Source organism: Aquincola agrisoli, from assembly GCF_036621135.1.
GTDB lineage: Bacteria > Pseudomonadota > Gammaproteobacteria > Burkholderiales > Burkholderiaceae_C > Aquincola > Aquincola agrisoli.
Genome location: NZ_JAZIBG010000019.1, coordinates 280,733 through 338,403 on the forward strand (window position 1 = coordinate 280,733; position 57,671 = coordinate 338,403).

Genomic DNA, 57,671 nt, shown 5'->3' on the forward strand with positions numbered 1-57,671 from the left:
AAGGGCTGCGCCGCCACGCGGCCTGCAGCGCGGCCTTCATCCAGAAGCCCGGTCCCTGCAGCTCGCGGCCCGACGGGTGGAGCTTCAGGTGGCGGCGCAGGATGCCGTTGGCCATCGTGACCATCTGCGAACGCCGGATGCCCGGCGTCCAGTGCTCGGTGGTCACCGAGACGTTCAGGCAGTCGTGGTTCTCGACCCGATGCGGCGCGTTCAGCGGCCAGTGCAGCATGGCGCCCGGTGCCAGCTCGAAGACGCGGGCCTGCTGGTCGAAGGCCGGGTCGTAGGGCATCTTGACCTCGACGCCGGTCAGCGCGATGTCTTCCAGCGCGGCCGGCGGCAGGAAGGGCGGCCTCGCGGGGTAGAGGTAGACGCGCTTGCGGCCGGCCACCTGCCACAGGGCCTGGCCCGGCAGGTCCGCGTGGTAGTGCACGTGGATGCCGGGCGACGAGATCAGGATCCCCATGCGCAAGGCACTGGGTTCGAAACCCGGCACGCGCTCGGCCAGCTCGGCATACGCGGCGTCCAGCAGGCGGGCATAGCGGGCGTCGACCAGGTGGACGTTGCGCAGGTTGAGCCACATGCGTCCCTGGGCGATCGCCTCGATCACCTCCTGCCCATTGAAGTCGCCGATGTCGCCTTCGCGCCACTGGCGGGCCGCCTCGCCCTGCAGGCTGGTGCGCACCAGCGCGTAGTGCTCGGCCGGATAGCGCTCGATCAGGCCCGCAAGGGCCTCCCGGCTGAACAAGGGGTGCTCGTGCCAGCGGTGCGCCAGCTTCAGCTCGGCATGTCCCCATTGCCGGGTGTCGCTGTCCTGCCACGCGGGGAACAGGGGAGAGGGGGTGTCGTCCACAGGAGAAGTCGTGCAAAGCCGCGAACGATAGCCATCCCCCTGAAGGGCCGCCCGCCCTGGTCTGGGTGGTCGGGCCCGGAAAGGCGCGCCAGACGTGAAAAAGGCCCCTTGCGGGGCCTCTTGTGCAGCGCGGCGGGGCTCAGACGCGCTTGCGGTATTCGTGCGTGCGGGTGTCGATTTCGATCTTGTCGCCGCTCTCGACGAACAGCGGTACCGAGATCTCGAAGCCGGTGCCGACCAGCTTGGCGGGCTTCATGACCTTGCCCGAGGTGTCGCCCTTGACGGCCGGCTCGGTCTCGATCTCGCGGACCACGGTGGTGGGCAGTTCGACCGAGATGGCCTTGCCGTCGTAGAAGACGACTTCGACGGGCATGTTGTCTTCCAGGTAGGAGATCGCGTCGCCCATGTTCTCGGCCTCGACCTCGAACTGGTTGTATTCGCTGTCCATGAACACATACATCGGATCGGCGAAGTACGTGTACGTGCACTCCTTCTTGTCCAGGATGATCTGGTCCATCTTGTCGTCCGCCTTGAAGACGACTTCCGCACCGCCGCCGTTGAGCAGGTTCTTCATCTTGATGCGGACGGTGGCGGCGCCGCGGCCGCCGCGGCTGTATTCGGTGCGCAGCACGACCATCGGGTCCTTGCCTTGCATGATGACGTTGCCAGCGCGGATTTCCTGAGCGAGTTTCATAGCGGGTCTCGTGTTCCGTAGGGCGTCGTGGGGGGTGGTGACGCCGGTGTAGGGCGCGGACCCTTGCCGGGAACGCGCAAAGCCCGTCATTCTAGCCGGACGGGCGCCCGCCGGCCAGTGCGGTGTGGGCGAGCCCGGCGGGGCATGAACCGAAAAAGCCGGCATTCCCGTGCCACTACGGGCAACTGCAAGTGCCTGACAGCCATCACCCTTCGGTTTCTGATTGGAAATGCCGATAGGCCTTGCGGGCTGTCGGAAATTGTCCTCGCCCGCCCCGCACTTGCCGTACCCCGATGCCTTCATTGCCACGCCGCCACCACCTCCCCTCCACCCTCGCCCTGGCCGCCTGGCTGTGCTGCCTGGCGCCGCTGGCGGCGCAGACGCTGCCGAGCCAGCTGCCGTCGGGCGCCGAACCCGGCCGCGCGCCCGCCCGGCCCTTGCTGCCCACGCCCGGCATGTCGGCACCGCCCGTGAGCGTGCCGCAGGCCAGCGCTGCGCAGGCGCCGGCCGGCGCCGAGCAGCTGCGGTTCACGCTGCGCGAGTGGGTGATCGAGGGCCACACGGCCTTCAGCACCGAATCGCTGCAGCCGCTGTACGCGGACCTGGTCGGCCGCGAGATCACCGTGGCGCGGGCCTTCGAGGCCGCCAACGCGATCGAGCTGCGCTACCGCAACGCCGGCTACGTCACCTCTCGCGTGATCGTGCCCGCCCAGGCCATCGAGGACGGGCGCTTCCGCGTCGTCGTGGTCGAGGGCTTCATCGACCGCATCGAGCTGCGCGGCGACATCGGCGCGGCGCAGGCCGCCGTCGAGCGCCTGCTGGCGCCGCTGCGCGGCGTGCGGCCGGTGAGCGTGGCGGAGATCGAACGCCGCCTGCTGATCGCCAACGACATCCCCGGCCTCACCGTGCGCGCCACGCTCGAGCCCTCGGCCACCGCGCAGGGCGCTTCGGCGATGGTGGTGCAGGTGACGCGGGACGAGGTGGACGCCTCGTGGTCCATCGACAACCGCAATTCGCCGTACCTGGGCGATGCGCAGGCCACCGGCACGGTCGCCTGGAACGCCCTGGGCACCCAGGCCACCCGCCTGTCGCTGAGCGGCCGGGTGTCGGTGCCGCTGAACCGCAGCCAGTACGTCGGCGCCAACGTCGACACGCTGCTGGGCGCCAACGGCGCCACGCTGGGCCTGGCCGCCTCGGCCGCCCGCTCCCATCCCGGGCGCGAGCTGGACGTGCTGGACGTGCGCAGCCGCGTCGGCGCCGCCAGCGCCACGCTGACCTATCCGCTGATCCGCTCGCGCGAGCAGAACCTGCGCGCCGTCGGCCAGTTCGAGGCGCGTGACGTGGCGACCGACATCACCGGCATCGCCTTCACCCGCGACCGCCTGCGCATCGCGCGCTTCGGCCTGAGCTACGACCGCACCGACAGCCACGACGGCATCACCGCGCTGCGCGGCACGCTGCACCGCGGCCTCGACGGCCTCGGCGCGACCGACAACGGCAACGCGCGGGCGTCGCGGCCCGACGGCCGCATCGACTTCTTCAAGTTGACCGCAGAGGCCACGCGGCTGCAGCAGTTAGGCCAACGCTGGAGCCTGCTGGCCACCGTCGCGGCCCAGCTCAGCGCCGACCCCCTGCTGGCGAGCGAGGAGATGGGCCTCGGCGGCGCCAGCTTCGGCCGCGGCTACGACGAGGGCGAGGTGTCCGGCGACAGCGGCATCGCCGCGTCGGTCGAGCTGCGCTACGTGCTGCCGCGGCCCGAGACGGCTCCGGCCTGGCTGCAGCAGTTGCAGGCCTACGGCTTCGCCGACGGCGGCCGCGTGCGTGCCCGCGCGCCCAAGCCCGCGCCCGAGCGCCGGACGCTGTCGTCGGTGGGCGGGGGCCTGCGCGCCGCCCTCGGCCAAGGCCTCTTCGCGACGATCGAGATCGCGCAGCCCACCAGCGGCGACGTGAAGACCCGCGACAACAAGCACCCCCGCGTGTTCGTCAGCCTTTCGGCGCGCTACTGAGCGCCCGCCCCGCCTGGCCTGCCGCCCCGCCCGCGCGGCCCCGTGCGCCGTCCTGAGCCACCAGAACACAGAAAGTCGTTGACCGTGAACCTGTTTGCCACCACTCCCTCCCGCAAAGCCCTTCGCCTGCGTGCCGCCGAACGCCGCCGCCAGCTGCGCGCCCGCCGCTGGGGCGGGCCGGGCTTCTCGCTCAGCGGCGTGGTCGCGGTCATCGCGGCGCTGCTGGCAGGGCAGGGCACGGCACTGGCGAACCCGACCGGCGGCCAGGTGGTGGCCGGCTCGGCCACGTTGAACCAGAAGGGGCCCGACACGCTCGACATCCACCAGTCGACGCACAAGGCCATCATCAACTGGCAGAGCTTCAGCGTCGGTGCGGGGCAGAAGGTCAACTTCCTGCAGCCCGGGCGCGGCAGCGTCACGCTCAACCGCGTGCTGGGCAACGATCCCTCGGCCATCTTCGGCCAGATCAGCGCGCCGGGCACCGTGATGCTGGTCAACCCCAACGGCGTGGTCTTCGGACCGGGCTCGCGCGTGGACGTGGGAGGCCTCGTGGCCTCCACCGCCAACCTGCGCGACGAGGACTTCCTGGCCGGCCGCTATGCGTTCACGCAGGCGTCACCCCGGGCCGACGCGGCCATCGTCAACCAGGGCACGATCAGCATCCGCGACAGCGGCCTGGCCGCGCTGGTCGCGCCGCGCGTGCGCAACGCGGGCGTCATCGAGGCCCGGCTCGGCCAGGTGGCGCTGGGCGCCGCGCAGACCTTCACGCTCGACTTCCACGGCGACGGCCTGCTGTCCTTCGACGCCGGCTCGGCCGTGCAGGGCGCGCTGCTGGAGCACAGCGGCCGCATCCAGGCCGACGGCGGCTCGGTGCTGCTGACGGCGCGTGCCGTCAAGGGCGTGGTCGACAACGTCATCAACACCAGCGGCATCGTCAGCGCGCAGAGCGTGGGCACGCAGGCCGGGCGCATCGTGCTGTCGGGCGGCGAGGCGGGCGGCGTGGCCGTCGGCGGCGCGCTCGATGCCGCCGGCCGCGCGGCCGGCGAGCAGGGCGGGCGCATCGTCGTCAACGGCCAGGACGTGCACCTGGCGGCCGGCGCGCAGCTCGACGCCTCGGGCGCCGCGGGCGGCGGCGAGGTGGCCGTCGGCAGCGCGGGCGTGGCGAGCGGCTATGCCGACAAGGCCCGCAGCGTCACGATGGAGGCGGGCGCCGCCATCCGCGCCGATGCGCTGGACGACGGCCGGGGAGGCCACGCCACGCTGTGGTCCGACCAATCCACCACCTTCGCCGGCGACATCTCGGTGCGCGGCGGCGCGCGCGGCGGCGACGGCGGCTTCGTGGAGGTGTCCAGCCACCAGAACATCGGCTTGAGCGGCCAGGTCGACGCACGCGCCGACAAGGGCAAGACCGGCGATTTCCTGATCGACCCGGCCACCATCCGCATCACCGACAGCAGCAGCTCCAGCAATACCACCGTCAGCAACAACAACACGGTGACGCGCGGCTGGCTCGAAGGCCAGTCGGGCAGTGCCAACCTCACGCTCGAAGCCACCGGCCAGATCACCATCGACGCGATGGCCGGCCAGCTCATCAACCTGGCGACCACCGCGGGCCACCAGTTCACGCTGCGGTCCACGCAGAGCGACGGCATCCGCTTCGCCGATGCGGCCACCGAGATCCGCACCGCCGGCGGCAGCATCCGCCTGGAAGCCATCGGCATCGACAGCACGCTGGCCAATGTCGGCAAGCTCAGCACGCAGGGCGGCGGCGTCACGCTGCTGGCCACGCGCGACGTGCAGCTGGCCGGCGCGGTCAACGCCGGCGCGGGCACGGTGTCGGCGCAGTCGCTGGTGGGCTCGGTGGTCAACCAGGCAGGCTCATCGCCGCTGGTCACCGGCGGGCAGGTCGAGTTTCGTGCCGCGGCCGGCCATGTCGGCGCGGCGGGCGGGGCGCTCCAGAGCGCCACCACGCGCCTGGTCGTCGAAAGCGGCGGCAACATCGTGGTCGGCAACGCCGGCACGCTGACGTCGCTGTCCTTGGCCACCACGCACAGCGCGGGCGGCGCGCCGTTCAGCTACCTGCTCTCGTCCACCGGCCTCACGTTCGAGGCCACCGACGCGATCACCACCGGCGGCGCCACGCAGCTGGGCCGCGTGCAGCAGGCCGGCGCGCTCGACTTCAGCTTCAGCGCCGACCGTTCGGTGGCACTGGGCGCGCTCGACGTCGGCGGCGGCGCGATGTCGCTCACCTCCACCGGCGGCGACCTGCTCGCGGCCGCGGGCGGCAGCCTCAAGGCCGGCACGCTGGCGCTCACCGCGCAGGGCAGCACCCTCACCAACGGCGCCATCGGCAGCGGGGCTTCGCCGCTGCAGACGGATGTCGCCCGCCTCAGCGCCACCGCGGGCAGCGGCGGCGTGGCCGTCGCGAACGCGTCGGCGCTGGTGGTCGACAAGCTCAACGCCACCGGCGCGTCGTCGGTGACGGCCGCGGGCGACCTCACGGCCGGCCGGATCGCCACCGGCAACGCCGCGCTGGCGCTGACCTCCCAGGCCGGCCAGGTGCTCGACGACGGCGACGCCACCACACGCGCCGATGCCGGCGCCGGCACGCTGACCGTACAGGCCGCCACCGGCATCGGCAGCCCGGGCGCGGCGTTCGACTTCAACGCCGGCACCCTGACCGCGCAGACGGCGCAGGGCGACATTGCCGCCAGTGCGCGCGGCAGCGTCAATGCCGACGTGCGTACCGGCGACGGCGCCATCACGCTGGCCAGCGCCGGCGCCCTGGCGGCCACGCGCGCCGCCACCGGCACATCGCGTGTGGGCAACGACATCACGCTCAGCGCCCAGGACAACCTGAGCGCCGGCGAGGTGGACGCCGGCACGCTGGGCAACGTGAGCCTGAGCTCCACGGCCGGCAGCGTGCAGGGGGCATCGGGCACGGGCCGCATCGTCGCCGACCAGCTCACGCTGAGTGCCGCGACCGGCATCGGCAACGGCACCGCGCTGCGCACGGCGGTGCGCACCGTCAGTGCCAGCACCGCTGCGGGCGCGCTGCAGATCGCGCAGAACGGTGACCTCGTCGCCACGTCGCTGCTGGCGGGCGCCTCGCAATCGGTCGCCGTCGACGTGGTCGGCGGCCAGCTGCAGGTGGGCAGCGTGGGCGCCTCCTCGGGCAGCCTGTCGTCCGCCTCGCTGACGGCGCAGGGCGCGATCGTCGACGATGGGCAGGCCGGCACGCGCGTGGCGGCCAACAGCGTCACGCTGCGGGCTGGCGCGTCCATCGGCGCGCCGGCGGCGGCGATCGGCACCGCGGCCACCAGCCTCACGCTCGCCGCGGTGGGTGATGTGTACGTCGGCAACAGCCGCATGCTGACCGCGCTCGACATCACGCACGCCCACACCACGCCGGGCGCGTCCAACCAGATCTCGCTGAGTTCGCCGTACCTCGACTTCAGCATCACCGACGACGGCAGCCGCTACACGCTGAGCCGCCTGGTCGGTGCCAACCTCAACACGCTGCGCTTCAGCGGCGACCAGGGCATCGTCGCCGGCACGATCAAGGCCGCGGGCAGCGTGACGCTGCAGGCCGGGGCAGGCGACATCCTCGACGACGGCCAGTCGCAGACGCGCATCACCGGCTCGTCCGTCACGCTGTCGGCGGCCGCCGGCAAGCTCGGCACCGCCAGCGCGGCGCTCGGCGTGGCGACGTCCAACCTCAGTGCCACCACGCAGGGCGACCTGTACGCGCACAGCATCACCGACCTGGCCCAGCTGACGATCGACAGCCGCCATGCCGATGCCGCCAGCACGTCCATCCTGCAGATCACCGCGCCTTCGCTGAAGGCCGTGCTGACGGACACTGCCGGCGGCCTCGTCGTCGGCTCTTTCACCGACGTCACCAGCCTCAACCTGAACCTGAAGAGCGACCGCGACATCACGCTGGGCGCGGTCGATCTCACGTCTTCGGGCACCGCGCGCTTCGAGAGCACCACCGGCGCCATCACCGACGACGGCCTCAAGTCGACTGCCGTGCTGGCCAACAGCGTGACGCTGGCGGCCGTGGGCGCGCTGGGCGCGGGCGGCGGCGCGCACCTCGACGTGGCGACCTCCACGCTCAACGCCAGCGGCAGCCGCATCGACATCAACCTGCAGCGCCCCTACGGCAGCAGCAACACCACGCACGTGACGGCGCTCGGCACGGTGTCGTCCACCGGCGACGTGACCATCGCCGCCGACCGGGGCGACCTGCGCGTGGGCAACCTCAACGCCGGCGGCAACGTGGCGCTCACCGTGCGCGACGGCGCCATGCCCGTCAGCATGAGCGGCGCGGTCAACGCCACCGGCACGGTGGCGCTGAACGCCACGGGCGACATCGGCACCGCCGGCGCCACGCTGACCGTGACCGGCAGCGAGGTGACGGCCGCCTCGTCGAACGGCAGCGTGCGCTTCAACACCAACGGCAGCACCCGCGTGGCCGACGTGCACACGGCCGGCGGCGACATCACGATCGCCAGCAGCGGCCAGCTCGCGGTGGGCACGCTCAACGCCGGCAGCGGCACGCTCACGCTCAGCAGCGGCGTGTCCTCGGGCTCGATCGTCGGCATCACCCCCGGCGGCGCCACGCTCACCGGCCAGAAGCTGGTGCTCAGCAGCGCGACGGGTGCGGTCGGCAGCCTCGATGCGCCGCTGGCGATCAACGCGCCCGACGTGGCCGTCACCGCCCGCGGGCAGATCGGGCTGGCGAACGCGCTCGCCTTCACCCGCCTGGCCATCGACCGCACCAGCGTGGCCGGCAACGACTTCGGCACGCTCGTCACCGGCGCCAACCTCGCGGCCTTCTCGATGACGGAGAGCAGCGCCGGCTACCGGCTGGACGCGCTCACCGCCACCTCGCCGCTGGCCTTCAGCTACAGCGGCGTGCGCGGCATCGGCATCGGCCACGTCGACAACGCCGGCGGCAGCGTGTCGCTCACCAGCACCGGCGGCAGCCTCACCGCCGATGCGGGCGGCGCGGCCAACATCCGGGCCACCAGCGTGAGCCTCGCGGCCGGCAGCAGCCAGTCGATCGGCACCGCGACGGACGCGGTCCGCGTGGACGGCGCGGCCTCCCTGTCGCTCAGCGCCGGCCGCGACATCCACGCCGACAGCGCCACCGCGCTGCAGGCGCTGGCCATCCACAACACCAACACCAGCGGCACCGCCGGCCAGTTCGGCATCACCGCGGCAGGCCAGACGGTGGCCCTGGCCGACGACGGCACCGACGTGACGTTGTCGGTGGGCGGCGCCAACACGCTGCAGTCGTTCGGCTACAGCGGCACCGCGAGCCGCAACCTCGTCGTGGGCGCCGTGGCGGCGAGCGGCGATGTGACGCTGTCGGTGGCGGGCAGCGGCGCGCAGGGCAGCCTGCGCAGCGACGGCGGCAGCGGCCGCATCACTGCCGGCAGCGTGACGCTGACGGCCAGCGGCACGGACAGCAGCGCCACGGCGGGCCAGATCGGCGCCAGCGGCACGGCGCTGCGCACCACCGCCAGCCAGCTCGCGATCGAGGCCAAGGGCGACGTGCGCGTGGACAACGGCGGCCAGGCGCTCGACAGCCTGACGCTGGCGTTGTCGCACAAGGCCGCCGACGCCGCCCCCTCGACCTACAGCCTCACCGGCCTGGGCGGCGGCAGCTTCTCGCTGACGGACGGTTCGACGCAGTCGCTCGGGTTCATCTCCAACGGCGCCGATTTCCGGTTGACCACCGACCGTGCGCTGGCGACGTCGACCATCAACGTCGGTGCCGCAGGCTCGGTGGCGCTCGAGACGCAGGGCTCCGGCGCCTACCTGGGCGGCAGCAGCTACCAGGCCGCATCGATCAACCGCCTCAGCGGCAGCATCACCGCGGGTTCCGTGTCCTTGTCGGCGAAGGGCTACAACGCCCACGTGGGCAATAGTGCGACCCTGTCGACCGCCACGCAGTCGCTCACGGTCGCGACGGGCGGCAACGTCAGCATCAGCAACTCGAGCACGCTGTCGTCGCTGGGCCTGGACCTCACGCACAACATCTCCGGCACCAACACCAACTCGTATTCGCTGAGCTCGAACGGCGGCTTCACCTTCTCGGTGACCGACAGCACCGGCACGAGCGGCCTGTCGCTCAACAGCGTGTCGCAGTCGGGCCTGGCGTTCTCGCTGAAGGCCGACCGCACGATCACCGCGGCCAGCGTCAACATGGGCCCGGGCAGCGTCAAGCTGGAGAGCCACACCATCCGCAGCAACGGCGGCACGTCGATCATCGCGGACGAGCTCACGCTCGCCGGGGGCAGCGTCTACGGCTCCGACGGCACGGTGGCCTTGGGCACCACCGTCAACAAGCTCAACACGCAGCTCACGCAGAGCCTGAAGCTGTCGAACACCGGCGCGCTGGCGCTGGGCAGCAACGCCGTGGGTTCGTCGGCAGACATCACGGCCGCCGGCAACATCACGCAGGCGGGCGGGCGCTTCGTGGCGCCGTCGCTCTCGCTGCGCTCTTCCAACGGCTCGCTCGGTGCGCCGGGCGCCGAGCTGCTCACGCAGTCGCGGCAGCTGACGCTGTCGGCCGGCGGCAGCATCCGCGCCGACAACAGCGTCGACCTCTTCTCGCTGACGGTGGATGCACGCGCGCCCAACGCCACGCCCACCACGCTGGCCATCACCGCGGCCGGGCTCGACTGGTCGGTCACCGACACCGGCACCGCCTACCGGCTGGACCGCGTGGTCGACGCCAGCGGCCTGGACTTCAGCTTCACCGGCAACCGCGCCATCGAGCTGGGCGCACTCGACGTGCAGCCGGGCCGCAACCTCACCGTGTCGGCCGCCGGCAGCGCGGGCCTGGACATCACGCGCGGCGCCGCCGGCGATGCGCTGCTGCGCGCCGGCAAGGTGAACCTGCTGGCCACCGGCAGCATCGGCACGAACGCCATGCACATGCTGACCGAGGCCGCCAGCCTGGCGCTGACCACCGGCGCCAATGCCTACGTGGACAACACGCTCGACCTGTCCGCCCTCTCGCTCACCAGCACGCAGACGGCCGGCGCCGGCACCTACCAGGTCGGCGCGACCGGCCTGGTGTTCGACGTGGTCGACAACGGCACCACCACCACGGTGAACCAGGTCGCCGACGGCACGGGCCTGAACTTCACGCTCGACACGCAGCACGCGCAGGAGATCCGCGTGATCGACACCACCGCCGCGGGCACCGTGACGCTGCGCGGCGCCAACGGCATGGCCGGCAGCACCGACGTGGGCCACCCCGGCCGCATCACCGCCGCGGCGGTGACCATGCACACGACCGGCGGCGCCGCCAACCTGGGCAATGACACCGTCATCACCGCGCCCCAGCTCACGCTGACGCTGGCCGGCAGCGCCGACCTGGTGTCGGACGTGCTGCTCGAATCCATCTCGCTCGAGACCACCGGCAGCAGCGCCCGCACCATCGGCATCGCCGCGGCCGGCGGCCTGGCCTTCAGCGGCGTCGACAACGGCAGCACCACCACGCTGAGCCTGGCGGAGGGCCAGCACAACGGCCTGGCGCTGAACGTGACCTCGTCGCGTGGCCTGGTCCTCGGCGACATCGACACCGGCATCGCGGGCCAGGTGTCGCTGCATGCCCGCAGCGGCTCGATCGTCGACGACGGCGACGGCGCCACGCGCATCGACGCGGCCACGCTGAGCCTGTCCACGCAATCGGGCGGCATCGGCAGCGGCGGCCTGGCGATCGACGCGCAGGCGGGCCGCGTGACGGCCAGCGCCCAGGGTGGCGCGCTGGGCCTGGCGCTGCGCGACACCGCGGCCATCTCGTCGCTCTCCGCGACCGGCGGCATCGCGGTCAGCAACCTCGGCGGCGACATCGCGATGGGCAGCGTCGATGCCAAGGGCCAGGCGTTCTCGTTCGACAACCAGGGCGGTTCGCTGCTCAGCGGCAGCATCAGCAACGCGACCTCGGTCACCCTCTCGGCCCAGGGCTCCATCGGCAGCGACAGCACGCTGCAGATCTATCCGCAGAGCAGCGGCACGGTGACGCTGACGGCCTCGGCCGCCGCCGCCAACGGCGCGCGCGGCAGCATCGACATCTCGGCCGGCTACGCCCTCAACGCCGCCTCCGTGACCGCGGCCGGCGACGTGAAGCTCAGCTCGGGCAGCCAGTCGAACCTGACCTTCGGCACCATCACGACCGCAGGCAAGGTGACGCTCTCGTCCGCCGCCGGCATCTACGGCAACAGCGTCGGCAACCTGATCACCGGCAGCAGCGTGAGCCTGCTCACCGCCTACACCAGCGCGGCCGGCGGCAGCATCGGCACCAGCGGCACGCGGGTGCGGGTGAACACGAGCGACCTCACGCTGCAGTCGCGCAACGACCTCTACATCACCGGCCTGGCCGACCTGGATTCGCTGTCGATCGCACGCGGCCAGTACGCGACCTACACCAGCAACGGCACGTTGTCGGTCAATGCATCGAACCTGACGATGTCGGCCACCGACAACGGCACCACGACGCTGACGAACCTGGTCGACAGCACCGGCCTCAAGTTCAGCTACGTCACCAACGGCGACGTCGCCGTCGGCAACGTCAACGTGGGCAGCAGCGGCACCGTGGCGCTCACCGCCAGCGGCGGCAGCGGCTCGCGCAGCATCGCCGCGACCAGCGGCAGCTCGCTGATCACGGCCGACAGCGTGACGCTCGCCACCAGCGGCAGCGCGGGCGCGATCGGCTCGGCCGGCACCGCGCTCGGCCTGGCGACGGCGCACGTCACCGCCAGCACCGGCAGCGGCGGCCTCTACCTGAAGCAGGCCGGCAGCGCCGAACTGAGCAACCTCTCGACCACCGGCGCGCTTTCGTTCACCGCGAGCAGCGGCGACATCACGCTCGGCTCGCTGAGTTACGGCAGCAACTCGGCGCTGACGCTCACCGCCACCAACGGCCGCATCCTGGCCGGCGGCAGCGGCGGCGTGATCACCGGCAACGGCGCGGTCACGCTGACGGCCGGGCAGGGCATCGGTACCGAGCTGGCGCCGATCCTGTTCGGCACGCGCTCCAAGGCCGCGGGCGCCCAGGCCGTGACGGCCAGCGTCACCGGCACCGGCGACGTGCACGTGGTCGGCACCGGCGACTTCACCGGCGGGCTCGACGTCTCGACGCACGACGGCGCGATCAACGTGCGCACGGCCGGCGCCCTGAGCCTGCTGGGCGCGCACTCCGATGCGGACGCCCTGGGCCGCGAGATCACCGTGGTGGCCGGCGGCAACCTCACGGTGGGCGAGGTCACGGCCGGCACCACCGCGGGCCGCGTGTCGCTCACTTCCACCGGGGGCAGCATCAACTGGGAGGCAGGCAGCCACCAGCTCACCGCCTTCGCGGTGGACCTGTACGGCGCCACCGGCGTCGGTACGTCCGGCAACCGCATGGGCGCCGAGGCGCAGCGCCTGTCGGTCGGCTCGGCCGGCAGCATCTACCTGCAGACGGTGGACGGCACCGCGCTCACCCGCGCCTACTCCACCACCGGCACCATCGACATCGCCGGCAGCGGCGACCTGCTGCTGGGCAGCCTCTCGACCAGCGGCGGCAACATCCAGGTGGCGACCACCGGCGCGGGCAGCGACATCATCGCCGGCCAGATCGACGCCCAGGGCGGCCGCGTGACGCTGAACGCCGGCGGCCAGCTGCTCGACGACGGCGATGTGCGCACCCGGGTGAATGGTGGCGACCTGCGCCTCACCGCGGGCCAGGGCATCGGCGCGGCCGGCGCCGCGCTGCAGACCCGCGCCGCAGCCATCACCGCGGAAGTGACGGGCGCCGGCGCGCTGGTGCTGGCGAACGACCTCGCCGGACCGGTCACGCTGGCCAGCCTGAAGACGGCCAACGGCGCGATCGACGTGCACACGGCGGGCGACACCACCGTCACGTCGGCGGTGTCGACCACCAGCCATGCCGACAACGACATCGGCATCACCAGCGGCGGCGCGCTGGTGGTGGGCCAGGTCGACGCGAAGGCGCTGGGCGGCGTCTCGCTGTCGGCGCAGGGCGCGATCACCGCGGCCAGCAACAGCGCACTGGTGCGCGGCGCGAGCGCATCGCTCGTGTCGACCACCGGCATCGGCGCCGAGGTGAACGGCAGCGTGCAGGCGCTGCGCACCGACGTGGCCGCGTTCGACCGGCTGGCCGCCACGGCCGCCGGCAGCCTCGTCGCGATCGACAACGTCGGCACCGGCACGCTGGTGCTGGGCTCGAACACCGTCGACGTCGGCGCGGGCAGCAGCCTGTCACTGTCGACCGCGGGCGCGCTGGACGCCAGCGCCGGCATCGCGCCGGTGCTCGAGCACCTGTCGCTCGCCGCGGCCGGCACGCTGACGGTGCCCGCGGGCGGGCTCTCGGCCACGCAGACGCTGTCGCTCAGCGGCGGCGACGTGGTGGCCGCCGGTGCAACCCCGCGTGCACTCACGCTGCAGGCCGGCGCCATCACGCTGCGCAGCGGCGCGGCGGGCGGCGACCTGCGGCTGGACACCACCACCACGTCGCTCGACGCCGCGCTCACCGGCGCGGGCGCGCTGATGGTGGACAACACCGGCACGCTGGCATCGGCGACGCTGGCCACCGCGAACGGCGACATCGAGGCAGGCAGCAGCGCCGGCCTCACCGCCACCAGCGTCACGGCCGGCGGCACGAACCGCACGGTGACGCTCGCCGCCGCGGGCGGCGACCTCACGGCCGGCGCCATCGACGCCGGCGCCACCGGCCGCATCGTGCTGCAGGCGGCGGGCTCGCTGCTGACGGCGGACGGCGGCACGCTGAACGCGGCGGCGCTGGACCTCACCAGCGCCACCGCGATCGGCAGCGCCGCGTCGGCGTTCCAGGTGACGGCCGGCCGCGTCGCGGCGCAGGTCACCGGGGCCGGCGACATCCACCTGGCGAGCGCCGGCGCCTTGACGCTGGACCGCATCGCGACACACAACGGCTCGATCACCGCCGAAGCCGCGGGCGACCTGACGGGTGCGGCGGCGATCTCGGCCGGGCACGGCGGCAGCGTCACGCTCGCGTCGCAGCGCGGCGGGGTCACGCTGCAGCACGCGCTGGCCACCAGCGGCGACCTGGCCGTGACCGGCACGCAGATCGCCGTGGGCGACGTGACCACCGGCGGTGCGCAGCGCTTCACCGGCACCACGACGCTGACCGGCAACCTCGCCGGCACGGCCATCGTGGTTGACGGCGACCTGATCCTGGCGGGCGCGGACCGCCTCCTCGACACCCGCAGCGGCAGCGGCGGCGTGCAGGTCAACGGCACGCTGGACGGCGGCGGCCATGCGGCCACGCTGCGGGCAGGCAGCGGCGACGTGGCGCTGGCCGGCGCGGCCGGCCAGCTCGCGGGGCTGACCATCGAAGGCCGGCAGATCACGCTGGCCGACGTCGGCACCAGCGGCGCGCAGTACTACACCGGCGCGACCGTGCTGGCCGGCCAGTACACGACCGGCGGCGGTGCGTTCACCGTCGACGGCACGGCGACGCTGGCGAAGGACGTGCGCATCGACGCCGGCAACGGCGCGTTGCGCCTGGCCGGCAACGTGTCGGGCGCGCAGGCGCTCGACCTGCGCAGCAGCGGCGGCGCGCGGCTGGACGGCAGCGTCGACATCGCGGCGCTGCAGGCCGGCGGCGGCACGCTGGCGCTGAACGGCGGCAGCGTCCGCACCACGGGTGCGCAGACCTACGGCGGGGCCGTGGTGCTGGGCGCCGACACGGTGCTCGAGGCGGGCGGCGACGTGCGCATCGAGGCCGGCGCCAGCGGCGCGCACGCCCTGGCCATCAACACCGCCGGCGACACGCGCCTGGACGGCACGCTCACGCTCGGCGCGATCACCACCGATGCACCCGGCACGCTGCACCTGGCGGGCGGCCGCATCACGACCACCGGGGCGCAGGCCTACGGCGAACGCGTGGTGCTGGACGCCGACACCGTGCTGGCCGGCGCCAGCGTGGGCCTGGAGGCCGGTGTCGACGGCGGCCGTCGCGCGCTGCAAACCACTGGCGCCACCCGCCTGGGCGGCACGGTCGCCGCAGGCGCGCTGACGATCGACGGCGGCACGACGCTGGTCACCGACACGACCGTCTCGGCAGGCCGGGTGGACTTCCGCGGCACCATCGGCGGGGCGCAGGCGCTCGTCGTGAACAGCGACGGCGCGACCCGCTTTGGCGGAGCGGTGAACGTGGCCTCGGTCACCACCGATGCGGCGGGCACGCTGGCGCTCGACGGCGGCCGCATCACGACCACCGGCGCGCAGCGCTTCGGCGAACGTGCGGCGATCGGTGCCGACGTGGTGCTGACCGGCAGCAGCGTGCTGCTGGCCCAGGGCGCGCAGGGCACGGCGAGCCTCGCGATCGACGGCGCGGCCGACATCGGCGGCACGCTCGACCTCGGCGCCTTGTCCATCACCGGCAGCAGCGCGCTGCGCACCGACAGCATCCGCACCAGCGGCGGCCAGCACTTCGGCGGCGACGTCGAGGCGGCGGGCGCGCTGACGCTGAGCGCGGGCGGCGCGGTGGACTTCGGCGCGGCCTTCCGGGCCGACAGCCTCGCGCTGGTGTCCGGCGACACGGCCACCTTCCGCGGCCCCGTCACGCTGCAGGGCCAGGGCGGCCTGCAGGCCGAGGCGCGCAGCCTGCGCTTCGAGGGCGCGGTCACGGCCATGCTGGGCGCGGTCTCGGTCACCAGCACCGACGCAGCCTCGGGCGTGGTGCACTTCGGCGGCCCCGTGCAGGCGGCCACGGGCCTGGTGCAGCAGGGCGGCTCGCGCGTCGAGTTGCCGGCCAGCATCCAGGTGGCCCGGGGCGCGATCCGCCTCGACGCGCCCGCCACGCTGCCGGCCGGCCTCGCGACGATCAGCACCGATGGCGACATCACGATGGCCGGCCTGGCGGGCGCGCAGACGGCGCTGACGATGGCGGCCGGCACCGGCGTGATCCGCATCGGCTCGGCCGGCGGCGACGCCGGCCACGTGCTCAACGTGGCGAGCCTGGCCGTGCCCACCGCGGCTTCGGCGCAGCTCCACGGCACCATCAACGGCCGCGGCGGGGCCTTTGCCGCCTCGATGATCGACAGCCTGCTGGTCGGTTCGCCCTGGTACATGAACGGCACGCCCTGGGGTCCGCTGGACACCGTGACGCGCCTGGCCACCGTGATCGTGCCGAACGCCGTCGTGCCCAGCACCCCCGATGCCGCCGCCTTGTTCCGCGGCGTGACGGAGCGCGCGGCGCTGACGCCCGATGTGCTGGCCGTCTTCCGTGCGCCGCAGGTGCTCAGCATCGCGGGCGCCTCCAACCTCCTGAGCCACGATGAATCCCAGTCTTCAAGAGAACCGGCCGCCACGGCAGAAGCCTCGCCACCGCCCGCCGCGCCGGCGGGTGCGCGATGAGGCGCCGCGCATGACGAGCCCCACCCTGGCCTCGCCGGAGACGGCGGCGCAGGCCGCGCCGGCCCCGGTCGGCGGGATGCCCCTCTTCTACCGGCGCCCCCGCGTGCTGCGGCCGGCGCTGCATGCCGGCCTGTCGCTGGCGCCGGCGGGCGACTACCGCTTTGCGGCGTCCGCCAACGCGGTGCCGCTGCTGGCCTCGGAGCTTCCCACCGCGGCGAGGCATTTCCCCATCGTCTTCAGCCGCGAGGCGGTGCCGCATCCGATGGCGGTGCTGGGCCTGCGTGCCGGCCACAACGCGTTCGTCGAGGCGGACGGCCGCTGGCGTGCCGGCAGCTACATGCCGGCCTACGTGCGACGCCATCCGTTCATCTTCGTCGAGGGCGAGGGGGCGGGCGGGCCGCGCTTCACGCTGTGCGTCGACGAGGAGGCCGCCACGGTGGTGCCCGGCCGCGGCAACCCCTTCTTCGACGAGGCGGGCCAGCCCACCGCGGCGACGCGCAGCGCGCTCGACTTCTGCCGCGACTACCAGATGCACCATCACGCGACGGCCGAGCTGGGGCGTGCGCTGCTGGCGGCCGACCTGCTCGTCGAGCACCGCGCCGACGTGGCGCTGCGCGACGGCGAGCGCCTGAGCCTGTCGGGCTTCCGGGTGATCGACGAAGCGCGCTTCGCCCAACTGCCGGACGAGACCTTCCTGGAGTGGCGCGCCAAGGGCTGGCTGCCCGCGATCTACGCGCAGCTGGGGTCCGCGTCGGCCTGGTCGTCGCTGATCGACCGCCTGGCCGACTGAAACGCCAGCAGCTGCGTGACGAGGTCGGGCTGCGCGAGCAGCCGGCCGCGCCACGCCTCGCAGGCCGTGCGCCAGGCCCGGGCGTCGGGCCAGGGCGTGCCGGCCGCGAGCGCGCCGGCCGTCGGCGCGATGCCGTTCCAGGCATGCCACAGCGCCCGCACGCCGGCTGCCAACGCGGGGCCGGCGTCCTGCTGCCACAGCCCGAGCAGGGCATCGAGCTTGGCCACGTGCGCGTCGTCGTGCTGCGGATAGATGTGCCACGCGAAGGGTGCGCCCGCCCACATCGCCCGCACGATCGAATCCTCACCACGGACGAAGTTCAGGTCGCAGGACCACAGCAGGCGGTCGAACCCGGCCTGCGGGAGCCAGGGCATGGCGTGCACGCGCAGCCGGCCCGCCGAAGGCCGCCGCGCGAGGGCCTCGAACGCCGACAAGGCCGGCGCCTGCGATGCGCCGGCGCATACCAGCATCAGCGTCGGCGCTTCGTCGAGCCGCTCCATCAGCGCACCGAACGGCGCGCCCGGGTAGGCGAAGAGGCTGGCGACCCGCTCCCCCGGCCGGCGCCGCAGGCCGAAGCCGGCCAGCCAGGCGTCGCGGTCGAAGGCTTCACGCTCGGCCATCAGGCCGGGCTCGCGCAGCAGGCCGCCGGTGCGCACCGTGAAGCCTGGGTAGAAGAACCACTTCGTCAGCCCGTTGCGCTGCGGCGAGGGCAGGCCGTGGCTGCGCTCGACGTAGCCTTCGGCACTCAGGTACTCGAGATTGATCCACACCGGCGCCACCGCCGCCGCGGCCATGCGGTCGACGAAGGCCGGCGGCGGATCGCACCCGAAGGTCTCGACCACGACGTCGCCCGGGTCCATGCCGGCGGGCGGGTCGCCCCACGGCAGCACCTGCACGCCGGGTGCGCCGTGCGGGGCCATCCAGGCGAGCGGCGCGCCGTCGTCGAGCCACAGCCGCACCGCATGGCCGCGGGCGGCGAGGCCGGCCGCGAGCCGCCAGCTCACGCCCACGTCGCCATAGTTGTCGATCACGCGGCAGAAGAGATCCCAGCGCAAGCCGCCCGCAGGCGGCTGCGCCGGCGGGCGGGGCGGTGGCTGGGGGCTGGGCATCGCGGGATTATCGAAGCGGCACAATCCGCGGTCCGATGAACGCGCAGCCCCCTGTTCCCGCCGAGCCCGCGGCCCCGACGCCCGGCGACGCCGGCCCCGATGCATCCGCCCAAGCCGCCGCGCAGCGCGAGCGCCTGCTGGCCGAGGTGGCCGCGCTGCCGCCGCTGCCGGGCGTCTACCGCTACTTCGATGCCGGCGGCAACGTGCTGTACGTCGGCAAGGCGCGCAGCCTGAAGAAGCGGGTCGCGAGCTACTTCCAGAAGGACCACGGCGGCACGCGCATCGGCCACATGGTCGGCCGCATCGCGCGGCTGGAGACGACGGTGGTCCGCACCGAGGCCGAGGCGCTGCTGCTCGAGAACAACCTGATCAAGACGTTGAACCCGAAGTTCAACATCCTGTTCCGGGACGACAAGAGCTACCCCTACCTGAAGATCACCGGCGCGCGGGCGTCGGGCAGCGAGGCCGATTCGGCCTCGACGCGCTTCCCGCGCGTGGCCTATTACCGCGGCGCGGTCGACCGCCGGCACCGCTACTTCGGCCCGTACCCGGGCGCGTGGGCGGTGAAGGAATCGATCCTGCTGATCCAGAAGGTGTTCCGACTGCGCACCTGCGAGGACACGGTGTTCGCGAACCGCAGCCGGCCCTGCCTGCTGTACCAGATCCACCGCTGCACCGCGCCGTGCGTCGGCTTCATCGGCGCCGACGACTACGCGCGCGATGTGAGCCATGCCGAGCGCTTCCTGCTCGGCGAGACGCAGGAGGTGCTCGACGACCTGCAGCAGCGCATGATGGCCCACGCCGAGGCGCTGGAGTTCGAGAAGGCGGCGGCGCTGCGCAACCAGATCAGCGCGCTGTCGCGTGTGCTGCACCAGCAGTCGGTCGAGACGAACAGCCTGTCCATGTCGGACAAGGACGTCGACATCCTCGCCGTGCGCGTGCAGGGCGGGCGGGCCTGCGTGAACCTCGCGATGGTGCGCGGCAGCCGCCACCTGGGCGATCGCGCCTACTTCCCGGCGCACGTGGAGGACGCCACCGCGGTGGCCGGCGACGCCGCGGCCGGTGAGATCGACGACGAGGCCGCCGCGCGGCCGGCCGCGGCGCCGGTGGAGGTCCAGGTGCTGGAGGCCTTCATCGCGCAGCACTACCTCGGCAATGCCGTGCCGCCGCTGCTGCTGCTGAGCCATGCGGTCGACAAGGCGCTGCTGGAGATGCTCTCGGCGCAGGGCGGCACCCGCGTGAGCGCGCAGCACCAGCCGCGCGAGCAGCGGCGCATCTGGCTGGAGATGGCCGACAAGGGCGCGCAGATCGCGCTGGCGCGCCTGCTGGCGGAGGAGGGGTCGCAGCGCGAGCGCACGCGGGCCCTGGCCGATGCACTGGGCCTGGAGGTCGATCCGCTGGAGGCGCTGCGCATCGAGTGCTTCGACATCAGCCACACCGCCGGCGAATCGACGCAGGCGAGCTGCGTCGTGTTCGAGAACCACCAGATGCAGAGCGCGCAGTACCGCCGCTACAACATCACCGGCATCACCGGCGGCGACGACTACGCCGCCATGCGGCAGGTGCTGTCGCGGCGCTACGGCAAGATCGCCGAGGCGCTGGCGGCACAGGCGCAGGAAGGCATCGCGCCCGGCGACCCGGGCGCCCGCGTGCGCATGCCCGACCTCGTGCTCGTCGACGGTGGCCGCGGCCAGGTGTCGATGGCGCGCGAGGTCTTCGCGTCGCTCGGGCTCGACGTGGGGCTGATCGTGGGCGTCGAGAAAGGCGAGGGCCGCAAGGTCGGGCTGGAGGAACTGGTGTTCGCCGATGGCCGGCCGAAGGTGTACCTCGGCCATGACTCGGCCGCGCTGATGCTGGTGGCGCAGATCCGCGACGAGGCGCACCGCTTCGCGATCACCGGCATGCGTGCCAAGCGCGCGAGCGTGCGCACCGGCGGCAGCAAGCTCGAGGAGATCCCGGGCGTGGGCCCCAAGAAGCGCGCGCGCCTGCTGCAGCGCTTCGGGGGTGCGCGGGGCGTGGCCAACGCGAGCGTCGACGAACTGACGGCGGTCGAAGGCATATCCAAACAACTGGCGGAGGACATCTACCGTGCATTGCATTGAATGGCGCCCGGTGCGCCGGCTGGCCGCCGTGGCTGTGGCCCTACTGATGGCGGCCTGCGGGTCGCAGGGGCCGCGGCCCGAACCGCGGCCGTCCGCACCCGGTGCGCGCCCGCCGGCACCGGCCGCGCCGTCGGCGGCCGTGCCTGCGCGCAGCTGGCAGGAATACAAGCTGCAGGCGGCGCGGCGCCTCGTCGAGGCGAATCCGGAGCGCACCTACCTCGGCGAGGTGCAGCAGCCGCTGCTGGCCATCCCCGTGCTCGAGATCGAGCTGAACGCCGACGGCAGCGTGCGCCACATCAAGGTGTCGCGCAAGCCGGGCCAGGCGCTCGACACGGTCGACCTGGCGATCGCCGCGGTGCGCCGCGCCGCGCCCTTCGGCGACGTGCGCCACCTGCCGCGGCCCTGGGTGTTCAACGAGGTGTTCCTGTTCAACGACGAACGCCGCTTCAAGCCGCGCATGCTCGATGAATGACGGCACCGCCTGCGCCGCAGGGCATGCAAGGTAGCATCGGCCATGTTCTTCAACCTGCCGACTCTGCTGACCTGGGCGCGCATCGTCGCGATTCCCCTCATCGTCGGCATCTTCTACCTTCCGCTGGACAGCGGCACGCGCAACCTGATTGCCACCGTGCTGTTCATCGTGGTGGCGGCCACCGACTGGGCCGACGGCTACCTGGCGCGCAAGCTCAACCAGACCTCGAAGTTCGGCGCCTTCCTCGATCCGGTGGCGGACAAGTTCCTCGTCTGCGCGGCGCTGATCATCCTGGTGTGGCTGCACCGGGCCGATGCGATGGTCGCGCTCGTCATCATCGGCCGCGAGATCGCGATCTCGGCGCTGCGCGAGTGGATGGCCGAGATCGGCGCGCGGCGCAGCGTGGCCGTGCACATGCTGGGCAAGCTCAAGACCGTGGTGCAGATGGTCGCGATCCCGTTCCTGCTCTACGACGGCCCGCTGTTCGGTGTGATCGACACGCGCATCTGGGGCACCGGGCTGATCTGGGTCGCCGCGGTGCTCACCATCTGGTCGATGGTGTACTACCTGCAGAAGGCGCTGCCCGACATCCGCGCGAACGTGCGGTGAGCCTGTGACGACCACCGGCGGCCCCGGGCGCTCCGAAGCCTTTGCCGCTGCCATGCCCGCGGTGTTCGTGCTCATCTGGAGCACGGGCTTCATCGTCGCGCGCTACGGCATGCCGCATGCACCGGCGCTGGCCCTGCTCAGCTGGCGCTACGGGCTGTCCGTGATCGCCTTTGCGCTGTGGATCGGCCTGAGCCGGCCGGGCTGGCCGCAGGGGCGGGCGCAGTGGCTGCACCTGGGCGTCACCGGCGTGCTGATGCACGCGGTCTACCTCGGCGGCGTGTGGTCCTCGGTGAAGGCGGGCGCCTCGGCTGGCACGGTGGCGCTGGTGGCCGGGCTGCAGCCGGTGCTGACGGCGCTGTGGGTCTCGGCCATGGGCCGCGAGCACCGCGTGTCGCCGCGGCAGTGGCTAGGGCTGGCGCTGGGCCTGCTCGGGCTGCTGCTGGTCGTGTGGCGCAAGCTGGGCCAGGGCGAGCTGACGGCCTGGAACCTCGGGCTCGCGATCTTCGCGCTGCTCGGCATCACCATTGGCACGCTCTACCAGAAGCGCCACGTCGCGCCGTGTGATGTGCGCACCGCCAACTTCGTCCAGCTGCTGGCGGCCTTGGTGGTTTCCGCGCCCCTCTCCTGGTGGCTTGATGCGGAGCCCATCGTCTGGCACCCGGAGCTGATCGGGGCGCTCGCGTGGTCGGTGCTGGCGCTCACGCTGGGTGGCAGTTCGCTGCTCTACCTGCTGATCCAGCAGGGCGCGGCCACGCGTGTCACCAGCCTGCTCTACCTCGTGCCGCCCTGCACGGCGGTGATGGGATGGCTGCTGTTCGACGAGGCGCTCGGACCGCCGGTGCTGGCCGGCCTGGCCCTGACGGCGATCGGTGTCGCGATGGTCGTGCGTGCACCGCAGCAGGCACCCGACAAGTGACCCGCCGGTGCCTCGGACTGCACCTAGAATCCGCCCCTTCGCGCTTGACACTGCCGAGGGGCGAGGCTGTAATCGTTCGCCTTGGCTCGACCCGGTTCGCACCGATCACTCTCGAGCTTCGCAGGCCAGAGGCGCTCCAGCCGTCCTCCATCATTCGTAAGACACCAGAGAGGGGATACCTTCGTGAACAAGAGTGAACTGATCGAGCACATCGCCAAGCAAGCCGATATTTCGAAGGCTGCTGCAGGCCGTGCGCTCGAGGCCGTCATCGGTGGCGTGAAGACCACCCTCAAAAAGGGCGGCAGCGTGTCGCTCGTCGGCTTCGGCACGTTCTCGGTCACCAAGCGGGCAGCGCGCAGCGGCCGCAACCCGCGCACCGGCGCTACGATCAAGATCAAGGCTGCCAAGGTTCCGAAGTTCCGCCCCGGCAAGGGCCTGAAAGACGCACTTTGATCCAACGGTTACCGGGTGCTTAGCTCAGCCGGTAGAGCGGCGCCCTTACAAGGCGTAGGTCGGCGGTTCGAACCCGTCAGCACCCACCAGCGACAATAGGCGGCTGCACGCCGCCTGATGGTTGCCCCGGCGGGCCTTTCGAGGCCCGCCGGGTTCCTCAAAGGCGGACCCCCTCGGGTTCGCCTTTGTGCCGTCTAGGCACCGGTATTCCTGTTCGAAAGCCGTTTCCGCATGTTCGAGTTTGTCCGCAATAACACCCGCCTGCTGCAAGGCATCCTGGTGGTCCTGATCTTCCCGGCGTTTGTCGTCGCGAGCTGCCAGGGCTACGAGCAGTTCATGGGCGGCGGCAACGCCACCGTGGCGAAGGTCGATGGGCACACCATCACGCAGGCCGAATGGGATGCCGCCCATCAACGCCAGGCCGAGCGTGTGCGCCAGCAGATGCCCAACGTCGACCCCAAGCTGTTCGACACGCCGGAGGCACGCCACGGCAGCCTCGACCAGCTGGTGCGCGAGCGCGTCATGTTCGCGGCCGTCAACAAGCTGCACCTGGCCGTGCCCGACGAACGGCTGCAGCGCGAGCTGCTGGCCGTGCCTCAGCTGGCGGCGCTGCGCCGGCCGGACGGCAGCATGGATCTCGACGCCTACAAGGCGCTGCTCGCGGCGCAGGGCATGAGCCCCGCGATGTTCGAAGCGAGCGTGCGCCAGGATGCCGCCTTGAAGCAGGTGTTCGCCGGCGTGGAAGGCAGTGCCTTCGCACCGGCCAGCGTCGCCCGCGCGTCGCTCGATCCGCTGCTGCAGCGCCGGATGGTGCAGCTGCAGCGCTTCGATGCGCGCAGCTACGCCGCCAAGGTCCAGCCGAGCGACGCGGAGATCGAGGCGTACTACCAGTCGCATGCCGACCAGTTCCGCGCGCCCGAGCAGGCCAGCATCGAATACGTCGTGCTCAATGTCGATGCGCTGCTGGGCGGGCAGGGCATCCCCGAAGAAGAACTGCGCAAGTACTACGACGAGAACATCGCGCGCTACACCAGCGCCGAAGAGCGCCGCGCGAGCCACATCCTCGTGAAGGCCGACAAGGATGCGCCCGCCGCCGAGCGCGAGAAGGCCAAGGCCAAGGCCGAGGCGCTGCTGGCCGAGGTGCGCAAGGCGCCCGCCACCTTCGCGGAGGTCGCACGCAAGAACTCCGACGATCCGGGCTCGGCCGAGCAGGGCGGCGACCTCGACTTCTTCAGCCGCGGCGCGATGGTCAAGCCCTTCGAGGATGCGGCCTACGCGATGAAGCCGGGCGAGATCAGCAACCTCGTCGAGAGCGACTTCGGCTACCACATCATCCGGCTCGACGCGGTGCGTGGCGGCGACAAGAAGCCGTTCGCCGCGGTCCGGCCGGAGATCGAGGCGGAGGTCAAGAAGCAGCTCGCGCAGCGCCGCTACGCCGAAGCGGCGGAGCAGTTCAGCAACACCGTCTACGAACAGGCGGACAGCCTGCAGCCGGTCATCGACAAGCTGAAGCTGACGAAGCAGACCGCGGTCGTGCAGCGCACCCCGGCGCCGGGCGCCACCGGGGCGCTGGCCTCGCAGAAGCTCCTCGAAGCGGTGTTCTCCACCGATGCGACGCAGGGCAAGCGCAACACCGATGCGGTGGAGATCGGCCCCAACCAGCTGGCGGCCGCCCGTGTCGTCGAGTACACGCCCGCGCGCGTCGTGCCCCTGGCCGAGGTCAAGCCCCAGGTGCGCGAGCGGGTGGTGCAGGAGCAGGCGGCGGCGCTGGCTCGCAAGGAAGGCGAAGCGCGCCTGGCGGCGGTGCGCGAGTCGGCCGACGGTGCAGGCCTGCCCGCGGCCACCGAGGTGTCCCGTGCGCAGTCCCAGGCCCTGCCGCGTGCCGTGCTCGACGCGGTGCTGCGCGCCGATGCGGGCAAGCTGCCGGCGGTGGTGGGCGTCGACGTGCCCGGCGAAGGTTACGTGGTGGCGCGCATCACCGAGGTCCGTGCACCCGACGAGAAGGCGCCGGAGCTCGTGCAGCTGCTGCCGCGGTATGCGCAGGCCTGGGGCACGGCGGAATCCGCGGCCTACTACGATGCGCTGAAGAGCCGGTTCAAGGTGGAGCTGAAGGGCGCCGGGCTCCCCGCGCCGGCCGACGCTGCATCGGCAGTCGACAAATAAGTCACTCGGTCCACGCGAGTGGGCCATGAGTGGGCTATACTTGTGGGCTCTGCGGTGGCTGTAGCTCAGTTGGTAGAGTCCCAGATTGTGATTCTGGTCGTCGTGGGTTCGAGTCCCATCAGCCACCCCAAAGAACTCTAGTTGTACGCGCAAGGCCTTGATTTCCTTAGGAATCAAGGCCTTGTTGCTTTAGGCTAAACGGCCGGTTGCTACACGGTCTGGCAATCTGTACCGTGCGTCGTCGCATCCCCGCCGCCATCCGCGCCGCATACCCCTCCCATCAAGAGCACGTAGTCCGTAGCTTGGGCACGTCCGATCGTTGCGCGGCCAAGGAGCTGGCGCGAGCGGAGAACACGCGCATCGACATCGAGTTCCGGCGGACCCCACGGCGGTGCATCCTTTGCATGTCATCGCGCCCCAGCGTGTGGCGGTGGACCCAGACCTGCCGACCTGGGACAAGGTTTTCGCGACCTGGCGCGACTACGTTGACAACCGCCGGACGCCCACGACGCTCGCTTCGCAAACCGCGTGGCGCGACCTGCGGCGCTTTGCCGCGATCCACGGCGTGGAGATGCCGGGCGAAGTGGCGCCCGAACTGATGACCGCCTTCGTGCAGGACATGCGGCCTCGCATTGAAGTGCCCACCCTCAATGAGTGACTGACCAAAATCCATCTACAAGATTGCGGTTGGCAAGCACGTCCTGCGCGCGAACCCGGCCGCCGGCACGCTCGGCGTCGGCGTCGGCGCCAGGAAGCGCAGGAAGCGCAGGCTGCCCTTCGACAGCACCGACCTGCAGACTCTCTTCGGCTTCGAGTGTTGACGACCACTGAAAACTGACTCACGGGCGCCGCGCCCCCTTTGTTCGGCGACGTGACGGAATCAGAGATCAGCTGATCTGACGACGGGCGGATGAACCTGGGCGGCATCAACCGCGTCAGTACGTGCCTGGGAAGGCACCCCCGTCGATAAGCAGGTTCTGACCCGTGATATAGCCGGCACGCTGGCTGCAGAGAAACGCGCACAAGGCGCCGAATTCCTGCGGACTACCGAAGCGCTGCGCCGGCACCGTGTTGCGCCGTGCAGCCGAAACGTCGTCGATGGACTGACCGCTGGTCTCGGCCGCCTTGGTGAACCCGGAACGCAAGCGGTCGGTGTCGAAGAAGCCAGGGAGGATGTTGTTCAGCGTGACATTGCGCGACGCCAGCCGCGGCTGCCTCGCCACGCCTGCGACAAAGCCTGTCAGGCCAGAACGCGCGCCGTTGGACAAGCCCAGGGTGTCGATCGGCGCCTTCACCGACGACGACGTGATGTTGATGACCCGGCCATAACCACGCTCGGCCATGCCGTCGACCACCGCCTTGATCAGTTCGATCGGCGTCAGCATGTTGGCTTCCACCGCCCGCAGCCAGTCGGCCCGATCCCAGTCACGGAAGTCGCCGGGCGGCGGCCCGCCGGCGTTGTTGACCAAGATGTCCACCTGCGGGCAAGCGGCCAGAGCCGCAGCACGGCCTTCCGGCGTGGTGATGTCGCCGGCCACCGCCACCACCTGCGCGGCGGGATTGAATGCGCGCAGCGCCTCGGCGGTCGCCTGCAGCGCCGCATCGCCACGCGCCGTGATGACGACGTTGACCCCATCGGCCACCAACGCCTCAGCGCAACCCCGTCCCAACCCCTTGCTGGCAGCGCAGACCAACGCCCACTTGCCCTCGATTTCCAAATTCACTGTTCGTCTTTCCGTTCGTTCAACGCTTCCGCCTCAGCGCCCACACGCCCAACAACGTACTTGCGCCGGTCCAGGCAATCATCAGCTCTCGCAACCTCGGCACGCCCCAGGATGCTGGACAGCGGGCCAAGCACACCAGTCTGCGCGGCCACTGTCGCGCTCACACGCTCGATGGCCGTCTTCATCGTCCCCCACCGATGCTGCAGTGCAGGCCGTGACATTCAGCAGCTCCAGCCGGATGACCGGTGTTCGCACCGAAGCCGCCCGCAGCGGCAGCAGCAGACGCTGCGCGATGCAGGATCGGCCGGCCGCCACGCTGGGCCAGCCGCCAAGGTGCAATGCGCCCGATCGTCCGACCTCGTTGCCAATGAATGCCAGGTAGATGACATCGCTGACGACATTTCCGTACCTCGGCCTGCTGTCAGTTCAGGGGCATCCGGCGCTGCCGCAAGAAGCACCCGATGAGTCCGATTCCGAACAACAGGAGCGTGCTCGGCTCGGGAACAGGAGATACGCCGAACGTGACAGAAGAAAAATTGGATGCATTCCCCCCGGTCGAAGTATTTGCCTCGCTGGAGAGCAGCAGGCTGAACATGTAGCTCCCGCCGATCGACGGACCCAACGTGTAGTTGTAAAGACCGCTCGACGACAGCTGTTCGTCGAGGTAGGTCGTGCCATCGACCGTCACAAGCACAAACAACGTACCACTTGAAAACGCGGCGGCATCGGAGAAATCCAGGTTCGTCAGATCGATTGAGAGCTGCAACGACGAGTCGAGATTGAAAGTGCCCAGGAACTCGGAGGTTCCCACCGCGCTGGCAACTCCCGCCAGACTGCTGGCCTCCGCTTGCGTCGTCAGCAGCCCATTGGCTGCAATGCCGCTGCCTGAGGCGAATTCAGTGGCGTTGAAAACGGTGGCACTGGTGAGCAGGGGCGGTGCCGCGGAAGCGCTGCTGTCGGTGTTGAAGTCCGCGTCTGCGCCCGCGCTTGCTGCTGCGACAGTGGTGTACTGAGCACTGGTGTAGACGAGGGGTGCGGCATTTGCGCCCAACATCCACAGGGCTACGCAACCAATTACGAAGCGTTTGAACATTTTGCTGATCCCAGTCGAACTTGCCTGTTTTCCAATCCAGGGTCGGAGCGACCCCTGGCCGGCGCGGCGCCGGCCAGGGATCAGTGCCTACCGAATGACCCGCACCAGGGTGCTTGCCGACAGCGGCGCCTGTGCCCCGTCGAAGTTGAACCTGCCGGTGACCGTGATCCTGACTTCGTTGCCGGCGGGCACGCTTGCAAACGCCGCCTTGTTGAAGGTTGCGACGATCGTCCGGCCGTCGGATGAGTAGGCCGCGGATACCGCAGGCGTGCCTTCAGCGCGGACATCGGTTACCCCCCATGTGCGCAAATCCTGGCCCGCAGGGACGGAGATGACCATGGTGACCAAGCCGCCGCCCGTGCGAAGGTTCAAGGTGCTGGGCACAGCTTGCAGGGCGAGGGGCGGAAGATCGATGACCCCGACCGTCAGCTGCTTGGGCGCCTCGACATTGCCCGCCTTGTCCACCGAGCGGTAGCGAAGCGTGTGCATGCCGTTGCCGCTGATCTGAAAGGGGCCCACATACCGTGTCGGTTGCGCGGCGTCATCGAGCCAGTATTCGGAATAGTCCAAGTCGTCTGACAGGCTGTTCGCGTCGGGGTACCCGCTCAGCGTGACTGTCGGTCGGAGGTACGCGCCACTCGATGTAGGTTGCGGGAGCATCGCCCTGGTCGACGGCGGCATGACTTGCACCGGAGGCGTCTCCGGTGGGTTTGTCTGCCGCCAGAGATGCGCACCCCTCGGATAGCCGTTGATGGCCACCCGTGTCCCGGTCCCCGTCTGGGGGTGGAACCCCGCCCGATGCCAGCGGCCTGGTGCGGCATAAACGATATCACCCGGGGTCGCAGTGAAGTAGGGCAGGCCTTCGATCAGGTAGCCGAGCGTGCCTTCCATGACGAACCAGAATTCGCCGTAGGAGTGGAAGTGTCCGAGGTCCGTCGCAGGCGGAAGGGAATTCGATGACCCGCGGATGGCATTGACGAACAAGCGGTCGTCGCTGACAAACGCGCCGTTGAATGGCGCCGCCAGGAAGTCACGGTATATGGCGTTCTGGCCAGTTCCATAGGCACCTGCGGCATCCAGGCGACTCAGGTACCACGAATGAAATGACGGTGGCGGCGGCAACGTTTGCGCGTTCTCCGGGTAGAGATCTACACGGTCGGGAACGTAGATCTCGAAGTGCAGCGACGGTACCTTGCCGATGTTCGTCAACTTGTACTCACGACGGAACGGGACATTGATCATGAAACCTTTGGTGGCCGTGAATGTGTCCACACCCTGGATTTCGACCTGAACCGTTCCATCCCAGACGATGAAGGCAACGCGGTGATCCGCCGACAGCACCTGCGTCCTCGCATCGCCGACCTTCATGCCAACCCACTTGGCCGACGCGTTCGGCTCGGTGACGACCTGGTGCTCCCAGGTTTCTGTGGCCGATTTGCCGGCCAGTACCTCGGTCAGCTTCGTATGCGGCTGGTTCCCATTCACGTACGGCGCCAGCTCTGCCGGTTTCGGCGCCCAGCCGAACGTTTGCTGCGCATGCGCCTGCGTCATCACCGCCGTGCTGAGCACCAACGTGCCCAGGGCAGCCAATCCACCTCTCCACAGATTTCTCACGTTCTCCTCCGGACTTGTCAATCAACACACGCCCAATCCCGGCCCATCATTTCGGGCTGTGTGGATCCGGGCCCGTAGGTCTGGCTTCCTCATCGCGACCACCGTAGGGACCACGGTCGGCAGCAAGCGCTTGCAGTGTTGCAGTGCGTGCCCGCGCAGCGCCTTAGTGTTTGCCCGCGCGGAAACCTGAGAAGATGTGATGTCGCTATAACATTTGCGCAACTCAGGCATGATCCCTCCACTCCACTCGATCATCTCCAGGCTCCACCTGAAACAGCTGCGGCTGCTGATCGCGCTGGGCGAGCACGGCTCGCTCCTGAAGGCGTCTCAGCAGGTCGCTTTGTCGCAGCCGGGCGCGAGCAAAGCCCTGCAGGAGATTGAGACCACCTTCGGCACACCGCTGTTCGTTCGCACCAACCGCGGTTTGGAGGCCAACGCCGTCGGCCAGTGCGTGATCCGCTACGCGCGGCTGATCCAGACGGATCTCGCGCACTTGCGCGAAGAGGTCGTCGGCATCCTGCGAGGCCAGGGCGGGCGGGTGGCCGCCGGCGTCATCATGGGCGCGGTGCCGCTGCTCACCGATGCGGTCTCCGCGCTCGTGGCCAGGCAGTCCGAACTGTCCGTCGATATCGTCGAGGACACCAGCGCCACGCTGCTGGCCCAGCTCGATGCCGGCCGGCTCGACCTGGCGATCTGCCGCACGACCGTCAGCCAGACGCCGCACGCCTATGACAGCGTCAAGCTGCAGGATGAGACCCTTGCGGTCATCGCCAACGTCGGCCACCCGCTGCGGCGCGCGAAGAAGCTCACCTTGCAGGAGCTGGCGCGCTTCAGATGGGTGGTCTACCGCGCGAACATGCCGATGCGGCTGTTGCTCGAAGGCGAGTTCCGCGACTGCGGCATCCGCTTCCCGCAGCACCTGCTGGAGACGACCTCCGCCTTCGCGACGTTGGCACTGCTGCAGGCCAATCCGTCCTTCGTGGCCCTGGCGTCGATCGAAGTGGCGCAGTTCTTCGCGCAGCAGCAGATGTCGTGCATCCTGCCCCTGGCCCTGACGTCGCGCAGCGAGCCTTATGAGCTCGTCACCCGCAAGGGCGGGCCGGTCCAGCCTGCTGCGCAACTGTTGATCGACGAGTTGCTCCATCGCCGTTCCTGAGCGACGAAGCGGGAGCCCGTGGCGCTCCCGCCAGCCCGCGCTCGACGGGACCGCGCGCGATCGGCAATGGCGCGGCGATTAGACACGTGCTATAACGATTGCTCATTGCACGCGTTGCGCGGATCGCCATGACCCTCATCAATTGCATCGCCCAGATCCAATTCAAATTTGGCGCCATCGGGCTGCTCAAGGAGCAGTTCGAATGGGCGAGCATCAGGCGTGCGCTGATGGTGTCGGACCGGGGCGTGAAGGCCGCCGGCATCGCCGTGCCGACGATCGCCTGCACCGGCAGCGAAGTGGGCCGCGGCGCGCCTGGGGCTGCATCGAGCGGGCAACGCGACAGCCCGATGACCGCGACGCACGGCTGACCATGATGAGCGTCGACGCAAGGCGTACTGGCTTTCCAGATGGGGCTCGGCTTCGTTCACAGCCTGAGCCATTCGCTGGGCGGCACCGACCCGCAGCGACACCACGGCACGCTCAACGCGACCTTCCTGCCGCCGGTGATCGCATTCAACCAAGAAGCCGCCTCGGTATGCGAGGAGAACAAACTCGACCGCCCAGCCCAGGCGATGGGCCTCGCCAGTGGGGCCGAGCTGGTGCCCGCGCTGCGCGACATGACCCAGCGGCTGGGCTTGCCCACGGGCCTGGCCCAACTCGGCGTGCGCACGGCCATGTCCCTGACATTGCCCGCGGCGGCCTCGAGGGCCTCAGCCACCGTACCAATCCGCGCGTCTCATCCGAGACGGACTCAGCAGCGTTGCTCGACGCCAGTTTGTAAACGAGAAGAGAGAAGCAGCACACCATGTTCAAGAATCTGATCGGCGGCGAGTGGGTCGAAGGGGCCCGCGTGTCGCGCAACATCAATCCGTCGGACACGCGCGATGTCGTGGGCGAGTTCGCGCAAGCCGACCAGGCGCAAGCCAGGCAGGCCATCGCCGCGGCCACCCAGGCCCAGGCTGCCTGGGGGCTGTCCACCCCACAGCAACGCTTCGACATCCTCGATGCCGCCGGCGCCGAGATCCTGGCGCGCAAGTCCGAGCTGGGCGACCTGCTCGCCCGCGAGGAGGGCAAGACGCTGCCTGAGGCCATCGGGGAGGTTGCTCGCGCGGGCAACATCTTCAAGTTCTTCGCCGGCGAAGCGCTGCGGGTGGGCGGTGACGTGGTGCCTTCCGTGCGCCCGGGTGTCGGGGTGGAAGTCACCCGCGAGCCCGTGGGCGTGGTCGGCCTGATCACGCCCTGGAACTTCCCGATCGCCATCCCGGCCTGGAAGATCGCGCCGGCGCTGGCGTTCGGCAACACCGTGGTGCTCAAGCCGGCCGACCTGGTGCCCGGCAGCGCCTGGGCCATCGCCGACATCCTGCACCGCGCGGGCCTGCCGGCGGGGGTGTTCAACCTGGTGATGGGCCGCGGCTCGGAAGTGGGCCAGGTGCTGCTGGACGACAAACGCGTCCACGCCATCAGCTTCACCGGCTCGGTGGCCACCGGCCAGCGGATCGCGCAGGCCTGCGTGGCGCGCATGGCCAAGTTCCAGCTGGAGATGGGCGGCAAGAATCCGATGGTGGTGCTCGATGATGCCGACCTGGACGTGGCGGTGAACGCAGCGCTCAACAGTGGCTTCTTCTCCACCGGCCAGCGCTGCACGGCCTCTTCGCGGCTGATCGTCACCGAAGGCATTCATGACCGCTTCGTCGCTGCGATGGCCGACAAGATGCAGGCGCTGAAGGTGGACGACGCACGCAAGAAGGGCACCGACATCGGCCCCGTGGTCGACGACAAGCAGCTAGCGCAAAACCTGGAGTACGTCGCGATCGCCAGGAACGAGGGCGCCAAGCTGGTCACGGGCGGGGAGGCGATCGCGACCAACGGCGATGGTGCGCCGGGCTACTACATGCGCCCGGCCCTGTTCACCGAGGCAACAGCATCGATGCGCATCAACCGCGAAGAGGTGTTCGGCCCGGTGGTGAGCGTCGTCCGCGCGAAGAACTACGACGAGGCACTGGCCTTGGCCAACGACACCGAATTTGGTCTCGCCGCCGGCATCGCCACGACCTCACTCAAGCACGCGACACATTTCAAGCGCCATGCTCAGGCCGGCATGGTGATGGTGAACCTGCCGACCGCGGGGGTCGACTACCACGTCCCCTTCGGCGGCCGAAAAGGCTCCAGCTTCGGTCCCCGTGAACAGGGACGATACGCCGCCGAGTTCTACACGACGGTCAAGACGGCATATACCGCCTCCTGATCATCTTCGCCAGGCGCTAACGCCTGTTCGGACCGCGCGCTCCTGCGCGTCATTCATTCCTGGGAGATGCCTCGATGGCACAAAAACGGGTCGCGATCGTTACCGGCGCTGGTAGCGGCATTGGCAAGTCTGCGGCGCTCGCGTTGCTGAAGGACGGCTACCACGTCGGCCTGGTAGGCCGGCGCAGGGAACCGCTGGAACAGACCGCCACAGAATCCGGAAGTGCCGAGCGCGCGCTGGTGCTGCCTGCCGATATCACGAACGACGCCGACGTCGAGCGTGTGTTTTCGGCAGTGAAGCACCAGTTCGGCCGGCTCGACGTGTTGTTCAACAACGCTGGCATGGGTGCGCCCGCAATGCCGATGGAAGACTTGCCGATCGAGACGTTTCGCGAGGTGGTGAACCTCAACTTGGTGGCGACGTTCATGTGCACCCAGCACGCCATCCGCATCATGAAGGCGCAAAGCCCAAAAGGCGGCCGCATCATCAACAACGGGTCGCTCTCGGCGCACGTGCCGCGGGCGCTGTCGGTGGCCTACACCGCCACCAAGCATGCCGTCACCGGCCTGACCAAGGCCATCTCGCTCGACGGACGCAAGGACGACATCGCCGGTGGCCAGATCGACATCGGCAATGCGCTCACCGAACTGGCCACGGGCATGAGCACCACCGAGCCCATGATGGACGTGAAGTATGCCGGCGCCGCAGTGCTGCACATGGCCAACCTGCCGCTCGATGTGAACGTCCAGTCCATGGCCATCATGGCCACGAAAATGCCGTTCATCGGCCGCGGCTAGCTGGCGCGCACGGCGTCCCGTCATCGACGATGTGCCGCCACAGTCGGAGCAGGACCGACAGGCTGGTCGGCATGGAGATCGACTGGACCCGCGCGCGCCAGCGCCGAGCCTGCATCGGGCGAAGCGACCCGCTGGCACAGCGCCGCCGACAGCCTTCGCGGCTCAGCGCACCGCAGGCGACACTACGCCAGACCATCTGCGTGGATCGAGAGATCCCCAAGTGGTGCCAAGCTCTGGAGGCGGCGGAGGCGGCGTTAGTGATGCGCCTGGGCGAGTTTGACCCAGTGTGACCTGGTCCAGGCGGCGTGGGACTGGCGTATTCAGTTCTTCGCGTTCCCGCTGGCGGTCCGCATGGTGGTCCGGAGCGTCCACAGCCCGGCGTGGAAAAGCACGAGTACCGCCAGTCACTTGCCGGCGATGACGCGGCCACCGACGTGATTTGCTCGCGCTGCGCAGCATGATGGATCACGGCGGCGGCGCGGCTAAGCAATGCAAGGCGACGAATCGATTCGCCATCGTGGACGACGAGCTTGTCGCCCACCCCTCCCGGCCTGCAGAAAGCCGAGATTTCAAAATTGCACGGATCTGCAGGAACTCGGAGCGGGCTTCAGGCGCCCGAGAGATGGAGGTCTTTGGTTGAGGGCGCAGGACACGCCCTCGACCATTTTTTTCCTGGCCCGCTGTCTAGTCTCTACTTGGCCTTGGCCATGTCCTCGCGCGCCTGTTTGATCACGTCGGCGCCAATGACTTCGGAAAACTGCGCCACAACGGGCTTGACCATCTCGCGGAGCTTCGCGATCTCGGCCGGCGCCAGCGTTGTCACATCCATGCCCCCTTGGTCCCTGAGCTCACGCGTGATGCGTTCGGCGGCGTCCCGAGACAGCTTACGCTGATAAGGCGCCGATTCACGCGCGGCCTCCAGCACGGCCTTCTGGTCTGCGGGGGACAGCGTGTCGAACCACTTCTTGCTGGCCGCCACGAAGAACGCGGTGTAGGCGTGGCCGGTCATGGTCATGTACTTTTGTACTTCGTAGAACTTGCTGGACTGGATCAAGCCGACCGGCGTTTCCTGCGCATCGACCGCTTTGCTTTCCAGGGCGTTGTAGAGCTCGGGATAGGGCATCGGCACCGCATTGGCGCGGAGTGCTTTGAACGTATTGATGAAAACGGGGTTCGGGATCACACGGATCTTCAGGCCGTTGATGTCTTCGGTTGTCGTGATCTTTCGCTTGGAATTGGTCATGTGGCGAAAGCCGTTATCCCAATACGCCAGGCCAACCATGCCGATGCCTTCCATCTTCTTGAACAGTTGGGCGCCAACAGGACCATCCATGATGGCATCGACTTCCTTGAAGTCGGCAAAGAAGAACGGCAGGTCAAAAATGCCGAACTCCTTGATCGAGCCCACCAGGTTGGGTGTCGGACCGACCATCAATTGAAGGACACCCGACTGGAGCGAGGTCTGCATCTGCGGCTCGTTGCCGATCTTGCCGCAGCAATAGGTATTGATCGTGATGCGTCCGCCAGTCTTGGCCTTGACGAGTTCGGCAAACCGTTTGACACCCTGTCCGACCGGATGATCTTCCGTGGGCACATAACCCAGCTTCACTTCCTGTGCATTGGCGCCGGTCAGTGCAAAGATCGCGACCGCGGCGGCGATCATTTTGAGGAATTTCATTGTCGACTCTTTCGTTTAAAAAGGTGATTACCAAATCAATGGAACCAAGAAGCGGGAACAGTGACGAGCGCCGGAAAAACGATCATCAGTATCAAGATCGCAAATTCTGCGATCAGGAACGGAATTACTCCTTTGACGGCATCCTCCATAGAAATCTTGGCTACACCGCAGACAGTGTTCAGCACGGCGCCAACAGGCGGCGTGATCATTCCTATGGCGGCGGTCACCATGAAGATCACCCCGAAGTAGATCGGATCAATACCAGCAACTGTGACGACTGGCATCAAGACGGGCGTGAGGATCAAGATGACGGCGGCAAAGTCCAGCGCCATACCGATCAAGCTCACGAAGAACGCGATCACGAGCATCAGCAGGATCGGGCTGTTCATGAACGGTTGTAGCAGCGCCACGACTTGCTCTGGAACGTTGGCGATCGTGATGAGCCAAGCTGGAACAGTCGATGCTGCCACCAGCAGCATGATCACCGCGGAGGTCTTCACGGCAGCAAGAATCGCGTCATACAGCGCGCGCAGGGTCAGTTCACGGTAGACGAACCCGCTGACCAGCAACGCATAGGTGGCTGAGACGACTCCGGCTTCAGTTGGCGTGAAGATGCCGAACTTGAGGCCGACGATCATCAAGACCGGCAGCCCGAACGCCCAGGTCGCATTGACGAGCGCGCGTCGCGTTTCAGCCTGCGATCGTTTCGGCGGCAGCGGGGAGGCATCGGTTCTCACGAGCCACCACCATGCAGCGACCAACGACACCGCCATCAGCACGCCCGGCACGATGCCCGCCAGGAACAGTTTGCCAATCGACACGTTGGCCGTGACGCCAAACAGGATAAAGCCGACCGACGGCGGAATGATGGGCGCAATGATGCCAGTGGCTGCGATGAGCCCGGACGAGCGGGTGATGCTGTAGCGTGCTTCCCGCATCAGCGGCAGCAACATGACGGCCAGTGTGGCGGTATCGGCGATCGCGGAGCCTGAAATGCTTGCCAGCAGCACACCCGTCCCGATGACCACGTAGCCAAGTCCGCCGCGCAGGTGACCGAACAGCGCCATCGCTGCAGCAACAATGCGACGCGACAGGCCGCCGGCGTTCATCAACTCGCCGGCGAGAAGGAAAAACGGAATCGTCATCAGCGGATAACTGTCGGCGCCATCGATCAGCTTCTGAGCCAATATCTGGGCGTCGAAGATGCCCAGCTGCAGCATCAGGGCGATACCGCATACCAACAGGGCGAATGCGATCGGCATGCCCAGGCTCATGGAGCCCAGGAGCGACCCAATGAAAACCCAGACGGTCATCTCGCGCTCCCTGGCATCTCCTGTTCATGGGAGACGCTGTACTCAGCCTCCGGCGACACGGCCTCCTCGCGGAGGTCGCCCCGCAGTGAGCGCCACAGATTGCCGGCCAGTATCAAAGCCATGAGGGCGGACGCGACCAGCCCTGAGCCGTACATGGCGGCCACAGGTATTCCAGAAATCGCAGAAACGTTGTGCAGATTGTTCTTGGTGAGCTCCCAACTGCCTTTCCAGATCAGCCAGCAGCACCAGAGCATCAGCGCGTGGCTGAGCCAATAGCACACGAGGCGCGCACGCCTGGGCAAACGCCGAACCAAGGTGTCGACTCCCAGATGCACCCCCGTCTTCAAGGCGATGATGCTGCCCAGGAAGGTCAACCAGACGAAGATGAACCGAGACACTTCTTCCGAGATCTCCAGCCCTGAATTGAATACGTAGCGCAGGATCACGTTGCCGAGCACCATCAGCCCCATGATCGACATGCCGAGCACCATCAGGTGTTCGACAAGCTTCTGAATGGGACCCTTATTTGTTTCCATTGCTGTCATAGGTTGTCGTCAGTGTGTTCTGTAGTGTTCTGCTTCCCGGCCGTGAGGAGCACGGCCTGGCCGCATGCCGATGGGCCGGCGGTGGAACAGGACCCCTGTCCCTGGAGCTGCCTGAGAGCGAGTGCGTGCGCCCGCTGGCCGAGGCCCGCCCGTGGCCAAAGACGGATGCCAGGCGCCATGCCCGGGAAGCGGCGACGGCGCGGCGCCGGATGCTGTCCTGCGGGCTTGGACAGTTGAAACCTGGCATCGGCTCCATGGCAAGGCGGCACTGCCCGGGTCGCCTGCATCGGCGGCTACCTGGGGCCAGCCGCCGTCGCGGCGAGCGCCGGTCCATGCCGACGCGCACCGCCCGTTGCGCCCGTGGTCGACCCGAGCCTGTCGTCGATGCACGGCTCGATCATGGTACGCACCGAGGGGCGCCCGGATGACTGCACTGATCTGCATGCTGCTGGCGCGCGACCCCAGCGGAGGTCGCGCGCCGGTGGGAGCCCGACGGTCCCAGTGGCCCTGCGGCGAATCAACCTTCTCAGCCACCGCGCCGGACTTGGTTGATCGGGGGCACCGGAGGTTGGGTCTCTGACCAGTGACGCGAACCAGCGCGATAGCCGTTGATGAGGATCCCCGTCGAGTAGGCGGCACCGTAGTGCCATGGTTGGTGGAAGCGGCCCTCGGGGATGTACACGATATCGCCCGGGTTCGCGACAATGGAGTCCAAGCCCTCGACCGAGAAGGCCATCTGACCTTCCATGACAAACCATGCGTCGCCACCAGAGACCTTGAAATAGGCGTCGGGCGTGACGGGGGAATTCGCGCCGCGGATGGCGGTCATGAACAACCTATCGTCGTTCACGAAGGTGCCGGCGCTCCCCGCCGGGTCGGCGAGGAAGTTGCGGGAAACCGGCGTACCCTGTGACGTGAAGCTGTCAGGCTGTTCGTACCGGTGCGGGAACCAGACATAGCCTTCCGGTGATGGTGGCAACCCCGCTGTCGAAGTGGGCTGCGGATAGATGATGACCCGCAACGCGTTGTGAACCTCGAAGTGCAGCGATGGCGTGGAGCCCACGTTCGTCAACGAGTACGGCCGGCGGAGCGGCACCTGGACCATCATCCCTTTGGTTGCGGTGAAGGTCGCGGGAGTCTGGCCGGGGATGTTGACCTCAATGGCTCCTTCCCAGACGATGAAAGCGGAGCGGTGATCCTGCACCAGCTTCTGCCTCATCGCATCACCTGGCTTCAAGCCCACCCAAGCAGCTTTCACACTTTGATCGTCGACCACCTTATGGCGCCAACTGACCGACGGGTCCTTGTCGGCGAGCACGTCGCTCAGCTTTGTGAGCGGCTTCATCCCGTTCACATAAGGCGCCGGCTGTGTCGGCTTCGGCGACCAGGCCTTGGCCTGCGCATGCGCCTGCGTCATCACTGCCGTGCTGAGCACCAACGTGCCCAGGGCAGCCAATCCACCTCTCCACAGATTTCTCACGTTCTCCTCCGGACTTGTCAATCAACACACGCCCAATCCCGGCCCATCATTTCGGGCTGTGTGGATCCGGGCCCGTAGGTCTGGCTTCCTCATCGCGACCACCGTAGGGACCACGGTCGGCAGCAAGCGCTTGCAGTGTTGCAGTGCGTGCCCGCGCAGCGCCTTAGTGTTTGCCCGCGCGGAAACCTGAGAAGATGTGATGTCGCTATAACATTTGCGCAACTCAGGCATGATCCCTCCACTCCACTCGATCATCTCCAGGCTCCACCTGAAACAGCTGCGGCTGCTGATCGCGCTGGGCGAGCACGGCTCGCTCCTGAAGGCGTCTCAGCAGGTCGCTTTGTCGCAGCCGGGCGCGAGCAAAGCCCTGCAGGAGATTGAGACCACCTTCGGCACACCGCTGTTCGTTCGCACCAACCGCGGTTTGGAGGCCAACGCCGTCGGCCAGTGCGTGATCCGCTACGCGCGGCTGATCCAGACGGATCTCGCGCACTTGCGCGAAGAGGTCGTCGGCATCCTGCGAGGCCAGGGCGGGCGGGTGGCCGCCGGCGTCATCATGGGCGCGGTGCCGCTGCTCACCGATGCGGTCTCCGCGCTCGTGGCCAGGCAGTCCGAACTGTCCGTCGATATCGTCGAGGACACCAGCGCCACGCTGCTGGCCCAGCTCGATGCCGGCCGGCTCGACCTGGCGATCTGCCGCACGACCGTCAGCCAGACGCCGCACGCCTATGACAGCGTCAAGCTGCAGGATGAGACCCTTGCGGTCATCGCCAACGTCGGCCACCCGCTGCGGCGCGCGAAGAAGCTCACCCTGCAGGAGCTGGCGCGCTTCAGATGGGTGGTCTACCGCGCGAACATGCCGATGCGGCTGTTGCTCGAAGGCGAGTTCCGCGACTGCGGCATCCGCTTCCCGCAGCACCTGCTGGAGACGACCTCCGCCTTCGCGACGTTGGCACTGCTGCAGGCCAATCCGTCCTTCGTGGCCCTGGCGTCGATCGAAGTGGCGCAGTTCTTCGCGCAGCAGCAGATGTCGTGCATCCTGCCCCTGGCCCTGACGTCGCGCAGCGAGCCTTATGAGCTCGTCACCCGCAAGGGCGGGCCGGTCCAGCCTGCTGCGCAACTGTTGATCGACGAGTTGCTCCATCGCCGTTCCTGAGCGACGAAGCGAGAGCCCGTGGCGCCCCCGCCAGCCCGCGCTCGACGGGACCGCGCGCGATCGGCAATGGCGCGGCGACTAGACACGTGCTATAACGATTGCTCATTGCACGCATTTGCCTCGATTGCCATCGCGATCTCGACTACACCACTCGAATCCTGGTCGAGTTCGTCGCCATCGGGCGGTCCGGATGGCAATGCGACCGGCTCGGCGCATCCAGGTATCCCGCGCCCGATGATTTGTGTGACAGAACGCAGCCTGAAGATCGAACTCATGCGGATCATCCTCAGTCTGCAATCCGCCCATGGCCGCCGAAAGGCGCCAGGCTGCACATGATGACGTCGGTCGGATGCACCAGTCTCGGCGACCGCTCGTACCGGCCCGTCGTGCTGGCACGGCCGGCGTGAGATTCGACTGACGGTGTCACGCCACGTTTCCCTCCTGCACAGTTCAAGGACTCCATGAAAACCCGCCTCCTGCATGTCGGCCAATTCCCGGCCGAACTCGACGCCCGGCTGGCCCAGGCCTACGACATGACCGTGCTGGCCGAGCAGCCCGACCGCACGGCCTTCCTGGCCGCCCACGGCGCCGACTTCGAAGCCCTGGCCGCGTCGGCGATCACCGGCGTGGACGCGGCGCTGATCGACGCCCTGCCCAAGCTGCGCGTGATCTCCAGCTTCGGGGTCGGTCTGGACAAGATCGACGTGGCCGCCGCCAAGGCGCGCGGCATCACCGTGGGCTACACCCCCGAGGTGTTGAACGATTGCGTCGCCGATACCGCCTTCGGGCTGCTAATCGACACGGCCCGCAGCCTTAGCGCAGCCGATCGTTTCGTGCGCGCCGGTGACTGGCTACGTGGCGCTTATCCGTTGACGAAGAAGGTGAGCGGGAGCCGGCTCGGCATCCTGGGAATGGGACGCATCGGCCGCGCCATCGCCCAGCGTTCTATCGGTTTCGACATGCAGGTGCGCTATCACGCCCTCGAACCGGTGTCCGACGTGCCGTGGCAATATGAGCCGTCGCTGCTGGAACTGGCCCGGTGGTGCGACTTCTTGATCGTCATCACGGCCGGCGGCGCAGCCACACGACACCTGGTCAATGCCGAGGTGCTGGACGCATTGGGGCCGCAAGGCTTTCTGATCAACGTGGCGCGCGGCAGCATCATCGACGAAGCGGCGCTCGTACGGGCCTTGCAGGAGAAGCGAATCGCCGGCGCCGGCCTGGACGTGTTCGAGAGTGAACCTCACGTCCCACCCGAACTCTTTTCTTTGGATAACGTAGTGCTGCTGCCCCACGTGGCCAGCGGCACCCGCGAGACACGGCAGGCCATGGCCGACCGCGTGTTCGACAACCTGCAGAGCTATTTCGCTACCGGCAGAGCCCTGTCGGCGGCCTGAGCAGCCCGCTGCGACCTCTCGGCGGTGGCGATCGGCTGCTGGGTGCCAAGTGCTCCGGCACCCGCACAGCGTGGCGAAGCCCATCGGTGGCCGGCTCGAACGCTGCCGTCGGCAGCACGCCTTCAGCAGGCCCTGCCGCCACTCGCGCAGAGCTTTGCTACGCGAGCGGGGACTGCCGTGGCGCAGTGACTTGGGATGGGGTCCGGGCGAGGCACAACGCCGCCGCGTGAGCGGCACCGGAGCCTTCATCCCGCACGCGGGGCACTGGACTGGACTGGGTCGGCTGGGCAGGCCGAGTACAACTTGGCGTCGCGACGCGCGTCATCATCCAATGCCGGCGCAAACCGCGGAGCACCGCATGCAGTGCTCGGCGAGCGGTTGGCTTGACAGTCAAGCGCGTGGTGCGCCATCGCAGCGTAGAGGCGCTCAGCGAGATGCCAGGGGCCCACCGCGACGGATGCCCGCCGACGCGGGTCCGGCATCGCCGAGACGCCATCGCCAAGAGCGTCACCACGCGCGTGGTCGATGCGTCGCGGAACGGGCCGGTCCCAACTGCTTCATGACCGGGCGCAGCTGGGCTTGCGGCTGCACGCCGCCGCCCGCGCCCAGGCGCGACCCACCCCCGACTGGTGGGCTCCGGGGCGCGGGGTCACCCCACGCGGCGGCGGCGGGCGGCAAAGCCCCCCATGGCGCCAAGGCCCAACACCATCAGCCCCCAGCTGGCAGGCTCGGGTACGGGAGTCATCACCGAAATGCCGATGGCAGCGACTGGCAGGTTACCCACCCGAGTAAGCGCACCCGTGCCGAGGTTGATGCTGAACAGCTCGCTGGCCGCGGTAGGACTGTCGTTGTCGTCGGCAGCGAAGTAGGCCATGCCGGTGGCGCCGCTGATGTCCATGCCGGCGGCCGCGCTGAACGTGACGACGCCGCTGCCGCCGATTGCCGTGTACAGCCCGCCATTGGGGCTGTTGGGCGCACCGTTGAGGCCGCCGATCGTGCCCACCGTGTCGGTGAAGTAGTCGTAGCCGTAAAGCGTGGTCTGGGTTGCGCCGGCGAAACTGTTGCTGTAGGCGATACCCGACATCTGCGGCGTGTCCGTGCCGGCGGACAGGCTGGTGTCCTGGGCCACGAGCGTGCCGTCGATGGGATTGACGCGGTAGTTGTGGCCATCACCGGTGACCACACGCAGGCGGTCAACCACCGGATTGAAGTCGACCGAAAAGCGGCTCGACGTATTGCCGGTGAGCGTGAAGCCGGTGCCGACGGCAGTGGCTGCCCCGGTGCCAAGATCGATGGTGTAGAGGCGGGCGCTTGTCGGGAAGTCGGCGGTGGTCGTGATCGCGTAAAGCAGCCCGTCGGCGGGGCGGAAGTCGATGTCGCGGATGACCTGGTCTGCGGCCAGGCCGGTGATCGTGCCAATCACCGTGCTGCCGGCGGCGTTGGCGCTGTCGAACATGAACAGGGCCTGGCTGCTGGACGCATCGCTGACGCCGTAGATGGGTTCGGCCCAAGCGCCGACCGAGAAGGCCAGCGTCGCCACGGCGCTCATGGTGAAAAGTGTTCGCATGGTGAATACCTCTGTTTCCGGTCTGCTGTTACGTACGACCCACGGCGTGCCGTGCTGCGATGTAGCCTTGCGTGATCGCCCGCGCATTCCCGTGCTGGCTGAATCCACCAGCCGATTCGCCGGCGGCGTAAAGACCGGGAATGACCTTGCCGGTGTAATCCAAGACCTGGCTCGAGCCGTTGATGCGCAGGCCGGACCGGGCGTCGTGCAGCACCGGCGTTGACCAGGCGGCGTAGAAGGGCGCCTGTTCGATCTTGAATTGCGGCGACGGCTTGCCGAAATCGGTGTCGACACCGCCGACAAAGCTGTTGTACCGCGCCACCGTCTGGACGAGGTTGGCACCCGGCATCGGTACCCGCTGATACGGCATATTGATCTTCGCCGCAAGTTCTTCCAGCGTGTTCGCCTCGAAAAAGAACCCATCCGGATCGACGAACGGCGGGGCCACGTTCCAGTTCCGGCGGGCCCGGGCAGCGCCGTCGAAGATGGCCCAGATTGGGCCACCACCGTTATGCCCATCGTCGATGCCGGCCATTGCGGCATTGATCCAGTTCTGTGGGTTGTAATTGACGTTCTTGGCGTTCAGGTAGCTGTTGGGTACATACGGCCTCACCGACCCGGCGCTGTTTGTCCCGAACTGGCCGGCTGTTTCATCGTAGAAGCGCTTGCCGATCATGTTGACGTGGATCACGTCCTGGAAATTGTTGACGGTGATGCCTCGGGCTTTCGCGAGCGAGAACACGGCGCTTGTCGGCAACCACTCCAGGAACGAGTAGTTGTATCGCGTCCCGATGCGGCTTGGCTTCGTGATGTTGGTGCCGAACTCGCCGGTCTGGTTGTACGTTCCCGCAAGGCCCGCACCGGCATTCAGCGCTGCCAGGATGCCACTGGCATCCTGGAAGGACCAGGGTTCGCCGGCGACGCTGCAGTATTCCGCGGTCAGTCTTGGGTCGAACGTCCGGCGGTATTCCACGTTTCCATTTCCGCCGCCGGTCGCAATCACGACACCCTTGCGCGCTTGAATGGAAATGAGGCGACCCTGATGAGAGGCCGTGATCCCGACGACGGCGCCGCCCGGCGCACGCGTCAGCGACTCGAGGCGGTGTTCAAGCAGGATCCGCACGCCGCGTGCCCTTGCCGCGGCCTCCAGCGGATAAATGAAGCCCGGCCCTTGCGAGGTCGTCGCCTGCTGCGAAACGGCGACCGGCAGGCCGGTCCGGGCCGACGGCCAGCCCATGATGGCCGTGTGCATCATGCGGTTCACCGAGTTGCCAACCTCGTTCCCGCCGACGTTGTCGGGCGTGGCTCTCGTCCACCTCACGCCATTGCGGGCCAGAAAGTTGTAGATGGCGACGTTGTTGTCGGCGAAGGCCCGGATGACCTCGCGATCGTTGTAACGGTAGCTGGGAAAACCGTTCGCCTGGACGATGGACCAATCGGTCAGGTCGCTGTAGAGGAGATCCGGCGAGTCGGCGATGCTGGCCAGCACTTGGGCAGGCGTTCCGCCGCCCAGGGGAATGTTGCCTGAACTGACGATGCCGCGCCCCCCGAAATGCGGTTGGGCTTCGAGGACGACGACCGACGCGCCGGCCTCCGCGGCGGCAACCGCGGCGGCGAGACCCGCCGAGCCGCAACCACAAACGACGATATCGGCACCGACGGCTTTCGCCGTCTGCGCATGGGCAATGTTCGGCGCGACGGAGCCGCTACCCACCCCTGCGGCGGCGAATCCGGCTGCGCCCTTCAATACTGAGCGTCGACTGACTTCCATGATGTTTTGTCTCCTGAGTGTCTACGGTCGATATCTGGCCGGCCGCAGTGTTACTGCATTTGCCTGCTCGACAACTGAGAAGATGTGATGCCGATATAACTTACAGGCAATACAGTCGCGCATCTTCGCCTACCGATGTCGGCGTCGGATCGAGCGTCATTCATGCTCAGGCGATCGATTCGCGAGTGAAGCACCGCGTCTCACGGCCCGCCAGCCGGGCGCCCTTTCGCTGCCGTCAGCTGCGGGTGGCAACACGGCCAGGAAGCTGGAAAAGCCAGTATTTGTGGGTAAACCCGCGTGTGCAGCCCGCCACGCAAAGGGTTGGTCTACGACCCACGAAGGGCCTGCCCGCAGCACCGACCCCTAGGTACGGCACGACGGCCAGGCGACGTTGAAGATGCGACAGCCGCACATCGTTGTTGATGATCTCGATTGGTGCGTGATATAACGAATGCTCATTTCACATACCGACCGCATTTCGCGAGGATTGCCATGGCCCTCATCAACTACATCACCCAGATTCAATTCGAATTTGGTGCGATCGGCCTGCTCGGACAGCAGTGCGAACGTGTCGGCATCCGACGTCCGCTGATCGTGACCGACCGGGGCGTAAAGGCCGCCGGCATCATCGACACCGTGCTGAATGCTCTCGAGCCTGCGGTCACCGTCGCCGTCTATGACCGCACGCCGCCGAACCCCAACGAGGCGGCCGTGCGTGAAGCGGTAGGCGCGTACAAGGCGGGCGATTGCGATGGCATCGTCGCCGTGGGCGGCGGCTCGTCCATCGATCTGGCCAAAGGTGTGGCCGTCTGCGCCACACACCACGGCCCGTTGCGGAGTTTTGCCGTGATCGAAGGCGGGGCCGATCGCATCACCTCCCGCACGGCTCCCGTGATCGCCGTGCCGACGACCGCCGGCACTGGCAGCGAAGTGGGTCGTGGCGCGATCCTGATCCTGGACGACGGCCGCAAGGTGGGGGTGATCTCGCCCTTCGTCGTGCCCAAGGTCGCGATCTGCGATCCGGCACTGACCATGGGCCTGCCGCCGATGCTGACGGCAGCAACGGGGATGGACGCCATCGCGCATTGCATCGAGACCTTCTTGTCGCCAGCGTTCAATCCGCCGGCCGACGGCATCGCGCTCGATGGGCTGCGGCGCGCCTGGCGCCACATCGAGCGCGCGACACGCCAGCCCGACGACCGCGACGCGCGGCTGAACATGATGAGCGCTTCGATGCAGGGCGCTCTGGCGTTCCAGAAGGGACTGGGGTGCGTGCACAGCCTGAGCCACTCGCTCGGCGGCATCGATCCGCGCCTCCATCACGGCACGCTGAACGCCATCTTCCTGCCCGCCGTGATCGCCTTCAACCAGTCGGCCGCATCGGTGCGCGAAGACGACAAGCTCAACCGGCTGGCCCAGGCGATGGGCCTGGCCAGCGGGGCCGAGGTGGGGTCTTCCCTCCGCGCCATGACCGAGCGCCTGGGCCTGCCAACGGGCCTGGCCACCGTGGGCGTGACGCGTGCGATGTTTCCGGACATCGTCCGCGGCGCGCTGAAAGATCACAGCCACCGGACCAACCCACGCATCGCAGCGGACACCGATTACGAAGCGATGCTCGAAGAAAGCATGTAAGGAGCAATGCAGATGAGTTCACCGCCCGCCAACCCGCCACGCAAGAAACCTGGCGAACTGCGCAGCCAGCAATGGTTCGGTCGCCAGGACCGCGACGGGTTCGCCTACCGCAGCTGGCTCAAAGGCAAGGGTGTGCCGCACGACCAGTTCGACGGCCGTCCGGTCATCGGCATCTGCAACACCTTCAGCGAACTCACCCCCTGCAACAGCCACTTCCGCACGCTGGCAGAGCAGGTGAAGATCGGCGTATACGAAGCCGGAGGCTTCCCGCTGGAATTTCCGGTGATGAGCCTGGGAGAGACGCTGCTACGCCCCACTGCCATGCTGTATCGCAACCTGGCCAGCATGGATGTCGAGGAAAGTATCCGGGGCAACCCCATCGACGGCGTCGTGCTGCTGATGGGCTGCGACAAGACCACGCCGGCGCTGCTGATGGGCGCCAGCAGCGTGGATCTCCCCACCATCGGCGTCAGCGGCGGCCCCATGCTCAACGGCAAGTGGCGAGGGCAGGAATTGGGCTCGGGCACTGGCGTGTGGTCCATGAGCGAGCAGGTGCGGGCAGGCACGCTCAAGCTGAACGACTTCTTGGAGGCCGAGAGCTGCATGCACCGCAGCCATGGCCATTGCATGACCATGGGCACGGCCAGCACGATGGCCAGCATGGTGGAAGCATTGGGCGTCGGTCTGCCGGGCAACGCCGCATACCCGGCCGTGGACGGTCGCCGCAACGTGCTGGCACGCAGCGCCGGTCGGCGCATCGTCGAGATGGTGCACACCGACCAGAAGTTGTCGCAGATCCTCACGCGCGAGGCGTTCGAGAATGCCATCAGGACGCTGGCCGCCATCGGCGGTAGCACCAACGCGGTGATCCATCTGATTGCCATCGCCGGCCGCATCGGCGTGCCGCTTTCCATTGACGATTTCGAACGTCTGGCCAGCGAACTGCCGTGCATCCTGAACCTGCAGCCCTCCGGCCAGCACCTGATGGAAGACTTCTGCTACGCCGGCGGCCTGCCGGCGGTGATGAAAGAGATCGCGTCGGTGCTGCACACGGAGATCGTGACTGCCAGCGGTCATACGGTGGCGCAAAACATCGCCGATGCGCAGAACTTCGATCCACGCGTCATCAAGACGATGGAGCAGCCGTTCAAGGCTAAAGCGGGCATCGCCATCCTGCGCGGCAACATCGCTCCGCGCGGCGCTGTCATCAAGCCCAGCGCCGCCACGCCAGCGCTGATGCAACATACCGGCCGCGCGGTGGTCTTCGAAAGCGGCGACGACTTCCATGCCCGCATCAACGACGACGACCTGGACGTCGACGAAACCTGCATCTTGGTACTGAAGAACTGCGGCCCCAAGGGCTACCCCGGCATGGCCGAACTGGGCAACATGCCGCTGCCGCCCAAGGTGCTGAAACGCGGCATCACCGACATGGTCCGCATCAGCGATGCCCGCATGAGCGGTACGGCGTACGGCACGGTGGTGCTGCACACCACGCCAGAAGCCGCCGCGGGAGGGCCGCTGGCACTGGTGCACAACGGCGACCTGATCACGCTCGACGTGCCCGCGCGCCGGCTGCACCTGCATGTGGACGACGCCGAACTCGAACGTCGCCGCGCCGACTGGACTGCACCGCCGCCGCCGATGCAAAGCGGCTACTGGAAGCTCTACATAGACCACGTGCTGCAGGCCGATGAAGGCGCCGACCTGGATTTCCTTCGAGGCAAACGCGGTTCGGCCGTGCCCAAGGACAACCATTAGCCGCCGTCGACGAACACCGGCAACACAAAAAGCTCAGGGACAACCGCAGATGTATCGGCAAGGGCTCCCGCATCCAGCGCAGGCAGCCACGGCGTTGCAACATGCGCACCGGCGCTGCTGCCAGACCGCGGGGTTTCTTTCTCGTCAGCCACCTTGGGAAGCGCAATCACAGTCACGAGTGCTCAAGCTCCACGGGAGCTACAGAGCCCATTTCACAAATCTCAACAAGGAGATCTCATGCCCAAAGCCTACTGGGTCACTATGTACCGCGCCGTGAAGGACGCGGAGAAAGTCGCTGCCTACGCCAAGCTTGCGGGCCCTGCACTCACGTCAGCAGGCGGCCGCTTCATAGCGCGCGGCGAGCCGTCGACGATCTATGAACTCGGGTCGAAGCAGCGCACAGTCGTCATCGAGTTTGAGAGTGTCGATCAGGCCGTCGAAGCGCACGACAGTCCCGCCTACCAAGAGGCCCTGGCAGTGCTGGGCGATGGTGCGGAACGAGACATCCGAATCGTCGGAGGTATTTGAACGCCAGCGAGCTCAAATCCGGTGGTGCCATGTCGCCGGAAGCCAAGCACCACCTGCCGGGGAAGGTGACTTAGTCAAAGGCCCCCTGATCCGACCTTGGATCAGGACGCTCACTCCAGCACGTACTTGATCGCCTTCACGACCCCCGTCCACTTGGCGATCTCGGCGGCCTGGTAGCTGCCCAACGCCTCTGGCGTTCCGCCGACGGGATCCAGCCCTGCCTTCTTGAACGTCGCCAAGAGGGCCGGGTGCTTCGAGGCAGCGTAGATCCCATCGTCCAGTTGCTTCACGACCGCACGCGGTGTGTTGGCCGGCGCATAGACGGCAATCCAAGACAGCGACTCGAAGCCAGGAACCGCTGTCTCGGCCACTGTAGGGACGTCGGGTACGAGTTCGGTCCGTTCGCACCGGTGACGGCCAATGCGCGCAGCTTGCCAGCGGCCGCAAGCGGTGCGGCCGAGGGCACGTTGTCGAACATCACCTGCACGTGGCCGCCCATCAGATCATTCAACGCCGGGGTGCTGCCCTTGTAGGCCACGTGTCGCAGCGTCGTGCCGGTCTGCATGGCGAACAGCTCGGTCGTCAGGTGCATCGAGCCGCCGTTGCCGGTGCTGGCGTAGGCGACCTTGTCGGGGTTGGCCTTCCGGTACGCCATGAACTCCTGCAAGGTCTTCGCAGGCACGGACGGTCCACTTTGGGACCCTGCCGATTTCTGGCGCGCACGAAATGATAACAATCAAAGTGCATCACCTTTGTGGTGCAACTTTGGATTTTTCAATCAAGTCGTAGGCGCACCATGCGGGGTGTCATCACCCTCTTCGCACTGAATGCCGTGTGCGGAGTTCAGCAAAGGTCAGCCCATGTTTTTCATCCGGAATCTGCGCATCGCCACCCGCCTGTGGCTTCTCATCGGCCTGATGTCGTCGGTGCTGCTGTCCATCGGCGCCACGGGCCTGGTGGCGCTGCACAAGACCAACGAGTCGCTGCGCACGGTGTACGAGGACCGCACGGTCCCGCTCGGCCAGATCGCCGACATCCAGCGCATGGTGCAGCGCAGCCGCCTGCTGCTCGACGGCATGCTGATGCATCCGCACCAGGAGCGCAGCGCGGAGGCCCCCGCCAGCGTGGAACGTCTGGCAGCCCAGATCGATGCCACCTGGCGGGCCTACCGCGCCACCTTCATGACGGCGCAGGAGGAAAAGCTCGCCACCAAGCTCGGCGACGACCTCGCCCGGTTCCAGCAGGAGGCGCTGCAGCCGGCGCTGGAGGCTGCCCGGCAGGGCCGGCTTGAGGATGCAAAGCGCCTGAACGCCGGCCCTGTGCTGGCGCTCTACGAGCCCACCCGCGAAGGGCTGGAAGCGCTGGTCAAGCTGCAGCTCGACGTCACGCGGGCGGAGTACGACGCGGCCGTCGCCCGTTATGCCCTGGTCCGCTGGGCGAGCCTGGCGGCCATTGCGGCCGGCCTGGTGTTCGGGCTCGGCTTCGGCATGCTGCTGGTGCGCGACATCTGCGGCCCGCTGGCGCAGGCGGTCAGCCTGTCGAACGCGGTGGCCGAAGGCGAGTTGTCGCACGTGTCGGAGCCGTCCGGGCGGGACGAGGTGGCCCGTGTGCTGCAGGCGCTCGCCCGCATGAGCGGCAACCTCGCGCAGACGGTGGGCCACGTGCGCACCGGCGCGGACAGCGTCGCCACCGCCAGCGCCGAGATCGCGCAGGGCAACCTCGATCTCTCGTCGCGCACCGAAAGCCAGGCCAGCGCGCTGGAGCAGACCGCCGCCTCGATGGAGCAGTTGAGCGCCACCGTGAAGCACAACGCCGACAACGCCCGCCAGGCCAACCAGCTGGCGCAGAGCGCGGCCGACGTGGCCACGGAAGGCGGCCGCGTGGTGGCCGAGGTGGTCGACACCATGCGCGACATCAACGATTCCAGCAAGAAGATCGCGGACATCATCGGCGTGATCGACGGCATCGCGTTCCAGACCAACATCCTGGCGCTCAACGCGGCGGTGGAGGCCGCGCGGGCCGGCGAGCAGGGCCGCGGCTTCGCGGTGGTGGCCGGCGAGGTGCGCACGCTGGCCCAGCGCAGCGCCGAAGCCGCCAAGGACATCAAGGGCCTGATCACCGCCAGTGTGGAGCGCGTGGACCAGGGCACCGAGCTGGTCGACCGCGCCGGCGCCACGATGACCGAGATCGTCGCGAGCATCCGCCGCGTGACCGACATCATGGGCGAGATCAGCGCCGCCACCTCCGAGCAGAGCGCGGGCGTCGCGCAGGTGGGCGTGGCCGTCACGCAGATGGACCAGGCCACGCAGCAGAACGCCGCGCTGGTCGAGCAGATGGCGGCGGCCGCCTCCAGCCTGCGGGCGCAGGCCGACCAGCTCGTGCAGTCGGTCTCCGTGTTCAAGACGACGGCAGGCACCGGCGGGCAGGCCACTGCGGCGGCCTCCCCGGCCGAGGCCCTGGCCTGAGGGCAGCGCCGGCCGGCGGGCTCGACGCCGTCAGGCCTGGCCGTGCAGCGCTGCCAGCGCCGTGGCGGCCGAGCGGGTCTCGACGCCGAGCTTCTCGAACAGGTGCTCCAGGTGCTTGCTCACGGTGTGGCGGCTGATGCCGAGGATCTCGGCGATGTCGCGGTTGGTCTTGCCCTTGGCCAGCCACGACAGCACCTCCGCCTCGCGTGCGGTGAGTGCCGCGGCGGCCACGCGCGGGCGTGCCGCGGGCGTGCCTTCGCGCAGCTCCAGCATCAGCATGGTCTCGCCGAGCCCGACCTCGCCGACGTGGCGCATCAGCACGTGCCCGCCTGCCGGCAGCGGCAGCGCCTGTTCACCGGCCGGGGCCACGGCCCAGGCTGCGGGCCAGCACGAGGCCTGCGGCGGCAGGCCCAGCGCCTGCAGCCAGCGCTGTGCCTGCGGCGAGCACCAGGCAATGCGCCGGCCCGCCGCCTGCGCTTCCCCCCGCGCTTCGTCCTGCCGTTCGCCCAGCCGCTCGCTCAACATCACCACGCCGCGGCCCGCGACGTCGACTGCCTCGCGCGCCAGCCGGGCCTGGCGCGCGTTGCGCCAGTGGGTGTGCAGCCGTGCCAGCACCTCGCGCGTGCGCAGCGGCTTGGTCACGTAGTCCACTCCGCCCGCCGCGAAACCCTCCAGCACGTGCGTGGTCTCGGTGAGGCCGGTCATGAAGACCACCGGGATCTGCGCGAGCCCGGCATTGGCCTTGATGCGGCGGCAGGTGTCGAAGCCCGACAGCCCGGGCAGCATCGCGTCGAGCAGGATCGCGTCGGGCGTGGCCCAGCTCAGGCATTCGAGGGCGGCTTCGCCGTCGGCCGCCACCAGCACCGTGTAGCCCTCGGCCTCCAGCGCGTCGCGCAGCATGCCCAGCGTGCTCGGCGCGTCGTCCACCACCAGCACCACCGGCTTGTCGGTGGCCGTCGCCTCAGATGCGGGTTTCACGCGGGTCCTCCCTCAACATGGCTTGAAAGGCCGCCAGCTCGTAGCGGCTGACCAGGCCGCGCAGCCCCTCGCAGGTGCCGGCCAGCGCCGGCGAGCCGGCGGCCAGCTGGTCGAGCGCCTGGTGCAGCCCCTGCGCGTGGCCCATGCGCGCGAGCCGCAGCAGGTCGGTGCGCACGTCGGCCGGCAGGCCGGTGGTGACGATGGCGCGGGGCGGCGGCACGGGCTCGGGCGGCGCCGCGGCCTGCACCCAGGCCAGCCCCAGCTCGGACTGCAGCGTGTGCAGCAGCTGTGATTCGCGCACCGGCTTGCCGATGAAGCCCTGGCAGCTCGCGGCCCGCAGCCGCTGCGGCTGGTTCTCGTAGAGGTCGGCCGACACCAGCACGATCGGCAGCAGCGCATGGCCGGCCCAGCGGATGCGCGCGGCCGTCTGCCAGCCGTCCATCGGCGCCATGCCGATGTCGAGCAGCAGCAGGTCGGGCACTGCGCAGGCCAGTTCGTCGAGACATTCGGCGCCGCTGGCGGCTTCTCGCACCGTGAAACCCAGCGGTGCGAGCATGCCGGCCAGCATCTGCCGCTGCACCGCCTGGTCGTCGACGACCAGCACGCTGCGCCGCGGCCCCTCGTAGCCGATGATGCGGTGCGGCTCCGGCGCCTCGGGCCCCGGCGCATCGGCCGGCGGCAGCGGCACCTCGACGCTGAAGGTGCTGCCCAGGCCCGGCGTGCTCTGCACCGCCAGCCGCCCGCCCATCAGCGCGACCAGCTTCTCGGTGATGGCCAGGCCCAGGCCGGCGCCGGGCTCGCCGCGGCGGCGGCCCACCGCGCCGCGCTCGAAGGGCTCGAAGATGCGCCGCAGATCCTGCGGCGCGATGCCGATGCCGGAGTCGGCGATGTCGAAGCGCAGCGCCGCCTGGCGGCAGTCGACGTGCAGCGTGACCGAGCCCGCATCGGTGAAGCGGATCGCGTTGCCGATCAGGTTGATCAGCACCTGCCGCAGGCGTTTGCCGTCGGCCAGCACCCAGGCGGGCACGCTGCCGCTGGTCAGGTGCAGGAAGCGCAGGCCCTTGGCCTCGGCCTGCGGGCGCACCATGCGCACCAGCTCCTCGAGCAGGCCGGGCAGCGACAGCGGCATCGGCTCCAGCTGCAGCCGGTCGGCCTCGATGCGGGCGAGGTCGAGCAGCTCGTCGACCAGGCCGACCAGGTGCTCGCCGCTGCGCTGGATGGTCTGCACCGCGTCGCGCGGCGCGCCGGGCAGGCTGTCGCTCTTCAGCAGGATCTGCGCGTAGCCCAGGATGCTGTTGAGCGGCGTGCGCAGCTCGTGCGAGATGCCGGCCACGTAGCGCGTCTTGGCCTGGCTCGCGGCCTCGGCTTCGTCCTTGGCGCTGCGCAGCGCGGCGGCGGTGTGCTGGTGCGCCACCACCTCCTGCGCGAGCAGCTCGTTCTGGCGGTTGGAGTCCTCCTGCGCGAGGTGCCGCGCCTCGCTGCCCAGCGCCACCCACCAGCTCGACACCGCCACCAGCAGCAGCAGCATCGCCGCCACCTTCCACAGCGCCGAGGCCAGTGCCTCCCGCACCTCGGCCGAGGCGGCCACCGTGCTCTCCTGGATGTAGACCATGCCCAGCACCGTCGCGCCCAGCGCGCACAGCGACAGCAGCACCACCATGTAGTGCCCGAGGTGGAAGTTGACGCGCCGCGTCAGCGCCGCCGGCAGCAGCGCGCCGAAGAAGCGCTCCATCTGGTCGACCGCGCGCGAGCGGGTCTTGCAGCGGTCGTGGCAGCGCGATTCCAGCGTGCAGCACAGCGAGCAGATCGGCGCCTCGTAGGCCGGGCAGTGCGTCATGTCTTCCGACTCGAAGCGCTTCTCGCACACGCTGCACAGCACCGGCTCGCCGGCCTGCCCCACCGGGGCGGGCGAGCGCGCCACGTAGTAGCGGCCGCGCGTGGCCAGCGCGATGGCCGGCGCCAGCACGAAGGCCAGCCCCAGCGCGATGAAGGGCGAGAACGCCGCCGGCCCCGGCCCCAGCAAGCCCACGTGCGCCACCATCGCGACGGCCGCCGCAACGCCCATCGCGCCGAGGCCGACCGGGTTGATGTCGTAGAGGTGGCCGCGCTTGAACTCGATGCCCTTCGGGCTCAGGCCCAGCGGCTTGTTGACCACCAGGTCGGCCACCAGCGCCCCGATCCACGCCACCGCCACGTTGGCGTAGAAGCCCAGCACGGTGTCGAGCGCCTGGAACACGCCCAGCGCCATCAGCAGCACCGCGATCAGCACGTTGAACACCAGCCACACCACCCGGCCCGGATGGCTGTGCGTGAGCCGCGCGAAGAAGTTGGACCACGCGAGCGAGCCCGCATACGCATTCGTGAGGTTGATCTTGACCTGCGACACCACGACGAACACCACCGTGGCGGCCAGCACCCAGGCGGGGTCGGAGAACACGTGCGCGAAGCCGGCCAGGTACATCTGCGTGGGCTCCATCGCATCGCTGGCGGGGGCGCCGGTGCCGAGCACCAGGAAGGCGAGGAACGCCCCGCCCAGCATCTTCAGCATGCCCGGCACGATCCAGCCCGGCCCGGTGAGCACCACCGCCGCCCACCAGCGCACGCGGTTGGCGGCGGTGCGCTCGGGCATGAAGCGCAGGAAGTCCACCTGCTCGCCGATCTGCACGACGAGCGAGAAGGCCACCGTGGCCGCCGCGCCGAACATCAGCGGATCGAAGCCGCTGCTGCCCGAGGTGCTGCCCGCCAAGTGCGTGAACTCGACATAGGCCTGCGGCTGCTTCCACCAGATGACGAGGTAGGGCATCACCAGGAGCACGGCCCACAGCGGCTGCGTCCACACCTGAAGGCGCGAGATCAGCGTGATGCCGCGCACCACCATCGGCACGATGAGCAGCGAGCACAGCACATACAGCACGGACAGCGGCAGCGGGACCACCATCTGCAAGGCCACCGCCAGGATGGCCGATTCCAGCGCGAAGAAGATGAAGGTGAAGCCCGCGTAGATCAGCGAGGTGATGGTCGAGCCCATGTAGCCGAAGCCGGCGCCGCGGGTGAGCAGGTCCATGTCGAGGCCATGGCGGGCCGCGTAGTAGCTGATGGGCAGGCCGGTGAGGAAGGTGATCAGCGCCACGGTGACGATGGCCCACAACGCGTTCGAGAAGCCGTACTTCAGCGCGATGGCCGCGCCGATGGCTTCCAGCGCGAGGAACGACACCGCCCCCAGCGCGGTGTGGGCCACGCGCCATTCGGACCACTTGCGGAAGCCGAGCGGCGTGTAGCGCAGCGCGTAGTCCTCCATGGACTCGTCGGCGACCCAGCTGTTGTATTCGCGGCGGATGCGGAAGATCTTCTGCGGGACCATTTCCGAAGAAATGCCATGCCCGCCAGGGGCTGGCAAGCCGGGTTTCACCCAGGCGCACGCCGGGCGCATCAGACGAATGCCTTATTCGGCTTCGCGCGGCGCGTGCGCACCATGCCTCCCGTTCATCCGCTGTTCCACTGACCAGGAGACGTGACATGGCCGAAACGCTGATCAAGGTCGATCTCAACCAGTCGCCGTACGAGAACGAGAACGTCCACAACCGCTGGCACCCCGACATCCCGATGGCGTGCTGGGTCAAGCCCGGCGACGACTTCGTGCTCGAGACCTACGACTGGACCGGCGGCTTCATCAAGAACAACGACAGCGCCGACGACGTGCGCGACATCGACCTGTCGATCGTCCACTTCCTCAGCGGCCCGGTGGGCGTGCAGGGCGCCGAGCCGGGCGACCTGCTGGTGGTGGACCTGCTCGACATCGGCGCCAAGCCCGACAGCCTCTGGGGCTTCAACGGCTTCTTCAGCAAGAAGAACGGCGGCGGCTTCCTGACCGACCACTTCCCGCTGGCGCAGAAGTCGATCTGGGACATCCAGGGGCTGTTCACCGCATCGCGCCACGTGCCGGGCGTGCGCTACGCCGGGCTGATCCACCCCGGGCTGATCGGCTGCCTGCCCGATCCGAAGCTGCTGGCCGCGTGGAACGAGCGCGAGGTGGGCCTGATCGAGACCGACCCGCAGCGCGTGCCGCCGCTGGCCAACCCGCCCTTCGCGGCCACCGCGCACATGGGCAAGCTCGCGGGCGGCGCCAAGAGCAAGGCCGCGGCCGAAGGCGCGCGCACCGTGCCGCCGCGCGAGCATGGCGGCAACTGCGACATCAAGGACCTGTCGCGCGGCTCGAAGATCTTCTTCCCGGTGTACGTGAAGGGCGCAGGCCTTTCCGTGGGCGACCTGCACTTCAGCCAGGGCGACGGCGAGATCACCTTCTGCGGCGCGATCGAGATGGCCGGCTGGGTGCACATGCGGGTGCAGCTCATCAAGGGCGGCATGGCCACCTACGGCATCAAGAACCCGATCTTCAAGCCCAGCCCGATCACGCCCACCTACAACGACTACCTGATTTTCGAAGGCATCAGCGTCGACGAGCACGGCAAGCAGCACTACCTCGACGTGAACGTGGCCTACCGCCAGGCCTGCCTGAACGCCATCGAGTACCTGGGCAAGTTCGGCTACAGCCGCGCGCAGGCCTACAGCATCCTCGGCACGGCACCGGTGCAGGGGCACATCAGCGGCGTGGTCGACATCCCCAACTCGTGCGCCACGCTGTGGCTGCCCACGCAGATTTTCGACTTCGACGTGAACCCGAGTTCGGCCGGGCCGGCGAAGCAGGACTTCGCGGGCATCGACATGCCGGTGTCGCAGGACGTGGCCTGACACGGCGCCGCCCATGCCGACCTACGACTACCTGTGCCCGCAATGCGGGCCGTTCGATGCGCTGCGTGCCATGGCCGAGCGCGACGTGCCGGCGGCCTGCCCGGCCTGCACCCGACCCGCGGCGCGCGCGTGGCTGGCCGCGCCGCGGCTGGCCGACATGCCCGCCGACCGGCGCCATGCGATGGCCACCAACGAGCGGGCGTCCCACGAACCCAGGCGCTCGGGCGATTACGCGCGGCTGCGCCATCCGTCGGGCTGTTCCTGCTGCTCGCCGGGCCGCAGGTCGGCCACCGTGCGGGCGCCCGACGGGGCCAAGGCCTTTCCGGCCAAGCGGCCCTGGATGATCAGCCACTGACGGCACGACCCGACCAACCGCAAGGAGGACTTCATGCTGCTGGGCTTTTCGCTGCTCTACGTGGGTGCCGTGCTGTGC

At 68.8% G+C, this 57,671-nt stretch carries 40 protein-coding genes, 2 tRNA genes and 3 pseudogenes (2 of these 45 running past the window's edge); 28 read left to right on the top strand and 17 right to left on the bottom strand.

Annotation, left to right across the window (positions count from 1 at the left end):
* Both V4F39_RS07560 and efp read right to left on the bottom strand, forming a co-directional pair.
* Nucleotides 1–850, bottom strand: partial view of a hypothetical protein gene (locus tag V4F39_RS07560; RefSeq protein WP_332288703.1) — the 5' portion only. It extends 98 nt beyond the left edge of the window; only the first 850 of its 948 coding nucleotides appear in the window; its start codon is at nt 848–850; the stop codon falls past the left edge of the window.
* Nucleotides 851–989: 139 nt separating this feature from the next.
* Nucleotides 990–1,544: an elongation factor P gene (efp, locus tag V4F39_RS07565; RefSeq protein WP_332288704.1), complete on the bottom strand. Its 555-nt coding sequence runs from the start codon at nt 1,542–1,544 to the stop codon at nt 990–992.
* 293 nt (nt 1,545–1,837) lie between these two features.
* On the opposite strand from efp, the gene V4F39_RS07570 reads away from it, so the two are divergent.
* The 3 genes from V4F39_RS07570 to V4F39_RS07580 all read left to right on the top strand — a co-directional run bounded on the left by V4F39_RS07570 (nt 1,838) and on the right by V4F39_RS07580 (nt 17,765).
* Nucleotides 1,838–3,550: a ShlB/FhaC/HecB family hemolysin secretion/activation protein gene (locus tag V4F39_RS07570; protein WP_332288705.1), complete on the top strand. Its 1,713-nt coding sequence runs from the start codon at nt 1,838–1,840 to the stop codon at nt 3,548–3,550.
* A gap of 84 nt (nt 3,551–3,634) precedes the next feature.
* Nucleotides 3,635–16,975: a beta strand repeat-containing protein gene (locus V4F39_RS07575; RefSeq protein ID WP_332288706.1), complete on the top strand. Its 13,341-nt coding sequence runs from the start codon at nt 3,635–3,637 to the stop codon at nt 16,973–16,975.
* Between the two features lie 10 nt (nt 16,976–16,985).
* The gene (locus V4F39_RS07580; RefSeq protein ID WP_332288707.1) at nt 16,986–17,765 is read left to right on the top strand and encodes a SapC family protein; all 780 of its coding nucleotides are present in this window, start codon (nt 16,986–16,988) and stop codon (nt 17,763–17,765) included.
* Here the strand turns inward: V4F39_RS07580 and earP are convergent.
* Nucleotides 17,705–18,874, bottom strand: coding sequence for an elongation factor P maturation arginine rhamnosyltransferase EarP (earP, locus tag V4F39_RS07585; protein WP_332288708.1), 1,170 nt, complete (start codon nt 18,872–18,874; stop codon nt 17,705–17,707). The two genes, V4F39_RS07580 and earP, sit on opposite strands and share 61 nt — an antisense overlap.
* A gap of 35 nt (nt 18,875–18,909) precedes the next feature.
* On the opposite strand from earP, the gene uvrC reads away from it, so the two are divergent.
* The 10 genes and pseudogenes from uvrC to V4F39_RS07630 all read left to right on the top strand — a co-directional run bounded on the left by uvrC (nt 18,910) and on the right by V4F39_RS07630 (nt 26,247).
* The gene (gene uvrC / locus V4F39_RS07590) at nt 18,910–20,976 is read left to right on the top strand and encodes an excinuclease ABC subunit UvrC (protein ID WP_332288709.1); all 2,067 of its coding nucleotides are present in this window, start codon (nt 18,910–18,912) and stop codon (nt 20,974–20,976) included.
* Entirely contained in the window at nt 20,963–21,448 is a 486-nt protein-coding gene (locus V4F39_RS07595) for an energy transducer TonB (protein ID WP_332288710.1), read from the top strand. The genes uvrC and V4F39_RS07595 overlap by 14 nt, the downstream gene beginning before the upstream one ends.
* Nucleotides 21,449–21,490: 42 nt before the next feature.
* Nucleotides 21,491–22,057: a CDP-diacylglycerol--glycerol-3-phosphate 3-phosphatidyltransferase gene (pgsA, locus tag V4F39_RS07600; protein WP_332288711.1), complete on the top strand. Its 567-nt coding sequence runs from the start codon at nt 21,491–21,493 to the stop codon at nt 22,055–22,057.
* Nucleotides 22,058–22,109: 52 nt separating this feature from the next.
* Nucleotides 22,110–22,973: a DMT family transporter gene (locus tag V4F39_RS07605; RefSeq protein WP_332288712.1), complete on the top strand. Its 864-nt coding sequence runs from the start codon at nt 22,110–22,112 to the stop codon at nt 22,971–22,973.
* An 81-nt stretch (nt 22,974–23,054) separates the two neighbouring features.
* Entirely contained in the window at nt 23,055–23,426 is a 372-nt protein-coding gene (locus tag V4F39_RS07610) for an HU family DNA-binding protein (protein WP_378235073.1), read from the top strand.
* Between the two features lie 13 nt (nt 23,427–23,439).
* Nucleotides 23,440–23,515, top strand: a tRNA-Val gene (locus V4F39_RS07615).
* Nucleotides 23,516–23,657: 142 nt separating this feature from the next.
* Nucleotides 23,658–25,589 carry a SurA N-terminal domain-containing protein gene (locus tag V4F39_RS07620; protein ID WP_332288713.1) on the top strand — a complete coding sequence of 644 codons (1,932 nt, stop codon included), beginning with the start codon at nt 23,658–23,660 and terminating at the stop codon, nt 25,587–25,589.
* A gap of 54 nt (nt 25,590–25,643) precedes the next feature.
* A tRNA-His gene (locus V4F39_RS07625) sits at nt 25,644–25,719 on the top strand.
* 103 nt (nt 25,720–25,822) lie between these two features.
* Nucleotides 25,823–25,957, top strand: a pseudogene (locus tag V4F39_RS27195) (DUF6538 domain-containing protein); the annotation flags it as partial.
* A 62-nt stretch (nt 25,958–26,019) separates the two neighbouring features.
* Nucleotides 26,020–26,247 (top strand): hypothetical protein, encoded by a 228-nt coding sequence (locus tag V4F39_RS07630; protein WP_332288714.1) that lies wholly within the window; start codon nt 26,020–26,022, stop codon nt 26,245–26,247.
* Nucleotides 26,248–26,524: 277 nt separating this feature from the next.
* Here the strand turns inward: V4F39_RS07630 and V4F39_RS07635 are convergent, their stop codons facing one another.
* From V4F39_RS07635 to V4F39_RS07650, 4 genes are all read right to left on the bottom strand, one after another.
* Entirely contained in the window at nt 26,525–27,313 is a 789-nt protein-coding gene (locus V4F39_RS07635) for an SDR family oxidoreductase (RefSeq protein WP_332288715.1), read from the bottom strand.
* Nucleotides 27,310–27,498 carry a hypothetical protein gene (locus V4F39_RS07640; protein WP_332288716.1) on the bottom strand — a complete coding sequence of 63 codons (189 nt, stop codon included), beginning with the start codon at nt 27,496–27,498 and terminating at the stop codon, nt 27,310–27,312. The genes V4F39_RS07635 and V4F39_RS07640 overlap by 4 nt, the downstream gene beginning before the upstream one ends.
* A 236-nt stretch (nt 27,499–27,734) precedes the next feature.
* On the bottom strand, nt 27,735–28,406 hold the full coding sequence (locus V4F39_RS07645; RefSeq protein WP_332288717.1) for a PEP-CTERM sorting domain-containing protein: 672 nt from the start codon (nt 28,404–28,406) through the stop codon (nt 27,735–27,737).
* A gap of 87 nt (nt 28,407–28,493) precedes the next feature.
* The gene (locus tag V4F39_RS07650) at nt 28,494–29,996 is read right to left on the bottom strand and encodes an OmpL47-type beta-barrel domain-containing protein (protein ID WP_332288718.1); all 1,503 of its coding nucleotides are present in this window, start codon (nt 29,994–29,996) and stop codon (nt 28,494–28,496) included.
* A 253-nt stretch (nt 29,997–30,249) separates the two neighbouring features.
* On the opposite strand from V4F39_RS07650, the gene V4F39_RS07655 reads away from it, so the two are divergent.
* The 6 genes and pseudogenes from V4F39_RS07655 (at nt 30,250) to V4F39_RS07680 (ending at nt 34,508) form a co-directional block, all read left to right on the top strand.
* Nucleotides 30,250–31,176 (top strand): LysR family transcriptional regulator, encoded by a 927-nt coding sequence (locus V4F39_RS07655; RefSeq protein WP_332288719.1) that lies wholly within the window; start codon nt 30,250–30,252, stop codon nt 31,174–31,176.
* A gap of 98 nt (nt 31,177–31,274) precedes the next feature.
* Complete coding sequence (locus tag V4F39_RS07660; protein WP_332288720.1) at nt 31,275–31,544, top strand: hypothetical protein; 270 nt, start codon at nt 31,275–31,277, stop codon at nt 31,542–31,544.
* A pseudogene (locus V4F39_RS07665) lies at nt 31,484–31,957 on the top strand (dehydroquinate synthase/iron-containing alcohol dehydrogenase family protein); the annotation flags it as partial. The gene V4F39_RS07660 and the pseudogene V4F39_RS07665, both read left to right, overlap by 61 nt.
* A 24-nt stretch (nt 31,958–31,981) precedes the next feature.
* Nucleotides 31,982–33,421 (top strand): aldehyde dehydrogenase family protein, encoded by a 1,440-nt coding sequence (locus tag V4F39_RS07670; RefSeq protein ID WP_332288722.1) that lies wholly within the window; start codon nt 31,982–31,984, stop codon nt 33,419–33,421.
* A gap of 74 nt (nt 33,422–33,495) precedes the next feature.
* Nucleotides 33,496–34,218, top strand: coding sequence for an SDR family oxidoreductase (locus tag V4F39_RS07675; protein ID WP_332288723.1), 723 nt, complete (start codon nt 33,496–33,498; stop codon nt 34,216–34,218).
* A gap of 71 nt (nt 34,219–34,289) precedes the next feature.
* Nucleotides 34,290–34,508, top strand: coding sequence for a hypothetical protein (locus V4F39_RS07680; RefSeq protein ID WP_332288724.1), 219 nt, complete (start codon nt 34,290–34,292; stop codon nt 34,506–34,508).
* 401 nt (nt 34,509–34,909) lie between these two features.
* Here V4F39_RS07680 and V4F39_RS07685 read toward each other — a convergent pair whose 3' ends face one another.
* From V4F39_RS07685 to V4F39_RS07700, 4 genes are all read right to left on the bottom strand, one after another.
* Nucleotides 34,910–35,896: a TRAP transporter substrate-binding protein gene (locus V4F39_RS07685; RefSeq protein WP_332288725.1), complete on the bottom strand. Its 987-nt coding sequence runs from the start codon at nt 35,894–35,896 to the stop codon at nt 34,910–34,912.
* A 35-nt stretch (nt 35,897–35,931) separates the two neighbouring features.
* Nucleotides 35,932–37,209 (bottom strand): TRAP transporter large permease, encoded by a 1,278-nt coding sequence (locus tag V4F39_RS07690; RefSeq protein WP_332288726.1) that lies wholly within the window; start codon nt 37,207–37,209, stop codon nt 35,932–35,934.
* On the bottom strand, nt 37,206–37,754 hold the full coding sequence (locus V4F39_RS07695; protein WP_332288727.1) for a TRAP transporter small permease: 549 nt from the start codon (nt 37,752–37,754) through the stop codon (nt 37,206–37,208). Before V4F39_RS07695 ends, V4F39_RS07690 begins: the two co-directional genes overlap by 4 nt.
* A gap of 526 nt (nt 37,755–38,280) precedes the next feature.
* Nucleotides 38,281–39,210 (bottom strand): cupin domain-containing protein, encoded by a 930-nt coding sequence (locus V4F39_RS07700; RefSeq protein ID WP_332288728.1) that lies wholly within the window; start codon nt 39,208–39,210, stop codon nt 38,281–38,283.
* A 253-nt stretch (nt 39,211–39,463) separates the two neighbouring features.
* Between V4F39_RS07700 and V4F39_RS07705 the strand changes: the two genes are divergently transcribed.
* Entirely contained in the window at nt 39,464–40,390 is a 927-nt protein-coding gene (locus tag V4F39_RS07705; RefSeq protein WP_332288719.1) for a LysR family transcriptional regulator, read from the top strand.
* An 89-nt stretch (nt 40,391–40,479) separates the two neighbouring features.
* On the opposite strand, the gene V4F39_RS07710 is transcribed toward V4F39_RS07705, so the two are convergent.
* Nucleotides 40,480–40,665 (bottom strand): hypothetical protein, encoded by a 186-nt coding sequence (locus V4F39_RS07710; protein ID WP_332288729.1) that lies wholly within the window; start codon nt 40,663–40,665, stop codon nt 40,480–40,482.
* 186 nt (nt 40,666–40,851) lie between these two features.
* Here V4F39_RS07710 and V4F39_RS07715 point away from each other — a divergent pair, with 186 nt between their 5' ends.
* Nucleotides 40,852–41,787, top strand: a complete 936-nt coding sequence (locus tag V4F39_RS07715; RefSeq protein ID WP_332288730.1) for a 2-hydroxyacid dehydrogenase — start codon at nt 40,852–40,854, stop codon at nt 41,785–41,787.
* A gap of 649 nt (nt 41,788–42,436) precedes the next feature.
* On the opposite strand, the gene V4F39_RS07720 is transcribed toward V4F39_RS07715, so the two are convergent.
* Both V4F39_RS07720 and V4F39_RS07725 read right to left on the bottom strand, forming a co-directional pair.
* On the bottom strand, nt 42,437–43,336 hold the full coding sequence (locus V4F39_RS07720) for a DUF4394 domain-containing protein (protein WP_332288731.1): 900 nt from the start codon (nt 43,334–43,336) through the stop codon (nt 42,437–42,439).
* A gap of 46 nt (nt 43,337–43,382) precedes the next feature.
* Nucleotides 43,383–45,125 carry an FAD-dependent oxidoreductase gene (locus V4F39_RS07725; protein WP_332288732.1) on the bottom strand — a complete coding sequence of 581 codons (1,743 nt, stop codon included), beginning with the start codon at nt 45,123–45,125 and terminating at the stop codon, nt 43,383–43,385.
* Between the two features lie 492 nt (nt 45,126–45,617).
* Here V4F39_RS07725 and V4F39_RS07730 point away from each other — a divergent pair, with 492 nt between their 5' ends.
* From V4F39_RS07730 to V4F39_RS07740, 3 genes are all read left to right on the top strand, one after another.
* Nucleotides 45,618–46,757, top strand: a complete 1,140-nt coding sequence (locus tag V4F39_RS07730; RefSeq protein ID WP_332288733.1) for an iron-containing alcohol dehydrogenase — start codon at nt 45,618–45,620, stop codon at nt 46,755–46,757.
* A gap of 12 nt (nt 46,758–46,769) precedes the next feature.
* Nucleotides 46,770–48,518 carry an IlvD/Edd family dehydratase gene (locus tag V4F39_RS07735; protein ID WP_332288734.1) on the top strand — a complete coding sequence of 583 codons (1,749 nt, stop codon included), beginning with the start codon at nt 46,770–46,772 and terminating at the stop codon, nt 48,516–48,518.
* 237 nt (nt 48,519–48,755) lie between these two features.
* On the top strand, nt 48,756–49,046 hold the full coding sequence (locus V4F39_RS07740; protein ID WP_332288735.1) for a DUF1330 domain-containing protein: 291 nt from the start codon (nt 48,756–48,758) through the stop codon (nt 49,044–49,046).
* A gap of 110 nt (nt 49,047–49,156) precedes the next feature.
* Here V4F39_RS07740 and V4F39_RS27200 read toward each other — a convergent pair.
* Nucleotides 49,157–49,701, bottom strand: a pseudogene (locus tag V4F39_RS27200) (Bug family tripartite tricarboxylate transporter substrate binding protein).
* 205 nt (nt 49,702–49,906) lie between these two features.
* Here V4F39_RS27200 and V4F39_RS07755 point away from each other — a divergent pair.
* Nucleotides 49,907–51,511 carry a methyl-accepting chemotaxis protein gene (locus tag V4F39_RS07755; protein WP_332288738.1) on the top strand — a complete coding sequence of 535 codons (1,605 nt, stop codon included), beginning with the start codon at nt 49,907–49,909 and terminating at the stop codon, nt 51,509–51,511.
* 30 nt (nt 51,512–51,541) lie between these two features.
* Here the strand turns inward: V4F39_RS07755 and V4F39_RS07760 are convergent, their stop codons facing one another.
* On the bottom strand, nt 51,542–52,489 hold the full coding sequence (locus V4F39_RS07760) for a DNA-binding response regulator (protein WP_332288739.1): 948 nt from the start codon (nt 52,487–52,489) through the stop codon (nt 51,542–51,544).
* On the bottom strand, nt 52,473–55,850 hold the full coding sequence (locus V4F39_RS07765; RefSeq protein ID WP_332288740.1) for an ATP-binding protein: 3,378 nt from the start codon (nt 55,848–55,850) through the stop codon (nt 52,473–52,475). The genes V4F39_RS07760 and V4F39_RS07765 overlap by 17 nt, the downstream gene beginning before the upstream one ends.
* Before the next feature lie 155 nt (nt 55,851–56,005).
* On the opposite strand from V4F39_RS07765, the gene fmdA reads away from it, so the two are divergent.
* The 3 genes in view from fmdA to V4F39_RS07780 are tightly spaced (at most 33 nt apart) and all read left to right on the top strand, a layout consistent with a single transcriptional unit that may run on beyond the window.
* Nucleotides 56,006–57,238 (top strand): formamidase, encoded by a 1,233-nt coding sequence (gene fmdA, locus V4F39_RS07770; RefSeq protein ID WP_332288741.1) that lies wholly within the window; start codon nt 56,006–56,008, stop codon nt 57,236–57,238.
* 13 nt (nt 57,239–57,251) lie between these two features.
* The gene (locus V4F39_RS07775; protein WP_332288742.1) at nt 57,252–57,593 is read left to right on the top strand and encodes an FmdB family zinc ribbon protein; all 342 of its coding nucleotides are present in this window, start codon (nt 57,252–57,254) and stop codon (nt 57,591–57,593) included.
* Between the two features lie 33 nt (nt 57,594–57,626).
* A protein-coding gene (locus V4F39_RS07780) for an AmiS/UreI family transporter (RefSeq protein ID WP_332288743.1) crosses the window boundary here: on the top strand, nt 57,627–57,671 show its start. 471 nt of this gene lie beyond the right edge of the window; 45 of the gene's 516 nt are visible here — the first part of the coding sequence; its start codon is at nt 57,627–57,629; its stop codon lies off the right edge, out of view.

Coding starts and splice junctions, on each gene's coding strand:
- efp (WP_332288704.1), bottom strand. CDS start 1,544: ATGAAACTCGCTCAGGAAATCCGCGCTGGCAACGTCATCATGCAAGGC.
- V4F39_RS07570 (WP_332288705.1), top strand. CDS start 1,838: ATGCCTTCATTGCCACGCCGCCACCACCTCCCCTCCACCCTCGCCCTG.
- V4F39_RS07580 (WP_332288707.1), top strand. CDS start 16,986: ATGACGAGCCCCACCCTGGCCTCGCCGGAGACGGCGGCGCAGGCCGCG.
- earP (WP_332288708.1), bottom strand. CDS start 18,874: ATGCCCAGCCCCCAGCCACCGCCCCGCCCGCCGGCGCAGCCGCCTGCG.
- uvrC (WP_332288709.1), top strand. CDS start 18,910: ATGAACGCGCAGCCCCCTGTTCCCGCCGAGCCCGCGGCCCCGACGCCC.
- pgsA (WP_332288711.1), top strand. CDS start 21,491: ATGTTCTTCAACCTGCCGACTCTGCTGACCTGGGCGCGCATCGTCGCG.
- V4F39_RS07605 (WP_332288712.1), top strand. CDS start 22,110: ATGCCCGCGGTGTTCGTGCTCATCTGGAGCACGGGCTTCATCGTCGCG.
- V4F39_RS07620 (WP_332288713.1), top strand. CDS start 23,658: ATGTTCGAGTTTGTCCGCAATAACACCCGCCTGCTGCAAGGCATCCTG.
- V4F39_RS07640 (WP_332288716.1), bottom strand. CDS start 27,498: ATGAAGACGGCCATCGAGCGTGTGAGCGCGACAGTGGCCGCGCAGACT.
- V4F39_RS07645 (WP_332288717.1), bottom strand. CDS start 28,406: ATGTTCAAACGCTTCGTAATTGGTTGCGTAGCCCTGTGGATGTTGGGC.
- V4F39_RS07655 (WP_332288719.1), top strand. CDS start 30,250: ATGATCCCTCCACTCCACTCGATCATCTCCAGGCTCCACCTGAAACAG.
- V4F39_RS07670 (WP_332288722.1), top strand. CDS start 31,982: ATGTTCAAGAATCTGATCGGCGGCGAGTGGGTCGAAGGGGCCCGCGTG.
- V4F39_RS07675 (WP_332288723.1), top strand. CDS start 33,496: ATGGCACAAAAACGGGTCGCGATCGTTACCGGCGCTGGTAGCGGCATT.
- V4F39_RS07680 (WP_332288724.1), top strand. CDS start 34,290: ATGGAGATCGACTGGACCCGCGCGCGCCAGCGCCGAGCCTGCATCGGG.
- V4F39_RS07685 (WP_332288725.1), bottom strand. CDS start 35,896: ATGAAATTCCTCAAAATGATCGCCGCCGCGGTCGCGATCTTTGCACTG.
- V4F39_RS07690 (WP_332288726.1), bottom strand. CDS start 37,209: ATGACCGTCTGGGTTTTCATTGGGTCGCTCCTGGGCTCCATGAGCCTG.
- V4F39_RS07695 (WP_332288727.1), bottom strand. CDS start 37,754: ATGACAGCAATGGAAACAAATAAGGGTCCCATTCAGAAGCTTGTCGAA.
- V4F39_RS07705 (WP_332288719.1), top strand. CDS start 39,464: ATGATCCCTCCACTCCACTCGATCATCTCCAGGCTCCACCTGAAACAG.
- V4F39_RS07710 (WP_332288729.1), bottom strand. CDS start 40,665: ATGAGTTCGATCTTCAGGCTGCGTTCTGTCACACAAATCATCGGGCGC.
- V4F39_RS07715 (WP_332288730.1), top strand. CDS start 40,852: ATGAAAACCCGCCTCCTGCATGTCGGCCAATTCCCGGCCGAACTCGAC.
- V4F39_RS07720 (WP_332288731.1), bottom strand. CDS start 43,336: ATGAGCGCCGTGGCGACGCTGGCCTTCTCGGTCGGCGCTTGGGCCGAA.
- V4F39_RS07725 (WP_332288732.1), bottom strand. CDS start 45,125: ATGGAAGTCAGTCGACGCTCAGTATTGAAGGGCGCAGCCGGATTCGCC.
- V4F39_RS07730 (WP_332288733.1), top strand. CDS start 45,618: ATGGCCCTCATCAACTACATCACCCAGATTCAATTCGAATTTGGTGCG.
- V4F39_RS07735 (WP_332288734.1), top strand. CDS start 46,770: ATGAGTTCACCGCCCGCCAACCCGCCACGCAAGAAACCTGGCGAACTG.
- V4F39_RS07740 (WP_332288735.1), top strand. CDS start 48,756: ATGCCCAAAGCCTACTGGGTCACTATGTACCGCGCCGTGAAGGACGCG.
- V4F39_RS07755 (WP_332288738.1), top strand. CDS start 49,907: ATGTTTTTCATCCGGAATCTGCGCATCGCCACCCGCCTGTGGCTTCTC.
- V4F39_RS07765 (WP_332288740.1), bottom strand. CDS start 55,850: ATGGTCCCGCAGAAGATCTTCCGCATCCGCCGCGAATACAACAGCTGG.
- fmdA (WP_332288741.1), top strand. CDS start 56,006: ATGGCCGAAACGCTGATCAAGGTCGATCTCAACCAGTCGCCGTACGAG.
- V4F39_RS07775 (WP_332288742.1), top strand. CDS start 57,252: ATGCCGACCTACGACTACCTGTGCCCGCAATGCGGGCCGTTCGATGCG.